The following is a 57,450-nucleotide window of genomic DNA, read 5'->3' on the forward strand; positions in this document are numbered from 1 at the left end:
CCATCCACGGTGTGGATGGCCTACCTGCATTTCAGGGGTGATTCCGCCACCGACCCCCGGCCGGCTGTTACGGACACCTGGCGCCCGCCTCGGCATCCCCATCCCGCGGGCCGCCCAAGACCCAGGACCCAGGACCCAGGACCAGGAGAGCGGGCGCAGCCGTTGGGGGGACCGAGTCGGTGGGAGTGGGTCGGCCTCGTTTTCGGGTTCGGTCTCGGCTGGTTCGCTCGCAGCACGGCCGGGTTGGACCACGTTCTCACCGCCTTGGCGGGCCGCCGCGTTCTGCCGTTCGCGGGGGCGGTATCCAGGGACGTACCGGAGTGGTGGTCGCGGTGGTGGGCCGTGCGTCCGAGGGTCTGACAATCGGAGTCAATCCGTTATTCAGGTGGCCGATCGGAGTGGGGTTCGCCGACCAGGGGACACGCTACGCTTCCCCGTACCTGGGGGAGATCTTCGTTGAGTGTCCTTTGTTGGCGTTAAGGGCGTGACGTCGTGACAGGCAGGCATCGTAATCCCGATCCCCTCGACGGTGACGCGTGGAGCCAGGATGCGCCGTCCTGGCGCGACCGGTTCGCGGGCTTGCTGGAAGCGGCGAGGACGTCCGGCCCGCTGGCCACGGTCCGCAGGCGGGCGGTCGTCGCGCTCTCGCTGGGCGTCGTCCTGCTGGCGTCATTGGTGGGCGGGGCGTATGCGCTGGTGAGTCGTTCGGCGTGCGCCGAGCATCCGCAGTTGCGGGTGATGGCCGCACCGGAGATGGGGCCGGCGCTCCAGCAGGTGGCCGAAAGGTACGCGAAAGACGGCGGTTGTGCCTCGGTGACGGTGCTCACCGGAAGTCCTGCCGATGTGGCCGACGAGTTGGCGCTTCGCAAGGATCTCCTGGACGTGTGGGTGCCCGACGATTCGGTGTGGGTGGACCTGGCGAAGGTCCAGGGCGCCGATCGCGAGCTGTTCTCCCCAGGGACGTCGATCGCGCGCTCGCCGGTGATCATGGGTGTGACGGAGAGGACCGCCGTCAAGCTCGTCGCCGGAAACGAGCACGCCAAGAAGGGGTCCGGCCACGACAGGCCGGCTGACGACAGGAAGGCTGCCTCAGGCGGCTCGGACGGGGCCGACGCCGACGATCCCGGTGACCGTGACGAAGCGGGCGACGGTGTCGGAGTGAGTGAAGCGGACGCCGAGGCCGGGCTGGCGGTCGGGGAGCTGGCGCACGTGCGGGCTTCGTGGATGTTGCTGGTGCCCACGTCGTCGACCAAGAAGAGGCTGCCGAAGGCGTCCACGACCCTGCCCGCTCCGAACAGGTTCGCCTCAGGGCTGGTCGCGCTGGACGCGTTGAACACGGCCGTGGCGGACCGGCCCACCGCGCTGAAGATCGTGCAGGGCATGACGACGAACCTGAAGCGGTCGGTCCTTCCCTCCCGGGAGGCGCTGTTCGACCTCGTCGAGCGGCCCGCGAAGGGCACCGATCCGATCATCGTGGACAGCGAGCAGGCCATCTGGCGGCACAACGGCGCGCGGATGGACGGTCTGGTGGTGGGGCTCTATCCGGAGGAGGGAACGCTGGCCCTGGACTATCCCTACGTCCCGATGACCAAGGACGCCGTCAAGATGCGGGCCGCCGAGGAGTTCCGCGGGATCGTGCTGTCCGGCACCGGCCGCGCGTTGCTGCAGGCGTCGGGGTTCCGTGATTCGTCCGGCAGGGCCGGGGCCGCCATGGACGAGCGGCATGGCGTGCGCGTCGAACCTCCGGAGGAGATCGCGGCTCCGGTCGCCATGACGCGGCTGCGGTCGCTGCTGTCGATGAGGCTGCTTCTCGCCGACACCCGCAATCTGCTGCTGCTGGACGTCAGCCGTTCGATGGGGAAACAGGTCCCGGGGATGGGGGCCACGCGGGTGCGCGCCCTCGCGGACGTCGCCGCGGCGGGGGTCCGCGCACTGCCGCAGGGCGGCGACATCGGCTTGTGGATCTTCGCGACCGGCCTGGACGGCGACAAGGACTACAAGGAACTGGTGCCGGTCGGTCCGCTGCAGCAACGTGGGCCCGAGGTGGAACGGGCTCTGCGCAAACTGCCCGACCACATCCGGGGCGACACCGGCCTGTACGACGCGGTGCTGGCGGCCTTCCGCTCCGCCTCGGCGCGCCAGGTCAAGAACATGCTCAGCTCGGTCATCGTGTTCACCGACGGACGGGACGACGACCGTCACGGCATCAAGCTCAACGAGTTGCTGGCCACGCTGCAGAAGGAATTCGATCCCGGCCGGCCCGTCACGATCACGTTGATCGGTTACGGCGAGGACGCCGACGCGGCGGAACTCAAGCAGATCGCCCGCGTGACGAACGGCGCCGCCATGGTCGCCAAGTCGTTCGACCAAGCGCAGCAGATCTTCCTCCAGGCTCTTGCGAACCGGGTCTGCCTGGACAGGGAGAGATGCGACTCCCAGGAGGGCTGAGCCCAGGCTCTCGACCTGATACGCGACCGGGTCCCGTTCTGCTCGGCTCCCTGGTTCTGCTCAGGGGCCGGTCCTGCTCGGCTCCCTGGTTCTGCTCAGGGGTCGGTCCTGCTCGGCTCCCCGGTCCTGCTCAGGGCCCGGTTCCGCGGGTTCGGTTCTGCGTACGTTGTGGTCTGTGACAGTGGCTGCGTCAGGCCGGCCGGGAGGTGCTCAGCTCCATCATCTCTGTCAGTGGTGGACGGCGCCGTCATTCGGGGTCGGGGCGGGTTGCGGCTCTCAGGAGGGGTTCGACGCGGTAGGGCACCTGTGTCGAGAGGGCGATGGTGGTGTCGGTGCGCTGGACGGCCGGGGAGGCCAGGACGCGCGCGATGATCTCCTGAAGCTGGACGGTGGAACGCGCCACCACGCGGCAGAGCAGGTCGGCCTGGCCGCTGGTGCCATATACCTCCAGGATCTCCGGGACGGCTCCCAGCGCCTCCACAGCCTCCGCCAGCCTGCCCTGGGAGATCTGCAGGGACACGAAGGCGAGGATCGGATAGCCCATCTCGGCGGGGACGACCGTCGGGCCGAAGTCGCCGATGACGCCGCGGGCGAGAAGCTTGTCGACGCGGGCCTGAACGGTGCCTCGGGCGACTCCCAGCAGGCGCGCCAACTCGGTCAGGCCGATGCGCGGATGCGCCCGCATGGTGGTGAGCAGCCGGGCGTCCAGAGGATCGACGGGACCATGAGCCGTAGGCATGGCCCGAGGGTACGGCCTCGTCAGGACCAAGGACCACGCCACGTCCAAGGACCAGGTAACCCATCGAGCCAGGACGGGGACAGCGGGATCAGAACGAGCCCTCCCGGCATGCAGGCGGCTGGTCCAGCCATGGCTGCCCACCCCGATGGCCGATCCGTGGGCGGCGGTACCCGTGGTGGAGACGGCGGTGGCGTTGGCGGCGGTACCCGTGGGTGGTTGCGGTGGGGGTAGCCGTGGTGGTTGCGGTGGTGGTGGCGGCAGTACTCGTGGGTGGTTGCGGCCGCGGCGGTACTCGTGGGTGGTTGCGGCCGCGGCGGTACCCGTGGGTGGTTGCGGTGGCGGTACTCGTGGGTGGCGACGGCGGTGGCGGTGGCGGCTGTACCCATGGGTGGTGTGGCGGTACCCCTGGGGCGGTGGCGGTGGCGGTACCCGGCGGTGGCGGTACCCGGCGGTGGTGGTGGTAGCGGTCGGGGTGGAGGGTGCCACTGGCTTGTGAGGGGTGGATAAGGGGGTGCGGAGGAAGGGTGGGCGGATCGACCAGTGTCGGGGAGGTCTGAGGGGGCTGTTCTGGTGGGAATGACCATCTCGAGTGGCCGCTCTTGCCAGCGAAACCCCCGATTGCCGATATTTCTGTCATGTTCGAAGAAGCCCAATACTTCGCCCCGGTGGCCACGCGGGAGGACGGGTCCGTCGTCGTCGAGCTGGCGGCGAGCCACCCCGGGGTCGCGGATCCCGCCTACCGTGAGCGCCGCAACGCCATCGCCGCCCTCGCGCTGAACCACGTGGCCGGACGGCCGGTTCCCGTGGTGGAGTACACCGAGCGGGAGCACGAGGTCTGGGCCTTGGTCGCGCGGGAACTCGCGGTCAAGCACCGTGCGTACGCCGCCACGGAGTACCTGCGGGGGTTCGAGCGGCTCGGGCTTCCCACCGACCGCATCCCGCAGCTCCAGGAAGTGGGCGACCTCCTCGCGCCGCTCACCGGCTTCCGGTATCTCCCGGCCGCGGGCCTGGTGCCGCTCCGCGACTTCTACGGCGTGCTGGCCGATGGCCTGTTCCACTCGACGCAGTACATCCGCCACCACTCGGTGCCGTTCTACACTCCCGAGCCGGACGTGATCCACGAGGTGATCGGGCACGCCAACGCGCTGGCGTCCGACCGGTTCGCCGGCCTCTACCGGCTCGCCGGCGCGGCCGCCCGCAGGGTCGAGACGCAGGAGGCGCTGGAGTTCGTCTCCAAGGTGTTCTGGTTCACGATGGAGTTCGGCGTGCTCGCGGAGAACGGGGAAGACCGCGCGTACGGCGCCGGGATCCTGTCCTCCTACGGCGAGATCGAGGAGTTCCGCGGCATGGACATCCGGCCGCTCGACATCGCCGCGATGGGCACCACCGCCTACGACATCACCAAGTACCAGGACGTGTTGTTCCGCGCGGAGTCGCTCGCCCATCTGGAGGACGTCGTTGGTGCGTTCTGGGAGAACTGCGACGATGAGGTCATCTCCCGCATCGCCGCCGACCACGCCGCCGACCGGACCGCCGACCGGGCGGTCGTCACCGGCTCCTGAGGGCCGGCCAGACCGCTACTGCCTTGAGGCGTCCGAGGCCGCCGGCCTGGTGTCGGCAGACCGGCGGCGGGTCGTTCGCTCCCTGGCCGGCGCCGCCGGTGCCCGGCCGGGAGGATCGGCCGGGCGATCGTCGCCTGGCGGTCAGGCGGGTGTCACCAGGCGGTAGCCGACCCCGCGTACCGTCTGTATCAGCTGGTCGTCCTCGTCGCCGAGACGGGCGCGCAGGCGTTTGACGTGCACCGCGATGGTGTTGGTCGACATGTTGTCCGCGGCGTGCCAGACGTGGCGCATGATCTGCTCGCGCGTCACCGTGCGGTCGGCGTTGCGCATCAGGTAGTGCAGCAGCTCGAACTCGCGCAGTGGCAGGTGGACGGGCGACCCGGCCACGCGCACCTGGTAGGCGCCGACGTCGAGCTCGACGCCTCCCACGGTGAGCACTCCGCGCCCCGCGACGTCCCCGGGGAAGGCCGCCTGGACCAGCGGCAGCAGCTCGGGCACGCGGTAGGGCCGTGCGACGCACGCGGTGGCGCCCGCGGCGAGGGCCTGGACGGCCTGCTCGGCGTGCCCCTCGCCCACGCCGAGCAGCACCGGCACGGCCCGGGCGAGCCGGACCGCCCGGACGAAGTCGACCGGCCCGATGACCGGCAGCGTGGCGCTCACGAGCACCACGTCCGGCCGGAGGGCGCCCGCTTGGAGCAGGGCCTGCGCCCCGTCCAGGACGCCCGCCACGAGGATGCCCTCGCGCTCGAGCGCCGACGCCAGTTCCCGCACCACGTCGGCGTCGGGATCGGCAACCAGCAGCATGGGCGCCGGCCGAGTGTCCCCGTCCACTACAGGTGCCGCCTGCGGCTGGCTCACACCATCTCCTTTACGAGCGGGTCATCCGAAGCGCCCGGTGATGTAGTCCTCGGTCGCCTTCTGGGTGGGGTTGGTGAAGATCTTCGAGGTCTCGTCCATCTCGACGAGCTTGCCGGGCTGGCCCTGGCCGGCCAGGTTGAAGAACGCCGTCTTGTCGCTGACCCGCGCCGCCTGCTGCATGTTGTGGGTGACGATCACGATGGTGTAGTCGTTCTTCAGCTTGGAGATCAGGTCTTCGATGGCCAGCGTCGAGATGGGGTCCAGCGCCGAACAGGGCTCGTCCATGAGTAGGACGGCGGGGCTGACGGCGATGGCCCTGGCGATGCACAGACGCTGCTGCTGACCGCCGGACAGGCCGGAGCCGGGCTTGTTGAGCCGGTCCTTGACCTCGTTCCACAGGTTCGCGTCCTTGAGCGAGGTCTCCACGATGCCCTCGGTCTCGGAACGGGACACCCGGCCGTTGAGGCGCAGGCCGGCGGCGACGTTGTCGAAGATGGACATCGTCGGGAACGGGTTCGGCCGCTGGAAGACCATGCCGACCGTCCGGCGCACCGAGACGGGGTCGACCTCGGTCCCGTAGAGGTCCTGGTCCTCCAGCATGATCTTGCCTTCGACGCGGGCGCCCGGGATGACCTCGTGCATGCGGTTGAGCGTGCGCAGGAAGGTCGACTTGCCACAGCCGGACGGGCCGATGAAGGCGGTGACCGAGCGGGGCTCGATCGTCATGGTGATGCCTTCGATCGCCTTGTGCGATCCGTAGTACGCGTCGAGGTCGGACACCTCGATCTGCTTGGCCATTGTCGAAAACCCCTTATCGGCCCTTGGCGGGAGAGCGCCACCACGAGATGAGGCGCGCCACCAGGTTGAGCAGCATGACGAACAGGATGAGGGTGAAGGCTCCGGCCCATGCCCTGTCGATCGCGGTGTCGTTCGGGCGGCTCATCTGGTCGAAGATGTAGAGCGGGAGGCCCATCTGGGGCCCGTGGAACGGGTCCGGGTTGATGGAGTCGGTGATGAACACCGTCAGCAGCAGCGGCGCCGTCTCGCCCGCGACGCGGGCGATGGCCAGCATGATGCCGGTGATGATGCCGGTGAACGCGGTCGGGAGCACGATGCGCACGATCGTCTTCCACTTGGGCACGCCCAGCGCGTACGACGCCTCGCGCAGCTCGTTGGGGACCAGGCGCAGCATCTCTTCGCTGGACCGCACCACGGTCGGCATCATCAGGATGGACAGGGCGAGCGCCCCGGCGAAGCCGGAGTAGCCGAGCCCGAGGATCAGCACCCAGAACGCCAAAATGAACAGACCGGCCACCACGGAGGGGATGCCGGTCATCACGTCGACGAAGAAGCTGATGGAGCGGGCGAGGCGACGGCCCCGGCCGTACTCCACCAGGTAGATCGAGGTCAGCAGGCCGATCGGCACAGAGATCAGCGTGGCGACCCCGACCTGCTCCAGCGTGCCGAGAATGGCGTGGTAGGCGCCGCCGCCCGCGTCGCGCGGGCCGATGTTGCGCATCGAGTGGGTCAGGAACTCGACGTCGAACCGGGCGAGCCCGTTCTTGATCACCAGCCAGAGCACCGACACCAGCGGGACGACCGCGATGGCGAAGGCCAGCCAGACCAGCCCCTGCACGACGCGGTTCTTCACCCGCCGGCTGACGGAGACGGGGGTGATGACACTGGGCGACATGGTCATGCGGCTGCCCTCGAGTACTCCTTGCGGCGGGCGATTATCAGGCGCGCGGCCATGTTGACCACCAGGGTGATCACGAACAGGACCAGACCTGAGGCGATCAGCGCGCCCTGCCCGATCGGGGTCGCCTCGCCGAATCCGTTGGCGATGTTCGCGGCGATGCTGTTGCCGCTGTTGGACAGCACCTTTAACGTGATGTCGAAGGTGGCGGGGAAGATCAGCGCGACCGCGATGGTCTCGCCCATCGCCCGTCCGAGGCCGAGCATCGCGGCGCTGATGACGCCGGGACGCCCGAACGGCAGCACCGACATCCTGATCATCTCCCACCGGGTGGCGCCCAGGGCCAGCGACGCCTCCTCCAGCATCGTGGGGGCCTGGAGGAACACCTCACGGGAGATGGCGGCGATGATCGGCAGAATCATGATCGCCAGCACGAGCGCGGCCGTCATGATCGACTTGCCGTAGACGCCGTCACCCCCGAACAGCGGGATCCAGCCGAGGTAGGTGTTGAGGAAGGTGTAGGGGCCCTTGACCAGCGGGACCAGGAACAGCACGCCCCACAGGCCGTAGATGACGCTGGGGACGGCCGCCAGCAGGTCGATGACGTAACCGAGGACCCCGGCGAGGCGGCGCGGCGCGTAGTGCGAGATGAACAGCGCCACGCCGATGGCGACGGGCACCGCCATGATCAGCGCGAGGAAGGAGCTGATCATGGTGCCGAACGCCAGCGCCGCGATGCCGAAGGCCGGCTGGGTCGCGTTCGGCGTCCAGTTCTTCTCGGTGAGGAAGTTCGCGGTGTTGGCCTGGAGGGCCGGAACGGCCTTCACGATCAGGAAGATCGCGATGGCCGCCATGATGGCGAGCAGGAGGATGCCGGCGCCGGTCGTCGCGAACCGGAAGGGGCCTTCGCCGCGACTGCGCCGGAAGGCGGACCGGCCAGTGGCCGGCCCGCCCTCGCGTGTACGGAGTGGCGTGGCCATCGAGTTAGGCGATCGCCTCGACGGCCGTGCGAACCTTGGCGACCAGGCTGGCCGGCAGCGGCGCGTAGCCCAGGCTCGTCAGGGCCTGCTGGCCCTCGTCGCTCGCGGTGTAGGTGAGGAAGGTCTTGACGAGCTTGGAGTCGTCGGCCGACAGGCCCTTCTCACAGGTGATCTCGTAGGTCACCAGGACGATCGGGTAGGCGCCCGCGGTCTTGGTGGCGTAGTCGATCGAGAGCTTCAGGTCGTTGCCGGTGCCCTTGATCTCGGCGGCCTCGACCGTCTTGGCGGCGCTCTCGGGGGTGAGCTCCACGAACTCGCCGGAGCCGTTGGAGACCTTCGCCTTGGTCAGGCTGGAGTTCTCGGCGTAGGAGAGCTCGACGTAGCTGATCGTGCCCTCGGTGCCCTTGACGGTCTGGGCGATGCCGTCCGACCCCTTGGCGCCGGTGCCCTTGGCCTCCGCGGGCCACGCCTTGGCGGGCTCGTAGGGCCATTCGGCGGTGGCCTTCAGGAACTTGGTGAAGTTGTCGCTGGTGCCGGACTCGTCCGAGCGGTGGACCGCCTGGATCGCGGTGGACGGCAGCTTGGCGTCGGGGTTGTCCTTCTTGATCGCCGCGTCGTCCCACTTGGTGATCTGGCTGTTGAAGATGCCGCCGATCGTCGCCGGGGACAGCTGCAGGTTGTCCACGCCGGGCAGGTTGTAGACGACCGCGACCGGGCCGATCACCATCGGCAGGTTGATCGCCTTGCCGGTCTTGCAGCGCGCGTCGGCCTGCGCCGGCTCGCCCTTGTCGTCCTTGAGCGCCGAGTCGGAGCCGGCGAACGCGACGGTGCCCTGGATGAAGGCCTGCACGCCCGCGCCCGAGCCGCTGGGCTGGTAGTTGATGCTCACGCCGGGGTTCGACGACTGGAACGACTTCTTCCACTCGGCGATGGCGTTGGCCTGAGCCGAGGAACCGGCCGCGTTGATGGTGCCGCTGAGGGCGCCGCCGCCCGCGTTGCTCGCGGGAGCCGAAGCGGCGTCGGTGCCACCGCCGTTGTTGTCGGTGCCGCACGCAGCGAGCGAAAGCACGCCGGCGATGGCGGCTACGGCGAGCCGGCCTGCATACTTCACGTCTGTTGTCCTTCCACGTTGTTCTCTTAACGGGTAGGACGGTAGGCAGCGAAGATGACTTGATTCCCGGTTCAAGGTGAACGAAGAATGAACGGGCCGGGTCACTATCGTGGTGAACGTTCCATGACGCTCTACCCGCCCATGGTGTTGGCGGCATGATGGTCTACCTGCGCGTGGTGTTCGCGGCGCCGCCGGCGCGACCATGGGCGTTCATGGCCCATCATGGCGTTCATGACGCGCGTATGCCTGGTGTGCATGGGGAACATCTGCCGCTCGCCGATGGCCGAGACCGTCCTGCGGCGGGTGCTGGCGGACCACGGGCTCGACGATCAGGTGACCGTCGACAGCGCCGGCACCGGCGGGTGGCACGCGGGCATGCCCATGGACGAGCGCGCGCTGTCGACGCTGTCCTCCCACGGCTACGACGGGTCCGGCCACCGGGCTCGGCAGTTCGAGGCGCGGTGGTTCGCCGAACGCGACCTGGTGCTGGTCATGGACGCCGACAACCTCAGGGCGCTGCGCCGGCTCGCGCCCCCCGGGGCCGAGGTCCGGCTGTTCCGCTCCTTCGACCCGGCCGCGCCCGAGGGGGCCGAGGTGCCCGACCCCTACTACGGCGGCGCCGAAGGCTTCCTCGACGTGCTCACCATGGTCGAAGCCGCCTCGGAGGGGCTGGTGAAGCACCTCAAGGAGCACCCGTCCCCGCAGGTCGACTGAGCATGCCGCCCGCCATTGGACGGTCGCCGATACGCGACTGTTCCCGCACGGACAGTAACGTTCGCGGGGATGTGCCGTAGCGTCGGGGGGACGACGGCGAGGAGGAGGGGCGATGCTCCCAGGATGCGGAAACTGTGATTGCTACCTCGACGACCGGGTCATCTCACGACCCCCCGACGAGCCCTGACCGGCGTTCACCGGCGGGCGGCGCGGCGCTGACCCGCACCCGGCAAGACCGCCTGGTACCGGCCGCCTGGTACCGGCCGCCTGGTACCGGCCGCCTGGTACCGGCCGGCGGGTGGCGCAGGCGCTGACGCGCGCTCCGGCCGTCAGTCGCCGAGGCGCTTGAGGACCTCGGGATGCAGCATGGGGTTCGCGCACACCATGCTGCCGCCCTCGACGTCCGGCGCGCCGGACAGGTCGGTCCACACGCCGCCCGCCTCTTCGACGATCACGGTGAGCGCCGCCATGTCCCAGGCGGACAGCTCGGGTTCGGCCGAGATGTCGACCGCGCCCTCGGCGACCATCATGTGCGACCAGAAGTCGCCGTAGGCGCGGGTGCGCCACACGGCCCTGGCCAGGCCGAGGAACTCCTGAAGGCGTCCGCGATCCTCCCAGCCGCCGAAGCTGGAGTAGGAGAACGACGCGTCGTGCAGGCGGCTCACCGAGGAGACCTGGCAGCGGGACGCCTTGGTCAGGCTGCGCCCGGTCCACGCGCCGCCGTCGCGCGCCGCCCACCAGCGGCGGCCGAGGGCCGGGGCCGAGACCACGCCGACCACGACGCGCCCGTGCTCCATGAGGGCGATCAAGGTGGCCCATACGGGGACGCCGCGCACGTAGTTCTTCGTGCCGTCGATCGGGTCGATGATCCAGCAGCGGGAGCCGTACCCGCTCGTCTTGCCCATCTCCTCGCCGACGACGGCGTCGCGCGGGCGGGCTCGCCGCAGCGTGCCGCGGATGGCCTCCTCGACGGCGCGGTCGGCGTCGCTCACCGGGGTGAGGTCGGGTTTGGTGTCGACCCGCAGGTCGACGGCCCGGAACCGGCGCATGGTCAGGTCGTCGGCGCTGTCGGCCATCATGTGGGCCAGTCGCAGGTCGTCGCTATAACCCGTCACAGGGACAAACGCTATCGTGCCGCCGCCCGTTTCAGCAGTCCTGTCCGGCTTCGAAGCGTCGCAACTCCGTCATGCTGGGTCACCTCATCCCGCACGGCGCGTCGTCCACGAAGCGTGGCGATACGCCGCGTAATCCGCGTCTCCGTTGAACATGGCGATCCGCCGCGTAGCTCGCGTAGCCCCTGAAGCATGGTGATAGGTCGCGTTCTCCACGTCTCCGGTGAAGCCGGAGGAAACGCCGAGGGTGCCGCCTCAGTCGTCGTCGGGTTCGCCGTCGCGGCTGGCGAGCAGGCGGCGCAGGGACGCCAGGCTCATCGGGTCGGCGTGCCCCTCGGCCACCCACGCGTCCAGCGAGCACTCCTCGCCGCGGTGGGTGCATCCCTTCGGGCAGTGCACGGTGCCCTCGGCCAGGGCGGGGAAGGCCGCGAGCACGTTGTCGACCACCACGTGGCCGAGGCCGAAGCTGCGCACCCCGGGGGTGTCGATGATCCACCCTCCGCCGGGCAGCTCGAGGGCGACCGCGGAGCTGGAGGTGTGGCGCCCGCGGCCCGTGACCGCGTTGACGTGCGAGACGGCCCGCCCGGCGTCCGGCACCAGGCCGTTGACCAGGGTGGACTTGCCGACCCCCGAGTGCCCGACCAGGACGCTCAGCCGGTGGTCCAGCCTCTCGCGCACGGGGTCGAGGTCGCCGCCCTTGCGCACCACCAGATAGGGGACGCCGAGCGGCTCGTAGCGGGCGACGAGGTCGTCGGGCGCGGCCAGGTCGGCCTTGGTGAGGCAGAGCAGCGGCTCGATGTCGGCGTCGAACGCGGCCACCAGCAGGCGGTCGATCATGCGGGGGCGGGGCGGCGGGTCGGCCAGCGCCGTGACGATCACCAACTGGTCGGCGTTGGCGACGATGGGGCGCTCGACCTCGTCGGTGTCGTCGGCGCTGCGCCGCAGCATTGACGTGCGCGGCTCGACCCGGACGATGCGCGCCAGGGTGTCGGGCCGGCCGGAGGTGTCACCGACCAGGCTGACCAGGTCGCCCACCACGATGCCCTTGCGGCCGAGCTCGCGGGCCCGCATCGCCGTCACGGGGCGCGGCGGATCGTCCCGCCTGCCGCGGCCGTCGACGCCGGTCTCGGTGACGCCGCCTCCGACCAGGCAGGAGTAGCGCCCCCGGTCGACGGCCACGACGAACCCGGGCACGGCGTCCTCGTGGGCGGGACGGCGCCTGGTCCTCGGCCGGGACCCCTTGCCCGGCCGGACCCGTACGTCGTCCTCGTCGTACTCCCGTTTCCTCAGCGGGCTTCCTCCAGCATCAGGGCCCACATGCGGGCGAACTCGGGGAGGGTCTTGGCGGTGGTAGCGATGTCCTCTACCTCGACCCCGGGCACGGCCAGGCCGATGACCGCGCCGGCAGTCGCCATGCGGTGGTCGGCGTAGGAGCGGAACACGCCGCCGTGGAGCGGGCGCGGGCTGATCGCCAGGCCGTCGGCGGTCTCGGTGACGTCGCCGCCCAGGCCGTTGATCTCGGCGGCGAGCGCGGCGAGCCGGTCGGTCTCGTGGCCCCTCAGGTGGGCGACCCCGCGCAACGTGCTGGGCGCGTCGGCGAGCGCGGCCAGCGCGGCGAGCGTCGGGGTCAGCTCGCCGACGTCGTGCAGGTCGGCGTCGATGCCGCCGATGCGCCCGGAGCCGGTGACCCGCAGCCCGTCACCGACGCGGGTGACGGTGGCGCCCATGCCGGCCAGCAGTGTGCGCAGCGCGTCACCGCCCTGGGTGGTCTCGGACGGCCAGCCGGGGATCGTGACCGAGCCGCCGGTGATCAGGGCGGCGGCCAGGAAGGGGGCGGCGTTGGACAGGTCCGGCTCGACGGTGAGGTCGCGGGCGGCGATCGGGCCGGGCTCGACCCGCCAGACGTCCGGCTCGGTGTCGTCCACGCCGACCCCGGCCGCCCGGAGCATCTGCACGGTCATCTCGATGTGCGGCATCGACGGCACCGGAGGGCCGTTGTGGCGCACGGTGACGCCCTTCTCCAAGCGGGGAGCGGTCAGCAGCAGCCCTGAGACGAGCTGGGAGGAGGCCGAGGCGTCCAGCGTCACCTCGCCGCCGGTGAGCGGCCCCCTGATCGTGAAGGGGAGGGCGTCGCCCGCGACCTCGGCGCCGAGGGTTCGCAGCGCGGCGAGGATCGGGCCCATCGGCCGCGTGCGGGCGTGCGGATCGCCGTCGAAGGCGACCTCGCCGTCGGCCAGCGCCGCCATCGGGGGGACGAAGCGCATCACGGTGCCGGCGAGCCCCACGTCGATCGACGCGCCGCCGCGCACGGGGCCGGGCTCGACGTGCCAGTCGGCGCCGAAGGCGGTCTCCTCCGAGGAGGTCAGCCCGGCTCCGAGCGAGCGGAGCGCGGCGACCATGAGGTCGGCGTCGCGGCTGCGCAACGCGCACCGGACCGTGCCGGGGCCGTCGGCCAGGGCGGCGAGGAGCAGGGCGCGGTTGGTCACCGACTTGGACCCGGGCAGCTGGACGGTCGCGTCCACCGGCCCGTGGGCCACGGGCGCGCGCCACAGGGGAGCTGACATAGCCCTGAGCCTACCGGGAGCCGCCCCTCGCGAGGGGTGACGCCGGCCTCGCCCGCGCAGGGCCGTTCGTGCGTGAGGGGACGCGCGAGGCGCGCGAGTGCGGCAGTCTATGGGGCATGTGCGGGAGATACGCGTCGGCGCGCAAGCGCCAGGAGTTGCTCGAGGAGTTCACCGTCGCGGAGGACGGGGCGTCCGATGAGCTGAAACCCGACTACAACGTCGCCCCCACCAAGAAGGTCTACGCCGTGATGGAACGGCCCCCGGGCAAGGGCGAGGGCGCGGGGGGCGGCGACGCGGGCGGCGAGAAGCGCGCGGCGGACGCCGGCGACGGACCGGTGGAGCCGGTCCGGCGGCTGGAGGTGGTCAAGTGGGGGCTGGTGCCGAGCTGGGCCAAAGATCCTTCCATCGGCTCCCGCATGATCAACGCCCGGGTCGAGACGCTCACCGAGAAGCCGTCCTTCCGCAGGGCCTTCGCCAAGCGCCGCTGCCTGATCCCGGCCGACGGCTACTACGAGTGGCACCGGACCGACAAGAAGACCAAGCAGCCCTACTTCATCCACCCCGAGGACGGCGGCGTGATGGCCATGGCGGGGTTGTACGAGTTCTGGAAGGACCCGACCCGCGCCGAGGACGACCCACTGAAGTGGCTCACCACCTGCACGGTGATCACCACGACGGCCGAGGACCACCTGGGGCACATCCACGACCGCATGCCCGTGATCATCAAGCGCGACATGTGGGCCGACTGGCTCGACCCCGGGCGCACCGACCCGGCGGAGGTGGTGGGCCTGTTGAAGGACGCCCCGCCGAGCGGGCTCGCCGCCTACCCGGTGTCCAGTGAGGTCAACAGCGTCCGCAATAACGGCCCGCACCTCATGGAGCCGGAGAGTTCCGAAACCGCGTTGTTCTGAGCCCCGGGCGGTGTAAGACCCCGGCGGAACGGGCATCCGGTGAGGAAGGCGATGACGTGCCGGAACGAAGTCCTGGCAGAGGGTCACCGCTCAGAGGTGTGAACGACGGCCAGGCGGGATGTCCGGGGGGTCCCGTCCCAGGCTTCACCCCGTTTCCTTCCCGGAGGTGCGGACTCGTGGACGACGCGACCGCTCGTGCCCAACTGGAGAACATGCTGGCCGAACTCGACCGGTCCATCATGGTGCTGCGCGGTGACCCCGTCGCCGTGGCGGACAGGTCGGCGGCCGACGCCGGGTCCGACCTCACCGGCGCCGACCGGGCCCAGGCCATGATCGATGTCGCGACGCGCCACCGCACGGCCGTGGTGGACGCCCTCGAACGGCTGGACGCCGGCGTCTACGGCAGGTGCGTCGACTGCGACAAGCCCGTGCCGGAGGGCCGGCTCGCCGCCCGGCCCGAGGCGGCCCGTTGCGTGAGGTGCCAGTCCGAACGCGAACGCCGCCGCTGAGCCGACACCGGCCGGCCGCCCAGGGCTGGACCTTGCCGCGTACTCCGACCTCAAGAGACAGAACGGCTAGCGCGGCCTGCGGGCGCTCGCCACCAGGTGGATCCCCACGGTGTCGTCGTCGTCGGGGTGGGCCTCCAGCTCGGTGCGGACGAGCCAGTTGAGCGCGCGCGTGTCGGCGGCCAGCACGTGGTCGACGGTGGAGGGTGACAGCACCGTGCGCGGCCGGATCCACTCCACCTCCAGGCCGGCGTCGGTCAGCAGCTCACGTAGCTGGACGCTGCTGAAGCAGCGGGTGATGCTGCCGTCCGGCCACGGCACGAGCATCACCTCGCCCGTGCCGGTCTGGCACAGGTGGGCCCAGTAGTTCTGCTCGGCCATGATCGCCATGCCGAGCACCAGCGAGTCGACGCACGCCAGCACCCGGCCGCCGGGCCTGAGCACGCGCACGACGTCCTCGATCGTGGACTCGGCCATCAGCTCCAGCGACAGGGCGCGCTCCTCGGCGATCACCGCGTCGACCGAGGCGTCGGGCAGGAACGACAGGTCGTCGGCGCGCACCCGGCGGATGAGGTTGGAGGCGTCGCGCAGGCCGGGGGCGGAGGGACGGCGGAAGTCGACGACCTCGATGACGTGGTGTCCCGCGCCCGCCGCCTGGACGGGCCAGCGCCCGCGGCCGCCGGACAGGTCGAGCACCAGGCCCGGCCGGTCGGGAAGCCACCGTTTGAGCTGCTCGGCGACGACGGCGTGGTAGAAGGTCCAGTACGGCCCGAGTGCGCCTGAGCCGTTCAGTTCGTTGGCTGGGATGGGCAGCACAATGGCTCCTGGACGGTCGGGGCTCCGGGGAATCGCTACCAGCCGGTACGTATCTTTTTCCCCGTACCGGGTCGTTCGTCACCTTCTACTTACCGGGAACAGATGCTATGCCTCGCGTGTTGCAGACGCGTGTAAACACGCGAGGAGGTTCCGTCCCATGCTGATGGCCGAGGTCGGCGATCGGTCGATCGTGCGCAAGCCGGTATTCTCGGCTGTGTACGGCGCGTATAAGGGGGTGGGTCCGGTCTCCAAGACAGCCGAGGAGACTCTGGAGCAGCGCAGCGAGCGGTTCGAGCGTGACGCCATGCCGTACCTCGACCAGCTCTACAGCGCGGCGCTCCGGATGACCAGGAATCCCGCGGACGCGGAGGACCTGCTTCAGGACACCTTCGCCAAGGCCTTCGGGTCCTTCCACCAGTTCCAGGAAGGCACCAACCTCAAGGCCTGGCTCTACCGCATCCTGACCAACACCTTCATCAACAGCTACCGCAAGAAGCAGCGGGAGCCCAAGCAGGCCGGCACCGAGGAGATCGAGGACTGGCAGCTCGCGCGCGCTGAGTCGCACACGTCGGGCGGCCTGAAGTCCGCCGAGGTCGAGGCGCTGGAGCACCTTCCTGACAGCGATGTCAAGCAGGCGCTCGCCGCCCTCCCCGAGGATTTCCGGATGGCGGTCTACCTGGCCGATGTCGAGGGTTTCCCGTACAAGGAGATCGCCGACATCATGGGCACTCCCATCGGGACCGTGATGTCCCGCCTGCACCGCGGGCGGCGCCAGCTGCGGACGCAACTCGAGGATTACGCGCGCGAACGCGGGCTTGTGCGATCGGAGGACCCGTCGTGATGCAGTTGGGTGACACCGGCCGATCATCGAGGAAGGGCGGCCGCGGAGACGGCGACGGCGCGTCGGCGGGGTGTCGGTCATGAGCTGTGGCAACCCGCACGACACCGACTGCAAGGAAGTGCTGGACAAGGTGTACACCTTCCTTGACGGCGAGCTGGACGAGAGCCGGCGGTCGGACATCAGGCAGCACCTCGACGAGTGCGGCCCCTGCCTTGAGGAGTACGGCCTGGAGCAGGTCGTCAAGCAACTGGTCGCCAAGCACTGCGGCTGCGACCCCGTCCCCGAGGACCTGCGGTCCAAGGTGCTCAAGCGCATCCAGGCGGTGCGCTCCGAGCTCGCCGCCGACTGAACGGCCACGCCCGCCGAGCACGCTCCGCCCGGCGCGGACGACCGCGGCGACCACGCGGTCGCGCCGGGCGAGGGGCCTGCCTCGCGCCGGGCGCGGGGCCTGGGCCGGCGGGCGGCCCGGTCCGCGGGGGTTCCGGCCTTCCGGGACACGGGTCCGGCGCCCAGGCCGGTGTGAGGAGATCGCCTAAGATACCGGGATGCGGCTTCTCGTAACCGGCGGTGCCGGCTTCATCGGCTCGACCCTCGTCGACCGCCTGCTCGCGGACGGCCACGAGGTGGCCGTCGTCGACGATCTGTCCTCGGGCGACCTGGCGAACCTCGCCGGCGCGCGGGAGCACCGGCGGTTCCGGTTCCACGAGCTCGACGTCCGCGATCCGGCCCTGCGGGGGCTGATGGGCGAGTGGCGCCCCGAGGTGGTCTGCCACCTCGCCGCGCAGATCAGCGTGCGCGCCAGCGTGGCCGATCCGGTGCACGACGCCCGGCTCAACGTCGAGGGCACGGTCAACATGCTGGAGTCGGCGCACGCCGCCGGGGCCAGGAAGGTCCTCTACGCCTCCTCGGTCGCCGTGTACGGCCGCCCGGCCGTGATCCCCGTCCCGGGCGACGCGGCCACCGACCCGCGCTCGCCGTACGCCGCCTCCAAGCTGAGCGGCGAGCTCTACCTGTCGATGTTCCGGGCGCTGCACGGCCTGTCGTACACCACGCTGGTGTTGTCCAACGTCTACGGCCCCCGCCAGTCGCCCGCCGGTGAGGCCGGCGTGGTGTCGATCTTCACCGACGCGCTGCTGCGCGGCGCGCCGACGGTGGTCTACGGCGACGGGTCCCAGACGCGCGACTACATCTTCGTCGACGACGTCGTGGACGGGTTCGTCCGGGCGTGCGGCGACCGCGGCGACGGCCGCAGGTTCAACCTCGGCACCGGCGTGCAGACCACCGACCGTGAGCTGCACTCCCTGGTGGCCTCCGCCGCGGGCGCGCCCGACGAGCCGAGGCCCGAGCCGGCGCGGCTCGGCGACCTGCCCGCCATGGCCGTCGACCCGGCGCCGGCGATCGACGGGCTCGGCTGGCATCCCCGCACCGACCTGCCCACCGGCCTGAAGGCCACCGTCGAATGGGCCAGATCTCGTTAGCTACGGGTAGTGGTTTGATTACGCTTTGGATGCGATTCTTCGACTTCCCCTGCGCGTCACCTCCGCTTCTGTAGCCTGAATCCGGATTCGAGGGGAGGCGGCACATGGTGAAGGCAATGGCCACACGCCTGGTGGCGGCCGTGAGCGTCGGCGGCCTGGCATGGGCTCTGGGCGCGCTTGCTCTGGTGGTTCTCACGGGGGGCGCCCTCGGCGTGCCCACGGGCATTTCCTGGACCTGAGCGCGTGCTCGTGACGGCCCGAGGCGGTCGCAATGCGTGAACTACCTTGGCCGGCCAAGGCATATCTCGTCACGGTCGTCGCGGTGGCGGCGGCGCTGATCGTCCGGGGTCTCATCGACCCGGGGCGCCTGGCTGGGCGCGAGTGGCCCACGTTGCTGGTCCTCGCGTTGCTGTTCCTGGTGTGCGAGTCGGTGCCGACGCTGCTCAACGTGGAGCAGGCGGCGATGTCCGTCAGCTTCTCCGCGGCGCTCGCGGCGGTGGTGCTGGTGGGGGATGTAGGCGCGGCCCTGGTCGGGGCGACGGCGGTTCTGAGCGTCCGGCCGGGGCTCCCCCTGCACAAGCGGCTGTTCAACGGCGCCCAGTTCGCGCTGTGCGGCTACACCGCGGGGTGGGTGTTCGAGTCGCTCGGCGGACAGCAGGACGTGCCGAGCGTGGGCCGGTTCACCGACCTGCTCGTCCCGTTCATGGGCGCGGCGGCGGTGTTCGTCCCGCTCAACGCCGTGCTGTTCACCGTGATGCTGTCGCTGGCCGGGCAACTGCGCCTCGGGGAGGTGCCGCTGCGCTCGGTCGCCCAGTTCCTGGTGTCCTACCTGGGCTACGCCACCTTCGGCCTGCTGATCGCGGGCCTGTGGGCCACGGTGCAGTCGATCTCGGCGGTGCTGGTGCTGCTGCCGCTGTTCATCGCCCGGTGGGCGTTCGGGCAGTACCTTGCCCAGCAGCGGTCCTACGACGCGACGATCGCCGCGCTGTGCCAGGCGGTCGAGACCAAGGACTACTACACCCGCGGCCACTGCACCCGGGTGTCCAGCGCCTCCACGATGATCGCCCAGGAGATCGGCATGGGCCCCGAGCGCATGCGCGCCATCGGCTACGCCGGCATGCTGCACGACGTCGGCAAGCTCGGCGTGCCGACCAAGGTCCTGCAGAAGGACGGCAAGCTGACCGAGGAGGAGTACGCCGCCATCCAGCTGCACCCGATGCGCGGGCTGGAGATCGTCCGGGGCATCGACTTCCTGGACGAGGCGTTCGCCGGCATCATGCACCACCACGAGCGGCAGGACGGCAAGGGCTACCCGATGGGCCTGGCGGGCGCCGAGATCCCGGAGTTCGCCCGCATCATCGCCGTGGCGGACGCCTTCGACTCCATGACCTCCGACCGCGCCTACCGCAAGGCCAAGTCGCTGGAGGAGGCGCTCGCCGAGCTGCGCAAGGGGTCGGGGACGCAGTTCGACCCCGTCATGGTGATCGCTTTCATCAAGGCCGTCGACCGGCGCGGCTGGGACGCTCCGGGCGCCATGCCCGCTCCGCCCGCCGGCCAGGACGTCGAGACCGTCGCCAAGGACCACGACGACCCGACCACGCCGATCGAAGTGGTGTCCGAGCGGTGAGCGTCGCCTCCCGGCCCATCAACGGGCTCGACTCCGGCCAGCTCCTGCTGATCTGCGCCGCCGGCATGGTCACCGTCGCCGGCATCGCGCACACGGCCGCCGTCGGGCTGGCCGACCCGCACATCGCCATCGCCTTCGGCGCCCTGGTCGCCGCCGGCGAACTGGCCAGGCTCACCATGCCGGGCAACCGCGAGGTCGCGCCCATCGGCGCCGCGGCGGCCCTGGGGTACACCTTGCTCCTGGACGTGGGGGGCGTGCCGACGCGCCACTCCGCGCTGCAGGTGGTGGCCGTCATGTCGGCCGGGATGACGCTCGGCGCGCTCCCGCACATCGCGGTCGGCCGGCCGCCCCGGCTCGACGCGATCGCCCGCCGGCTGCTGTCGGGCGCCCTGCTCGCCTTCGCCTACCGCCCGCTCGCCGCGGTCCTGTACGAGACGACCGACCGCGGCGACGGCCCCTGGTGGGTGGTGCTCGGCGTGATGGCCGTGCTCATCACCGCCATGCTGGCCGCCGACGTGGTCATCGCCGCCGTGCTGCGGGCCGAGCAGGTGCGCACGGCGCTGCGCGTGGCCGTCCGGGACGAGCTGCGCATGGCCGCGCCGCTCGGCGCCGCGGTCGCCGCCTCGGGCACGCTGCTGGCGCTGGCCTCGCACAGCATGAACCTCGCGGCGCTCGTCGTGTTCGCGGCGCCGCTGCTGGTCACCCAGGTCGCCTTCCGCAAGTACGCGGGAATCCGCGCGACCTATCTGCAGACCGTGCGCGCGCTCGCCCGGGTGACCGAGGTCGGCGGGTACGTCGAGCCGGGCCACTCGCGCCGGGTGAGCATGCTCTCCCTGGCGATCGGCCGCGAACTCGGGATGGCCGAGCCCGAGCTGCTGGAGCTGGAGTACGCCGCGCTCATGCACGACATCGGCCAGTTGTCCCTGCGCGATCCGATTCCGGGCGGGGCGACCGTGCTCACCGACCCCGAGCAGGCGCGCAGCATCGCCGAGCTGGGCGCCGAGATCATCAGGAAGACCGGCGTGCTCGACCGCGTCGCGGACATCGTGCGCCGCCAGGGCGACCCGTTCGCAGGGCCGGAGACCCCGCCGCTCGCCAGCCGCATCATCAAGGCGGCCAACGCCTACGACGACCTGGTGGGCGGCTCCACCGACCGCGACCGGGCGGCGGCCGCCCTGGAACGGCTCCGGCTCGACGGCGGCGGCGAGTACGACCCCGCGGTGGTGGAGTCCATGGCCAGGGTCATCGACCGCCTCACCCCCACCGCTCGCTGAGCTCGGTGGCCGGCGCCTTCGAGGCGGCGACGTCGGGCGGGGGCGGGTGGGGTACTCGCTCGGGGGGCGCGGGAGTGCGACGATGGGCGGGGCCTTCCGACCCGGTCGATCATTGGTTGAGGGGAGTTCCGATGGCGGAAGTACGCGCCGAGATGGTGGCGAACGTCTGGAAGATCGTGGTCGCCGAGGGCGACGAGGTCAGCGAGGGCGACACGCTGGTCATCCTGGAGTCGATGAAGATGGAGATCCCGGTGCTCGCCGAGGACTCCGGCGTCGTGACCCGGCTCAAGGTGGCCGAGGGCGACGTCATCCAGGAGGGCGACCTGATCGCCGTCATCGAGTGACGACCGCCGTCATCGAGTGACGACCGCCGTGAGCGGGTGACGACCGCCGTGAGCGGGTGACGTCCGCCGTGAGCGGGTGACGTCCGCCGACGGCGGGTGAGACCGCCGTCAGCGGGTGAGGCCGGCGAGGAAGCGCTCGCGGTCGACGACGACGCGCTCGATGGTGGCGACGGCCACCGTGCGGTCGCGGTCGGCGGCGGTGACCTCGAAGACCAGGCGCCTGCCGTCCACCTGGACGAGCTCGGCCGAGATCGCCACGTGCGCGCCCACCGGGCTCGCCGCGCGGTGCTCCAGGGTGACCTTGGTGCCCACCGAGGTCTGCCCGGGGGCGAGGTGGTCCCGCACCGCCCGCACGGTGGCCGCCTCGGCGAGCGCCAGCAGCCGCGGGGTGCCCAGCACCGGCACATCGCCGCTGCCCACCTTCATCGCGGTGTCCCCCCGCTCGACCATGATGAGCACCTCGGCGCGCAGCCCTGGAACGATCGTCATGCGGGCAAGCCTACGGTGCTGTCCGGCGCCATCCTGTTCGCGCGGTCTGGCACCACCTTCGCCGGTTGGCGGCCTTGGCGGGGATCGATGGAATACGCTCTTGGCGTGAGCCCTTACTGCGACCATTGCGGACGTCTCGCGGGAGACGAGGACCACTCCGCATGTCAGGCCGCACGGCTCATGGAGCCGCCTCGCTACTGTCCGGCGTGCCGACGCCGGCTGGTGGTGCAGGTGACGCCTCGGGGCTGGTCCGCCCGTTGCGTCGAACACGGCGTTACGACTCGCTGACACCCCGGCGCGAGTCGATACCGCCACAGGGTTTTGTGACTCCGGCGTGACCTTGTCGCGACACAAATCCGCTTGGTTGGAGAACTCTGGGGTGACGTCGTGTTGAACGCGGATTGGGGTTAGCGGGGGAGAGATGGTTGCCCAAGGGACCACGCTGGCGGGACGTTACCGGTTGGACGTCCGTCTCGGTGCCGGCGGCATGGGTGAGGTGTGGCGGGGCGAGGACACCGTCCTGGCGCGCACCGTCGCCGTCAAGGTGCTTTTACCGGGTCGTATGGACGATCCCGGGTTCGCCGCGCGCTTCCAGGGGGAGGCGCGCGCCATGGCCACGATCAACCACCCGGGGGTCGTGGACGTCTACGACTACGGCGTCAGCGAGGTCCCGGGGGACGGGCCCACCGCTTACCTGGTCATGCGGTTCGTCGACGGGGAGCCGCTGGACCGGCTGCTCACCCGGCTCACCCGCATCGGCCCCGAGCCCGCCATGGAGCTCATCGCCCAGGCGGCCTCGGCCCTGCAGGCGGTGCACGACCGGGGCATCGTCCACCGCGACGTCAAGCCGGGCAACCTGCTGGTGCGCCCGGACGGCTCGCTCGTCCTGACCGACTTCGGCATCGCCCGCGCCGACATGGGCCACCGGCTGACCGACGCCGGCATGGTCCTCGGCACGGCCGCCTACTGCGCGCCCGAGCAGGCCGAGGGGCAGCCGGTGACCCCGGCCGTCGACCTGTACGCGCTGGGCGTGGTCGCCTACGAGTGCCTGGCCGGCTACCGGCCCTTCGACGGCGACACGCCCGTCACCATCGCGCTCAAGCACATCCGCGAGGACCCGCCCCCGCTGCCGCCCGACGTCCCGCCCGCCGTGCGGCACCTGGTCGAGCGGGCCCTGGTCAAGGATCCGGCACGCCGGTGGCACAGCGCCGCCGAGATGAGCGTGGCCGCGCGGCAGGCCATGCGCGAGGACACCGGGGCCTCGGCCGCGGTGGCCGGCGTCACCGGACTGACCGGAATGATCTCCGCCCAGCGCACCGCGACGATGGCCGGGCACCCGCATCAGATGGCCTCGCCGGAGACCGGGGTGCGGATGAACCAGGCCGCCGGCGGCTGGGGCGAGGGCGACCGCGGGCCGGCCACCGGGCCGCCTCCGGCGTACATCATGCCGGGCCCGGCGCACGCGACCGGTGCGCACCAGGCCGGCTCGTACCAGGCGGGCACGTACCAGGTCGGCACGCACCCGACCGGAGCGCACGCGCCTCCGGCCGTCACCGCCGCCTCCGCCCCGCCCCCAGCCCCGCGCGGGCCCCGCGGGCGCCGCGCCGCGGCCCCCAGACGCGGCAAGGCCACCCTCATCATCGGCGTCATCGCCGCCGGGGCCGTACTCGGCGGCGGCGGCGCGATCGTGTTCAACCAGGTCGCGGGGGCCGGCAACGCCTCGGCCGCCGGGGCGCCCCCCTCGCCGTCGGCGGACGCTCCCAGCGCCTCGCCTACGCCCAAGAAGAAGAATTCTCCCCGGCCGGCGGTCAGCCCGCGTGACACGGTGGCCGGGTCGGCGCACACCGAGCCGTCCCCCTCGCCCACGCCCTCTGATCCGTCGCCGTCGCCGAGCGCGACCAGGACGCGCACTCCGTCGCCGTCGCCGACCATCAGCAAGTCGCCGGCGATCAAGAGGGTCGTGCCCGCGGTGATCAACCTGCTGCAGGCCAACGCGGTGACCAGGCTGCGGGCGGCCGGCTTCAAGGCCAAGGTGGACGTCAGCGGGGAGCCGAGCTCCGAGGGGTGCAGCCGCGTGGTCGACCAGACCCCGGCGCCGGGCACGTCCTGGGCGGTGGACAAGGTCGTGACCATCGTCGTGGAGCAGGGCATTCCCTGCGGCGACCCGAGCGAGCCCTCCTCGCCGACGCCGACCCCCTCGGCCACCGCCACCTCCTGACCCCCGCCGTCTCCGGCCGGCCCGCGCGAGGCGCGCGGGCCGGCCGGGGCCGCGCGGGGGTCAGATGCCGGTGGTCGTGCGGGGGTAGGCGATCTCGGGGTCGGTGGCGATGTTCACCATGTACGGCACGCCCGAGTCGAACGCCCGGCGCAGCGCGGGACCGATCTCTTTGGGGGAGGTCACCAGCTCGCCGCCGCCGCCGAGCGCGGTGACGATCTGGTCGTAGCGGGTCTGCGGCCGCAGCTCGGCGGCCACGTCGTACCCGTACAGCATCTGCATGGGGTGCTTCTCCAGCCCCCACATGCCGTTGTTGCCGCAGATCATGACGACCGGCAGGTTGTGGCGGACCAGCGTGTCGACGTCCATCAGCGAGAACCCGGCGGCGCCGTCGCCGAGCAGCAGCACCACCTGCGAGGACGGGCGGGCCAGGCGGGCGGCGATGGAGTACCCGAGCCCGGTGCCCAGGCATCCGTACGGGCCGGGGTCGAGCCAGCACCCGGGCTTGCGCGGCTCGATGTACTTGCCGGCGTAGGACACGAAGTCGCCGCCGTCGCCGATGACCACGGCGTCGTCGGCCAGCACGCGGTTGAGCTCGCCGTAGATGCGCATCGGGTGGATGGGGTCGGCGTCGGACGACAGCAGCTCGAAGTCGCCCGCGATGGCCGTCGAGGCGGCCTCCGCCAGGTCGGCCACCCAGCGGGAGTGGGAGGCGGGAGACACCCCGGCCTCGGTGCACGCCGTGCTGAGCCCCCAGAACAGCAGCGACAGATCGCCCGCCGCGGAGGCGGCCGTGCCGACGTGCGTGGCGAGCTGGGACGGGGCGTCGGCGAGGTGGACGACCTTGGCCAGCGGGACGCCGTCCCTGCCGCCGAAGAAGCCGTAGCCGAGGCGGAAGTCGAGCGGCGTGCCCGCCACGATGACCAGGTCGGCCTGCGAGAACGCCATGCCCCGCGCCCGGGTGACCAGCAGTTCGTGCCCGGCGGGCAGGATGCCGCGTCCCTGGCCGTTGGGGATGACCGGCAGGCGGTGGGCCTCGGCGAAGTCGCGCGCGGCCTCCTCGGCGCGGTCCATCCACACGTCCGAGCCGAGCACCAGCACCGGCCGCTCGGCCTCGGCGATCATGCGGGCGATCGAGGCGAGGGTGTCGGAGTCGGGTTCCAGCGGCGAGGGCGTCATCGTCTCGGCCTGGTGCGCCGGCGAGGGGGAGAACAGGTGGTCCATGTAGAAGTCGAGGAACACCGGGCCGCGGTGCGGGGCGACGGCCGTGCGGAAGGCCATCTCGACGTCCTGGCCGATCGAGTCGGCGCCGCCCGCCGTGAACGCCAGCTTGGTGATCGTCTCGAACAGCGGGGGATGGTCCATCTCCTGCAGCGCGCCGGACCCCCACCGGGAGGCCGGGGCCCTGCCGCCCATCACCACCATGGGCGAACCGTTGAAATGGGCGGTGGCGACGCCGCTGACGCCGTTGGTGATGCCGGGGCCGGCGGTCAGCACGGCCAGGCCGGGCCGCCGGGTCAGCCGTGCGGTGGCCTCCGCGGCGAACACCGCGCTCTGCTCGTGCCGCACGTCGACGATGCGCATGTCCTCGTGGACGGCCCCGTCGTACAGAGGGAAGACATGGCCGCCCGACAGGGTGAACATGACATCGGCACCGTATGCGCGTGAGACGGCGACCGCGATGTCGCCGGCGTGTTTTGCAGACTCCATGCGGTGAACCTACCTGTTCTGGCCTCGGTCAATCCTTGGAGCCCCATCTGCGCAGATCACGAGGCCCGGGCGAGGTCACAGAGCCTGCGACAGCGCCTTGATGGGCATCTTAAGGTCCGCCAGGAGCGCGAGGTCGCGTTCTGGGGAACGGCCCAGCGTCGTGAGGTAGTTGCCGACGATGATGGCGTTGACGCCGCCGAGCATGCCGTCGCGGGTGCCGAGGTCGCCGAGCGTCAGCTCGCGCCCGCCGGCGTAGCGGAGGATGGTGCGCGGCAGGGCCAGGCGGAACGTGGCGACCGTCTTCAGCGCCTCGCGGCCCTCCACCAGGGGGTAGGAGGCGAACGGCGTGCCCGGGCGCGGGTTGAGGAAGTTGAGCGGCACCTCGTCGGGCGCCAGCTCGCCGAGCTGGCCGGCGAACTCCGCGCGCTGCTCTCTGGTCTCGCCCATGCCGATGATGCCGCCGCAGCACAGCTCCATGCCGGCCTCGCGCACCATCTCGCAGGTCTGCCACCGCTCTTCCCAGGTGTGGGTGGTGACGACGCTGCCGAAGTGGGAGCGGGCGGTCTCCAGGTTGTGGTTGTAGCGGTGCACGCCCATCTCGGCCAGCTCGTCGACCTGCCGCTGGGTGAGCATGCCGAGCGAGCAGGCGACGTTGATCTCGACGGCCTCCCGGATGGCCTTGACGCCCTCGCGCACCTGGCCCATGAGCCGCTCGTCGGGCCCGCGCACGGCGGCCACGATGCAGAACTCGGTGGCCCCGGTGGCCGCCGTCTCGACGGCGGCCCGCACCAGGGACGGGATGTCCAGCCACACCGACCGCACCGGCGAGGTGAACTGGCCCGACTGCGAGCAGAAGTGGCAGTCCTCCGGGCACCCTCCGGTCTTGAGGGAGACGATGCCCTCGACCTCGACCTCGGGGCCGCACCAGGCCATGCGGACCTCGTGCGCCAGGGCCAGCAGCTCAGGCAGGCGGTCGTCCGGCAGCTCCAGGCAGCTCAGAGCCTGCGCGGCCGACAACCCCTGCCCCTGGTCGAGCACCTGGGCCCGTGCGATTTCGAGGATGTCCTTGGTCATCGGTTCGGCTGCTCCCTCGTCGGTTGCGTCACAGACTAAGGGTTGCCCGGAACCTGGAAGGATCGAAACCCCCGCCGAGGAGGGGGCCGAGCCCGTCGTGGGCCACACCGGCGAAGTCCGCGCGGCCGAGCGCGCCCGCTCCCTCGGGCAGCGCCCCGGCGAGCGGCCGCGCGGCCAGCGTCTCCAGGTCGGTGACGTTGCTCCGTTCGGCCAGGCCGGGGTCGCGGGGCCAGGAGCCGATCACCACGCCCGCGAGGTCGATGCCCCGGCCGGCGAGCGCCTCCAGGGTGAGCGCGGTGTGGTTGAGCGTGCCGAGCCCGGCCCTGGCCACCAGCAGCACGGGGGCGTGCACGAGGCGGGCGAGGTCGGCGATCGTGGCGCCGTCCTCGTCGAAGCGCACCAGCAGGCCGCCCGCTCCCTCGACGACCACGAGGCGGTGGGTGCTCGCCAGGTCGGCGACGCGCTCGGCGACGGCGGGGAGCGAGACGGGCGGCAGGCCGGAGGCCCGGGCCGCGGCGGCGGGGGACAGCGGGTGCGGGAAGCGGCCGAACTCGAAGGTCGTGGTGACCCCGCTCAGCCGGATGACCTCGTCCAGGTCGCCCGCCTCGCCGGCCGCCACGCCGGTCTGCGCGGGCTTCACCACGGCCACCGACGCCTGGCGGGCGAGCGCCAGGGCGGTGACGGCGGCGGTCACCACGGTCTTGCCCACACCGGTGTCGGTGCCGGTGACCACCAGGATGCTCACCGGCCCAACCTTAGAGCTCCTGCCGGGGCGGCCTGTGCAGGCGCGTGACGAACTTGTACCGGTCGCCGCGGTACAACGACTGGGCCCACTCGACCGGGTGGCCCTCGGCGTCGAAGGCGTGCCGGGTGAGCAGCAGCATGGGCAGGCCCACGTCCACCCCGAGCACCTGCGCGTCGTACGGGGTCGCCAGCACGGTCTCTATGGTCTCTTCGGCGTCGGTGAGCTGGACGTTGTAGGCGTTGTGCAGCGTCTCGTACAGCGAGGAGTGCATCTCGAGCTCGCGCCGCAGCCGGGAGAAGCGGCGGGCGGACAGGTGGGTGGTGTCGATCGACATCGGCTCGCCGTTGGCCAGGCGCAGCCGGTGGATGCGCAGCACGCGCCCGCCGGGGTTGATGCACAGCCGCCGGGCCAGCGTCTCGTCGGCCGTGACGTAGTTGATGTCGAGGATCTTGGTGTCCGGCTCCAGGCCGACCGCGCGCAGATCTCCGGTGTAGGAGGTGAGCTGCAGCACCTGGGCGACCTTCGGCTTGGCGACGAAGGTGCCCTTCCCTTGGATGCGCAGAAGCCGTCCCTCGACGACCAGCTCGGTGAGCGCCTGCCGGACGGTGGTGCGGGAGGTCTCGAAGCGCACGGCGAGAGCGCGCTCGGGCGGCAGCGCCGCGCCCGCGGGCAGAGACTTGGTGAGTTCCAGCAAGTTCCGTTTGACGTCGTAGTACTTGGGAATTCGGGGAGAGTCTTCCGTCACACGTTCACCTTCATCTCGGCCACGGCGGTGAGCGCGCGTCCGATCACCGCTAGATCATCCGAACCCAGATTGGCCCGAGCGGTCAATCTCAGACAAGACAGACCTGGTGGCACCGAGGGCGGGCGGAAGCACCCGGCGCGCACCCCGTGCTCGGCGAACACCGCGGCGGCGCCGAGCGCGGCCTCCGGCGGGCCGAGCACGACCGGTACGACGGCGGCGGCGGGGGTCGTGGCGGGGAGACCACGGTCCTCCGCCGCGCGGGCCAGCAGCGACGCATGCCGCCGGGCCTGTCCTGGCAGGTCAGGATGGTCGCTCACGATATCAAGCGCGGCGAGTGCGGCCGCGGCGGACGAGGGGGCGAGGCCGGTGTCGAAGATGAACGCCCGTCCCGCGTCGACCAGCGTGTCCACCACTTCGGGGGCCGCCAGCACGGCCCCTCCTTGGGAGCCGAGCGCCTTGGACAGTGTGACGGTTATCACGACCGACGGATGACCCGCGAGCCCGGCCGCGTGCACCGCCCCCTGCCCCCGCTCGCCGACGACGCCGAGCGAGTGGGCCTCGTCCACCAGCAGCAGCGCGCCGTGCCGGACGGCCACCTCGTGCAACTCGCGCAGCGGCGCGAGGTCGCCCTCGACGGAGAAGACCGCGTCGGTGACGACCAGGGCGTGCTCCTCGGCGCGGTCGGCGAGGGCCTTGTCCACCGCGTCGACGTCCTTGTGCGGGGTGACCGCCACGCGCGCCCGGGACAGGCGGCACCCGTCGATGAGGGAGGCGTGGTTGCCCGCGTCGCTCACCACCAGCCCGCCGGCGCCGAGCGTCGCCACCGCGGCGAGGTTGGCCAGGTAGCCGGAGGAGAACACCAGGGCGCGGGCGGCGCCGGTGAACCCGCGCAGGCGGTCCTCCAGATCGGCGTGCAGCGTCGTCGTCCCGGTGACCAGCCGGGACCCGGTGGAGCCGGTGCCCCACGCGCGGGCCGCGCGCACGGCGGCCTCGACCAGCCGTTCGTCACGGGACAGGCCCAGGTAGTCGTTGGAGGCCAGGTCGAGCAGGCCGTCGTGGTCGGGCGTGCGCGGGCGCAGGACCCGCCCCAGCCCGGCGGCCCGGCGGGCCTCGGAGGCGGCGCGCAACCGCGCCAGAGGATCGGGCGGCGTCGTCTCACCTGGGTGACCCGCGCCGTCGGCCACGGCGTCCACGACCCTGCCGGCGACCCTGCCGACGACATTGCCGGCGACCATGTCCATCGGGCGCTCCACGGGGTGTGCGAGCACTTCTGTGTGCTCCATTAAGGGAATCTTCCCAGTGTGGACTCCCGCGATTCGCCTTGAGGTGGGGTTAGCACGCATGATGCACAGGTGCCGACTCTGAGCGAACTGGTGGCGCGCCACACCACCTGCGATCCCGCCGATCTGGAGTGGATGCACTCGCTGGTCTCCGACTGGCAGCTCCTCGCCGACCTGTCCTTCGCCGACCTCATCCTGTGGATTCCCTCGCGGGAGGGTTCGGCGTGGGTGGCGGTCGCGCAGATGCGCCCGACGACCGGCCCGACCGTGTACCACGACGACGTGGTGGGCTCCATCGTGGCGGTCGGCGAGCGTCCGCTGATCGACACGGCGTGGCGCGAGCACCGCATCTGCCGCGAGGGCGACCCCGACTGGTCCAGCGGGGTGCCCGTTCGCGAGGAGACCATCCCGGTGCGGCGCGACGACCACTTCGTGGCGGTCATCCAGCGCTCGACCAACCTGTCGTCGGCGCGCACGCCCTCGCGGCTAGAGCTCACCTACCTGCAGAGCGCCTCCGACCTGGCGCAGATGGTCTCCGAGGGGCGTTTCCCCTTCCCCGACGAGGGGCCCATCCTGGTGCGCTCCCCGAGGGTCGGGGACGGCCTGCTGCGGCTCGACCGGGCGGGCCGGGTGACCTACGCCTCGCCGAACGCGCTGTCGGCCTACCGGCGCCTGGGGCTGCACGCCGACCTGGTGGGCACCGAGCTGGGCAAGACCACCGCCACGCTCTGCTACTCCGGCGAGCCGATCAACGAAGACCTGATGCTGGTCGCCAGCGGGCGCACGCCGCGGGAGACCGAGGTGGAGGCCGGCGCCATCGTGGTGCAGCTGCGGGCCATCCCGCTGATCGTGGGCGGCGGCCGCATCGGGGCCCTGGTGCTGGTCAGGGACGTCACCGAGCTGCGCCGCCGCGACCGCGAGCTGCTCACCAAGGACGCGACGATCCGCGAGATCCACCACCGGGTGAAGAACAACCTGCAGACGGTGGCCGCGCTGCTGCGGTTGCAGGCGCGGCGGCTGCGCGTTCCGGAGGGCCGCGAGGCGCTCGAGGAGGCCGTGCGGCGGGTCGGGTCGATCGCGATCGTGCACGAGACGTTGTCGCACACGCCCGAGGAGATCGTCGACTTCGACGATATCGCCGACCGCGTCATCGCCATGACCGGGGACGTCTCGGAGGCCAGCGTGGCCGTCCGCCGGGTGGGGTGCTTCGGCATGCTGCCGGCGATGATCGCCACTCCGGTGGCGATGGTGCTGACCGAGCTGCTGCAGAACGCCGTCCAGCACGGCTTCGCCTACGGCAGCGGCACGGTCAAGATTATCGTGTCGCGCACCGAGGAGCGGCTGGACGTGATCGTCGCCGACGACGGCCAGGGGCTTCCCGAGGGGTTCGACCTGGAGGCCTCGACCAGCCTCGGCCTGCAGATCGTCCGCACGCTGGTCGTCGGCGAGCTGTCGGGCCGCCTGGCGGTCCGGCCGGGGAAGGAAGGGGGCACCGAGGTCTCGGTGACCATCCCGGTGCAGCCGGCGTAGCGGCCGGCGTTCTCACCTGGACGGGGAGGGCTCCTGCGTGAGCGGCCGGGTGCCATCGCCCCGACATGCCGTCGTCCTTCGGGCGCTGCGCGGGCGTCCTGCGCGGAACGGGCTCCATGAACTGCTACGCCCGGCCATCGCGCGTGGCGATGCCGGGCGTTCCTGGTCCTTGCGCCGGGTCCGCGCGTGGCGACGCCGGCGTGTCCTGTTCAGTCCGCCGCGACACTGGGGCGGCCCGGAAGGCGAGGATGGGGGATGCGAATGCGTGGGACGGGCGGAGCTCAGGGGGTGCGTGGCGGTTCAGACGCCCGCACGGGCGCGGGCGCGAGCGGTACGGCGCTTCACGGCGCGACGCTCGTCCTCGCTGAGGCCGCCCCACACGCCGGCGTCCTGGCCGGACTCGATGGCCCACTTCAGGCACGGGTCGCTGACCGGGCAGCTGCGGCACACCTGCTTGGCCTCTTCGATCTGCATGAGTGCCGGGCCGGTGTTGCCGATCGGGAAGAACAGCTCGGGGTCCACGTCACGGCAGGCAGCGCGGTGGCGCCAGTCCATGCGTTCCACTCCTTCGTAGGTGGAGCCTCGCGGCTCCGTCCGGAGACTGACGGATGTTTGTGAAGAGTTTCACTAACCAGGGCGAACTTTTGCCCGGACCAGAGGATGGGGGCCGGGAAGCTCGTGTCAGGGCGTGAAACGTCGAGGACACGGTGGATCCTCAAACGTCCTACGTTCCGACGTCACGACGAGCTTTTCAGGCATGCCCAGGTCACGCAAGAGGTTTGGGAGAACGTTTTGCACGTCATGGATGTCGGATGCATCACACTATGACGGGCTTGTACCAAATCAGACCAAAACTTGTAACGCCGCTGGAACCGACCGGAAGGTCACCCGCTCGCGCTCGCCGAGATAGTCGCCGTCGAGCTGGAAGGCCGTGGGACGCCGCGCGACCAGCGTGAACTCCTCCTCGTCGTGCAACTGCACCAGGTTGCGGCCGCGAGGAAGGCCGACCGGCTCGGCGATGATCTGGCGGGTCAGCCCGAACATGGTGACGATGCCCATCTTGCGCAGGCCCAGCAGATCGAGGCCCGTGTCGAAGCCCGCCCACGGCGTCGGGTTGATCGGCCGGCCGCCGACGTAGGTCCACGGGGAGGTGTTGGAGACGATCGCCAGGAACAGCCCCTCGACGGCCGGTTGGCGCGGGCGCTCCAGCCGCAGCGCGGGGCGGTGGCGGTCGGTGATGAGGTAGTGCCGCAAGGTCGTGTTGACGTAGCGGCTCGGGGACGCCTTGTACCCCGCGCCGCGCAGGCCCTCGACCGCGCGGATCACCTCGGCGTCGTACCCGAGGCCGGCGCAGAAGGTGAAGTACCGCCGGTCGTGCCCGGGCCCGCCCGCGGGCTCGGCCCCGTCGCCCAGCGCGCCGTCCTCCCAGACCGCGAGGCCGAGGCCCAGTGTGCGGCGGCGGCCCTCGCGGATGGCCTCCAGCACCGCGCCGGTCGCCTCCACCGGATCGTTCGGCAGCCCGAGCGAGCGGGCGAACACGTTGGCGCTGCCGCCGGGGAGCACGATCAGCGCCGGGGACGGATGCTCGCCGCCCATCATGCCGTTGACCGCCTCGTTGATGGTGCCGTCGCCGCCCAGGACGGCGACGACGTCGAACCCCTTCTCGCGCGCGGTCGCGGCGAGCGCCGTGGCGTGCCCGCGATGGCGCGTCTCCTCCACCGTCAGCTCGATCGCGGCGCCGAGCGCGCGGACCAGGACGTCCGTCGTGCGCCGGTTGGCCGAGGTCGCCGCGGGGTTGATCAGGAGGAGTGCGCGCATGCCGCCCAGCGTATCCACCGGCGGGGGACCCGCGACCTGGGTCAAGTAGGGTGACGCGATATGTCGAACCGTCCGGTGACCCTCACCGTCGCCGCCATCGTCCTGGCCGTCGAGGGGGCCGCGGCCGTCCTGCTCGGCGGTTACGTCGGCATCGAGACCATCATCGGCGCCCCGGCCGACGTGAGCAGCTCGATCTTCGTCGCCGCCTTCGGGGTCGTGGCCGGCGCCGCGCTGCTGTGGGTGGCCAGGGGCGCGCTCAAGGCCGCGCGGTGGAGCCGCGCACCGGGCGTGGTCACGCAGATCTTCGCCCTGCCGGTGGCCGTCTCGCTCGTGCAGTCGGGGCAGGGGGTCATCGGCGTGCCGCTCGGCCTGGCCGCGCTGGCAGGGCTGGCCGCGCTGCTGGCGCCCGCCACGACCCGCGCCATGATCGAGCGGTGACCGGACGGTGACCGGACGGTACCGCTCGTGCCGCCATCCGGACCTTGTTCGGCACGCAGACCGGCCGCGACGCGCCGTCCCGGCGAGCATGACCCCGCGCGGCCTCGGCCCGGTCTTCGACGGCGAAGGCCTCGCGCGGTCTCGGCTGAGTCCTGAGCGGTGAGGCCCTCGCGCGCGTCGGCTCGGTCTTCGGCGGTGCGGCCCTCGCAGGTCTCGGCTCAGTCTTCGGCGGTGAGGCCCTCGCGCAACTGGGCGAGGGTGCGGGCGAGCAGGCGTGAGACGTGCATCTGCGAGATGCCGAGCTCGGTGGCGATCTGCGACTGGGTCATGTTGCCGAAGAAACGCAGCAGCAGGATGCGCTTCTCGCGGGGCGGGAGGCGTTCGAGCAGCGGCTTGAGCGACTCGCGGTACTCGACGCCCTCAAGGGACTCATCGACGATGCCGAGCGAGTCGGACACCGCCGGCGCGTCGTCGTCGCCGGAGTCGGGGGCGTCCAGCGAGACCGTGGAGTAGGCGTTGGCCGACTCAAGGCCCTCCAGGACCTCCTCCTCCGACATCTGCAGATGGGCGGCGAGCTCAGCGACGGTCGGGGCGCGGCCCTGGCGCTGGGACAGCTCGCTGATGGCCTTGGTCAGCGAGAGCTTGAGCTCCTGCAGGCGGCGCGGCACCCGCACCGCCCAGCCCTTGTCGCGGAAGTGGCGCTTGATCTCGCCGACGATCGTCGGCGTGGCATAGGTGGAGAACTCGACGCCGCGCTCCAGGTCGAAGCGGTCGATCGACTTGATCAGACCGATGGTGGCGACCTGCGTGAGGTCGTCCAGCCACTCGCCCCGGTTGCGGAAGCGCCGGGCGAGGTATTCGACCAGGGGGAGGTGGAGCTCGACGAGCTCGTCGCGGATGCGCTGGCGGCGCGGATCGTCAGGGGACAGCTCGGCCAGCTCGCCGAACAGCCCGCGAGCCCGCACCCTGTCGGGGACGGTGCTGTCACTGCCGGCCACGGCGCGGGTCCTCTCGGTCACGGCAGCCTCGCAGACCCTCGGCGCTTGTGCAGGACGATCGCCATGCGATCAGGGGTGTCGGTCTCGGCGTCCACGTCGTCGGCGAGCGCGGTGAGCACCATCCACGCGAAGTCGTCACGCTTGGGCTCGGCCTGGCCGACCGTGCTGACCTCGACCCGGACGATCATCTCCTGGCCGGTCAACTCGAACTCGGCGATCAGGTCGGTGCCGGGCACGGCGTGGCCCAGCAGCATGGCGCACGCCTCGTCGACCGCGATACGAAGATCTTCGATCTCGTCCAGCGTGAAATCGAGCCGTGCCGCCAGCCCGGCGGTGGCCGTACGGAGCACGGACAGATAGGCGCTGGCGGCGGGCAGGCGCACGCTCACAGCGTCACGGATCCCCGAGAGGCCACCGGGGATGTCGTCCGCACGCGTCGCTGTCTCGTCGGTCACGTTCCTCCTCGCACAGAGCTGCTGATTAGCAACTTACCGCCCCGTGCCCCATGGTGCAGGACTGGGACGCGCCGATAGTCGTGATCTTGTGGAAATGCGGCCGCTCCGCCTGACGTCCCGCTGGCCATTCCTTGGCACACCGGTGCCCTGACCGGGGTTTACCTGGCAGGAAAGACCTCTGGCCTCGCGCGCGAAGACCGCCGCGCGAGGCCAGAGAACGGGTAGTGCAAGGCTCAGGCGGCCTTGGTCTCCCAGAAGATCTTCGAAATCTCGTCGATCTTCCCGAGCAGGTCGTCGGCCTTGCTCACGTCCACCGTGCCCTTGGCCCCGGCCGCGCCCGCGAGCTTGGTCGCGTCCCAGAACAGCTGGTGGAGCTGGGGGTACTGCTCGAGGTGCGGTGGCTTGAAGTAGTCGGTCCACAGCACCCACAGGTGGTGCTTGACCAGTTCGGCCCGCTCCTCCTTGATCACCAGAGCCCGCGCACGGAACACGGGGTCGTCGTTGTCGGCGTACTTCTGCATGATCGCCTTGACGGAGTCCGCCTCGATGCGAGCCTGCGCGGGGTCGTAGACACCGCAGGGGAGGTCGCAGTGCGCGGAGGCGACATGGCCGGGCCGCAGCAGTCGTGCGAGCATCGGTTTCCTTCCTTGATGCTGATAACAGACAGCACTATCCGGTTCCCAACTTACTCGCCTTGATTCGCGGAGGCGGAGGGGGATGTGGTTCATGAGGGTCCGCGTCGAAGGGGAGTCGATGCTGCCCGTCCTGCGGCCGGGAGACTGGCTCGTCGTCCGCCGGGACGCGCCGGTCAGACCCGGCGACCTCGTCGTCGCCCGGCTCCCCGCGGACCCGTCACGCATGATCGTCAAGCGCGCGGCGTGGCGGGAGGGCGACGGGTGGTGGCTCGAGAGCGACAACCAGCGCGCGCCCGGCCGCAAGGACAGCTGGGACTTCGGCGCCGTGCCCCCTGCGCTGCTGGTCGGCCGGGTCGTGCTGCGCTATTGGCCGCTGCGTGGCGGCCCGCGCCCCCGGTGACCTGACGGGCGCCTCGGGCGGGGCCGTCGTGAGCGGGCCGGTGAGCAGGACGCCCGTACAGGCGGAGCGGGCCGGGCGGCGGGGTCAGGCGGGGTCAGGCCGGGTGGCCGCTGAGGTGGCGGCGGCGGGCGCGGTAGGCGGCCACGTTGGCCCGGGTGGCGCAGCGCTCGGAGCAGTAGCGGCGCGACCGGTTGGAGGAGGTGTCGAGGTAGACCCGCCGGCACGGCGCCGCGCCGCAGGCGCCGAGCCGGTCGACGCCGAGGTCGGTGACCAGGGTGGTGAGCCCCATGACCGCTCCCGCGGCGTACTCGTCGGACGGGCGCCCGGCATCGGTGAGGTGGAGGTGCCAGCGCTGCCCGTCGTGGCGGGAGATCTGCGGGCGCACCGGGTGGCGCACGAGCAGGGCGTTCAGCCGGCCGACGGCGCCGTCCTCGTCGTGGCGCGCGGCCGCCGCGAACACCGCGGTCAGCTCGCGGCGCAGCTCGCGAAGCACCTCGAGGTCGGCGCGGGTGAGCCGGGCGGCCTGCTCCTCCCGTCCGGCCTCGGTGAGGAGGCGGGCCGCCCCTTCGAGGGTGTCGAGCGCGGTGTCGTCACTGTTGACCAGCAGTACCGCCAGCTCGGCGTAGGAGGTCAGGTCCACGTCGCCTCCGCGGCGGTAAGAGTCGGTTCGGCATATCGAGTATTACACGTTCCCCGGTGGGGTGCCCCTGGATGTCCCTACGGGTGGGGGCTCGGCGGCTGTCGGGTACGGCCGGGGGAATCACGGCGGGAACGTCCGGGTATGAGTCCGAGGCAGGGGGAGAAGTAGTCATATGTCCGGTTTGAAGCGTCTGGTGGTGCGGCGCGATCCACGGAACCGTGGTCTCGCGGGCATCGGCAGGCGTCTCGACATGTGGCACAATCAAGCAACGGGTGACCCCCGTACCCCCTCCAAGGACGACCGTCAACGACGACGGCCGCCGGGCGGCTACAGAAGCCTGGGCCTCGTTCGCCTGCGGCCGTCTACCGAAGGAATCCGTCCTTAGACACAGGGGTCGCTGTGGCAGTCACGCCGTTCTCCGCTTCTCTCGAAACACTCGATCTCGATCCCGCGTTCGCGATGCACCGCGGCGGCAAGCTCGAGGTCCGCTCCACCATCCCGGTCCGCGACGCCGACGACCTGTCGCTCGCCTACACCCCGGGCGTCGCCAGGGTCTGCACCGCCATCGCCGACCAGCCCGAACTCGTCTCCGAGTACACCTGGGTGTCCAACCTCGTCGCCGTCGTCTCCGACGGCACCGCCGTCCTCGGCCTCGGCGACATCGGCCCGGCCGCGGCCATGCCCGTCATGGAGGGCAAGGCGCTGCTGTTCAAAGAGTTCGGCAACGTGGACGCCGTGCCGATCTGCCTCGACTGCACCGACGTGGACGCCCTGGTCGAGACCGTGGTCCGTCTCGCGCCCTCCTTCGGCGGCGTCAACCTGGAGGACATCAGCGCCCCCCGCTGCTTCGAGGTCGAGAACCGGCTGCGCGGGCTGCTCGACATCCCCGTCTTCCACGACGACCAGCACGGCACCGCCATCGTGGTGCTGGCCGCCCTGCGCAACGCCGCCCGCCTGACCGGGCGCTCCCTGGGCGACCTGCGCGCCGTCGTCGCCGGGGCGGGCGCGTCGGGCGTGGCCGTCACGCGCATCCTGCTGAACGCCGGCATCGGCGACATCGCCGTCTCCGACTCCAAGGGCATGATCTACCAGGGCCGCGAAGGGCTGAACCCCTACAAGGAGGCCCTGGCCAGGGACACCAACCGCGGCGGCCACACCGGTTCCACCGAGGAGGCCCTGGCCGGCGCCGACGTCTTCATCGGCCTGTCCGGCTCCACGCTCTCCGAGCACGCCGTCGCCGCCATGGCCCGCGACTCCATCGTCTTCGCCCTGTCCAACCCGACGCCCGAGGTGCTCCCCGACGTGGCCCGCAGGCACGCCCGGGTGGTCGCCACCGGCAGGTCCGACTTCCCCAACCAGATCAACAACGTGCTGGCCTTCCCCGGGGTGTTCCGCGGCGCCCTCGACGTCCGCGCCACCACCATCACCGAGAACATGAAGGTCGCCGCCGCCGACGCCCTCGCGGCCGTCGTCGGGGACGACCTGTCGGAGGACTACGTCATCCCCAGCCCCTTCGACCAGCGCGTCGCCCCCGCCGTGACCGCGGCCGTCGCCGACCAGGCCCGGCTCGACGGCGTCGCCCGCACGTAACCCTCGGCCGGCTCGCGTGCCCGTGCCGGGACGCGCGGCTCGCCACTCAGGTCGCTCCAGCGCCATGCGGCGCCGTCCAGAGGGCGCCGGGACCCCGCGGGGGCCCGGCGCCCTCGTGCTTTCCGTACGGAGACCGCGTACCGACCATCCCCGGTGAAATGACGCCCCTTCGTCATGACCCGGCGCTCCTGCGGTCAAGTCTTGGGAATTCCCACACCGGGTCACGCATCGTGCTATAACAAAAACCCTCCGTTACCCGCCGGACGACGGCGTGCACGAAGGGCGCACGCTCGCACCAGAGTTCACGGCGGAGTGCCGACAACCGATCCGCCGTAGACCTCCCTGGGGAAAGAGCGATGCGACGCGAGCCCAACCTACTTCTTCGGCACCTCATCGCCGAGGCCGGCTTCTCCCACAAGGGGCTGGCCCGCAGGCTCAACGACCTCGGAGCCGCGCGGGGCCTGATCGGCCTGCGGTACGACCACAGCTCGGTGTCGCGCTGGATCGACGGCCAGCAGCCGCGCGACCCGGCGCCCGCGCTGCTCGCCGAGATCTTCGCTCTGCGGCTCGGCCGGCCCGTCACCTCGGAGGACCTCGGTATGGCGGGGGGAGCCACGCCCCTCGACCTCGGACTGGAATTCCCACACACGTGGCAGGAGGGTGTCGAGACCGTGACAGCACTATGGAGGGCGGACCTGCAACGGCGCAGGTTCCTGCTCGACTCCGCCTTCGCCGTCGGAGCGGGCTCGTCGGGGGCCCTGCGATGGCTCACCTCCCCCGCCGAGGACAGGCCCCGCGCCTCCGGGGTCCGCAAGGTCGGCGCCCACGACATCGCCGCCATCCGCGAGGTCACCCGGTCGTTCGGCGAACTGGACAACCGCTTCGGCGGCGGCCGGGTGCGCCCGGCGGTCGTCCGCTACCTCGACTCGGCCGTCGCCCCCCTGCTCAAGGACGGCGTCTACGGCGAGGCCACCGGCAGGGCGCTGGCGTCGGCGGCGGCCGAGGTCACCCGCTTGGCCGGGTGGATGGCCTACGACCTGGAGCAGCACGGGCTCGCCCAGCGTCACCTCATCCAGGCGCTCAGCCTGGCGCGCGGCGCCGGCGACCACGGCTTCGGCGGCGAGATCCTCGCCGGCATGGCACACCAGGCCATATATATAGGCCGCCCCCGGCACGCTCTCGACCTGGCGCGGGCCGCCCAGGTGTCGGCGCGGCGGGCCGAGGTCCCCTCCCTGCTGGCCGAGGCGTACGTGCTGGAGGCGCACGCGCACGCCCGGCTCACCGACGGCGTGGCGTGCGCCATGGCCCTGCACGAGGCCGACCTGGCCTTCGACCGCCGCCGCCCGGAGGAGGAGCCCGAGTGGATCCGCTACTTCGACGAGGCCTACCTCGCGGCCAAGTACGCCCACTGCTTCCGCGACCTCGGTGACGGGCCGCAGGCCGTGCGGTACGCGCGCCGCTCCCTCGACATGGACGGTCGCTACGTCCGGGGGCGCATGTTCAACCTGTCGCTGCTGGCCTCGGCGCACGCCCTGTGCGGGGACGCCGAGCAGGCCTGCCACGTGGGCGGCGACGCGCTCGACCTCGCCGGCGGCCTGCAGTCGGTCCGCACGAGGTCCTATGTCGCCGACCTGCGCCGCCGGCTGGAGCCGCTGAGCAGGGAGCCGGCGGTGGCCATGCTGGTCCGGCGCAGCCGCGAGCTGGCTCCCGCGGCCTGACGGCCGGCACAGGGGCATCCTCGTCCGCGGCGGTCGTGCGGCCGGGACGGGGGGTGATGCAGGCCCGCGGCGGTCGTGGCCGTGGAGGGGGTGGTGCGCCCTGAAACGAGCCGGCCCGGCCCCAGGAGTCCGGGGCCGGGCCGATCGTGGCGGAGATCTCAGCCCCACAGGTGAGGCCGGGCCGTCCGCCGGTGGAGCGTGGGTGGTCAGCGGATGGAGCCGGACCACAGGTTGGCGGCCTTGCGGTAGACCGCGTAGGTCTCGCTGTCGAAGTACGGCGAAGTGCTGAAGTCGTACCGGCCGTTGCCGTCGGAGTCGCCGATGAGGCTGGTGACGCCGTTGACGTAGCCGAGCCGCTTGGTGCTGCTGTACTTGGTGATCCACGGGCCGCCCGCGGAGCCGGCGGTCATGGAGCACTTCAGCGCGACCTGCGCCTCGGCCTTGTAGGCGGCGCTGACGCCCGCCGGCTTGGTGGCGCCGTAGCACCACTTCGGCGTGACCCCGGTGAAGGGCCGGTCGCCGTCGGGGTGCGGGCCGGCGGGGTAGCCGAACGCGTAGACCGACTGGCCGATCTTCTGGTTCCAGGCGAAGCCCTGGCCGCCGACGTTGTCACCGAGGCGGCCGACGTCCTTCCAGCTACCCGGCTGGACGCCGTTGTAGACCGTGACGAAGGCGTAGTCGCTGTCGTAGTCCTCGTAGTTGGCGAAGTCGAAGTGCGTGTAGGCCGACTTGCCGACGTAGATGCCGTAGGGCGTCTTGCCCTGGTAGTACGCCGGGATGAACACCCAGTGGTCCAGGGTGTCGCGGTTGGCGTCGGTGTCGTAGACGCAGTGACCGGCGGTGGCGACGAGGTTGTGGTACTTCGACTGGATCGAGGACGCCGAGCACCAGAAGGGCTTGCCGTGGACCCGGAAGAACACCTTGCCGATGGTGCGCGGCAGGTTGATGTTCTTCACCTTGGTCGGGGTCACCTTCTCCTGGCCGATCGGCGGCACGACGCCGGTCTTGCCGTCGGGAGCGGCGTCGCTCCCGCCGAACTTGACCTTGCCGCTGATGGAGGAGTCGTTGGAGTAGCGGGTGGCGGCCTTGAGCTGCCTGCCGCCGTTCGCGCTCCAGAACTTCGCGGTGGCGCTCGCCTTGCCCTTGCTGGAGGCGAGGGAGACGTTCGTCGGCTGGGGCTTGGCCGTGGCCCCGGCGGACGAGGTGAGGGCGGCGCCGATCATGCCGGTGGCGGTGACGGCGGCGCCCAGGGGGAGGATGAGGTGGCGTGCTCGGATACTCATATAGCTCCTCTTGTTCTGACATGGAAACATCACTTATGTCCCATGCGTCCCAAAGGGGATGACTTGAGCCTATGTCATTTCTTTACACGCACCGTATGAACCGTCCGGGTATCCGGACATAAAGGTCTTGAATGGGATATTAGGTGAGTAAAACCTCACTGGATGGTGAGGTTGAAATGACGAAGGGCCCGGCTTTCGCCAGGCCCTTCCGCACGCCGCGCTCAGCGGTCACCGCACCTCAGGTGCCGTCCCGCCCTGCCGGCGGGATGCTCACTTGCCGATCTTGCCGGACCACAGGTTGGAGGCGGCGCTGTAGATCGAGTAGGTCTCGCTGTCGAAGTACGGCGAGGTGGCGAAGTCGAACCGGCCGTTGGCGTCGGTGTCGCCGACCAGGCTGGTCACGCCGTTGATGTAGCCGACGCGCGCCGTGCTGCTGTACTGGGTGATCCAGGGGCCGCCGGAGGCGCCGGCCGTCATGGAGCACTTCAGCGCGATCTGCGCCTCGGCCTTGAAGCCGGGGACGGTGCCGGCGGCGGAGGTCTTGCCGTAGCAGTACTTCGGCGTGAAGCCGGTGTAGGGCCGGTCGCCGTCGGGGTGCGGGCCGGCGGGGTAGCCGAACGCGTACACCGTCTGGCCGATCTTCTGGTTCCAGGCGAAGCCCTGGCCGCCGACGTTGTCGCCCAGGCGGCCGACGTCCTTCCACGTGCGGGGCTCGACACCGTTGTACACGGTGACGAAGGCGTAGTCGCTGTCGAAGTCCTCGTAGTTGGCGAAGTCGAAGTGCGTGTAGGCAGACTTGCCGACGTAGATGCCGAACGGCGCCTTGCCCTGGTAGAAGGCCGGGATGAACACCCAGTGGTCCAGAGTGTCGCGGTTGGCGTCGGTGTCGTAGACACAGTGACCCGCGGTCGCCACCAGGTTGCGGTACTTGCCCTGGATGGAGGAGGCGGAGCACCAGTAGACCTGGCGGCCCAGGCGGAAGAACACCTTGCCGATGGTGCGCGGCAGGTTGACGTTCTTGGCGTGGGTCGGGGTGACCTTCTCCTGGCCGATCGGCGGCACGACACCGGTCTTGCCGTCGGGAGCGGCGTCGCCGCCGCCCATGCGGACGCGGCCCTTGACGGCGGCGTCCTCGGTGAACTTGGTGGCGGCCTTGAGGGCCTTGCCGCCGCTGGCCGTCCAGAACTTGACGGTGTCCAGGGCGGCGGCCTTGGTGGTGGCCAGGGCGTCGGAGGCCGGCGCCGCGGCGGCGGAGGCGGAGGCCCCCGCGGTGAGGGATGCCGCGATCATGCCGGCGGCGACGGCGGCGCCGCCGAGAGGGAGCACGATTCGCTTGACTCGGGTGTTCAATGAGACTCCTTGTTCTGCCGCAGGACCTGACTCCTGCCTCAGTGACCCCAAAAGGGACAGTCTGAACCTATCGGTCTGATCATGAAATAAGGCCGTAAAAATCAACGGAGCGGTCGGCTCCTCACCGCCCGGAGCGACGCACGTACACGCCCCCGACGCGGCCGACGATCACGCAACCACAGGTGGAAACGGTCCAAAGGCTCAGTGCGCGAGCGGCCCTGTTGGAGTACACGCGACGCGAAATGTGACGCGAATCACTCTGAGATCGACCCGGGCGGGAGCTTTGATGGCACGTCCGGAATTGGGGCGCGAGTCAGAGCCGAGTATGGCTCGGAAAAGCGCGCCGAAATGGCCGCAGGGCCCGGCACGAATGCCGAGCCCTGCGGTTTACAGCCGGGGACTGCCGTTCTTACTACTGAGAACGTCAGGCCTTGGTGATGACGTCGCCGTCCTTGGCCACGATCGAGCCGGACCAGAGGTTGGCGGCGGCCTTGTAGATCGAGTAGGTCTCGGTGTCGAAGTACGGCGAGGTGCTGAAGTCGATACGGCCGTTGGTGTCGGCGTCGCCGATGAGGCTGGTGACACCGTTGATGTAGCCGAGACGCTTCGTGCTGCTGTACTTCAGGAGCCACGGAGCACCGGAGGAGCCGGCGGTCATGGAGCACTTGAGACCGATCTGGGCCTCGGCCTTGAACGCGGCGGCGGCCTTGGCGGCGAAGGTCTTGCCGTAGCACCACTTCGGCGTGACACCGGTGAACGGCTTGTCACCGTCGGGGTGCGCAGCCGCGGGGTAGCCGAAGACGTAGACCGGCTGGCCGACCTTCTGGTTCCAGGTGAAGCCCTGGCCACCGACGTTGTCGCCCAGGCGACCCGCGTCCTTGTAGTACTCGATGAAGAAGACGGTCTTGTAGTACTTGACCGTGGAGGTCTTCTCCACCGCGTACGCCAGGTAGTAGTGCGTGATCGTGTACGCCGAGTCCACGATCTTCTTGTACCCGGGGCCGGTGTACTTGTTGTAGTACTCCTCGTCGACGATCTCGGTCTTCGTCAGCTCAGGAGCCTGGTGGAAGTTCTGGGTCGCCGGAACCTTGGAGGCGGCGTCGAACTCGTCCTTGGTGACTTCCTTGGTCGCGGTCACCGCGTCCTTGGTGCCCCAGGGGACGATCTTCTCGGTACCAGAGGTCTTCGCCCAAGCGTCGGCGCTCTCGCCGCCCTTCTCGTCGACCTTCTTCTTGTACTCCTCGGCCGTGATCTCGACGTCCTTGGCGTACTTGTAGCCCTGCCAGTCGTCGTAGGTCTCCTTGGTGACCTGCTTCTCGCCGGCGTAGGTGATGCCGTTGTAGACGGTCACGAAAGCGTAGTCGCTGTCGTAGTCCTCGTAGACGGCGAAGTCGTAGTGCGTGTAGGCGGCCTTACCGACGTAGATGCCCCACGGGGTCTTGCCCTGGTAGTAGCCGGGGATGAAGACCCAGTTGTCCAGAGCGCCGTTCTGCACACCCTCGTCGAACACGCAGTGCCCGGCGGTGGCGACCAGGTTGTGGTACTTGGACTGCACCGAGGACGCGGAGCACCAGTACTCCTTGTCACCGACCGTGAAGAACACCTTGCCGATGGTCTTGGGCAGGTTGACGTTCTTGACCTTGGTCGGGGTGACCTTCTCCTGGCCGATCGGCGCGATCACGCCGGCCTTGCCGTCAGGCTTGGCGTCGCCGCCACCGAGCTTGACCTTGCCCGAGACCTGCTGGTCGCCGGTGAACTGCGCGGCGGCCTTGAGGTTGGCGCCGCCGTTCGCCTTCCAGAAGTTCGCGATCTTCTGGGCGCTGCCGGAGGAGGCCAGGGCGGCCGACTTCCGGACCGGGGCGGTCGCGGCGTTGGCGGAGGTGACCAGGGTGGCGCCGATCATGCTGGTGGCGGCGATGGCGCCACCCAGCGGGAGGGCGAGACGCTTCACACGGCTGTTCAAGGGGAACTCCTTGGGCTGTCGTGGAACGCTTTCTGCGTCCCATGCGTCAGTAAAGGGATAGCCATGAAGATAGCGAGTAGATCTTGTGCTGTGGGGACGATTCGAGGGGAATTTTGACCTTCGCCCGGGCGTGACCTTTTCGTAACCCCGGGGGTAGTCCGACCATCCCTGTCAGAGGGGTGCAAGATCGGGGCTTACTCGCAGATCAGAGCACTCGTGCGCCGACTGTGTCTTTTGTGGTCGAAGTCGTGCACTCTCCCCGGGTCGGCGGTCAGTGTGACGCAGATCACATGGAACCGAGGGAGCCAAATCGGGGTCCGGGTACGTCTAAGCCGCCCCCTCCGGGTCAGGCTGGCGCCCACAGAAGCCCTCCAAGCGCGCCTCAGGGCATCAGTCAGGGTCCGTTGCAGCCTGTCCAGGCTCCGGTGAACGCCGCATGCGAGGCGCCGCGCGAGACGCGGCGACCGCTCGGATCGACGGAAACGGTTCGCGTCACGCCGACGGCAGCTGCGCCGTGCTGAGAGAAGACAGGACGAGGCGGAGGGAAGGCCGGACGGCGCCGGCGGCACCATCGCGCGGGGAGAAGAGCCGTACGACGTCGCGGGAGAACAGTCGTACAACGCGAAGCGGGGCCCGGCACGAATGCCGGGCCCCGCTAAGGACTGCTGTGCTCTAGCTGGCTAGAACGTCAGGCCTTGGTGGCGATGTCGCCGTCCTTGGTGACGATCGAGCCGGACCAGAGGTTGGCGGCCGACTTGTAGATCGAGTAGGTCTCGGTGTCGAAGTACGGCGAGGTCGCGAAGTCGATGCGGCCGTTCACGTCAGCGTCGCCGATGAGGCTGGTGACACCGTTGATGTAGCCGAGGCGCTTCGTGCTGCTGTACTTGAGGATCCAGGGGCCACCGGAGGAGCCGGCGGTCATGGAGCACTTGAGACCGATCTGGGCCTCGGCCTTGAACTTGGCCGACGCAGCGGCGGCGAAGGTCTTGCCGTAGCACCACTTCGGCGTGACACCGGTGAACGGCTTGTCACCGTCGGGGTGCGCAGCCGCGGGGTAACCGAAGGCGTAGACCGGCTGGCCGACCTTCTGGTTCCAGGTGAAGCCCTGGCCACCCACGTTGTCGCCCAGGCGACCCGCGTCCTTGTAGTACTCGATGAAGAAGACCGTCTTGTAGTACTTGACCGCGCCCGGGGAGACGATGGCCTTGTACTCGACGAAGTAGTGCTCGATGGTGTAGGCGCCGTCGACGATCTTCTTGTAGCCGGGACCGGTGTAGGCGTCGTACGCCTCCTTGGTCACGATGTCGGCCTTCACCTGGGGGAAGCTCTTCCACTTCGCCTGGTTGAAGTTGAAGTTGCCGTTCTTCGTGGCGTCGTACTGGTCCTTCGTGACTTCCTTGGTGTAGATCTTGACCACACCGTCCTTGGAGTTACCCAGCGGGGTGCTCCAGGGAACGACCTTCTCGGAAGCCGGGTCGGCCTTGGCCCAAGCGTCGGCGCTCTCGCCGCCCTTCTCGTCCACGATCTTCTTGTACTCGGCCGCCGTGATCTCGACGTCCTTGGCGTACTTGTAGCCCTGCCAGCCGTCGTAGGTCTCCTTGGTGACCTGCTTCTCGCCGGCGTAGGTGATGCCGTTGTAGACGGTCACGAAAGCGTAGTCGCTGTCGTAGTCCTCGTAGACGGCGAAGTCGTAGTGCGTGTAGGCGGCCTTACCGACGTAGATGCCCCACGGGGTCTTGCCCTGGTAGTAGCCGGGGATGAAGACCCAGTTGTCCAGAGCGCCGTTCTGCACACCCTCGTCGAACACGCAGTGCCCGGCGGTGGCGACCAGGTTGTGGTACTTGGACTGCACCGAGGACGCGGAGCACCAGTACTCCTTGTCACCGACCGTGAAGAACACCTTGCCGATGGTCTTGGGCAGGTTGACGTTCTTGACCTTGGTCGGGGTGACCTTCTCCTGGCCGATGGGGGCCACAACGCCGGCCTTGCCGTCGGGCTTGGCGTCGCCGCCACCCAGCTTGATCTTCTGGTTGGTCTGCTCGGCGCCGGTGAACTGCGCGGCGGCCTTCAGGTTGGCGCCGCCGTTGGCCTTCCAGAAGTTGGCGATCTTCTGGGCGCTGGTGGCGGAGGCCAGGCTCACGGTCTTCTTGGCCGGCGCGGTGGCCGCGTTGGCGGAGGTGACCAGGGTGGCGCCGATCATGCTGGTGGCGGCGAGAGCGCCACCGAGCGGGAGGGCGAGACGCTTGACTCGGGTATTCAAGGGAACTCCTTGGGCTGGCGTGGAACGCTTCCTGCGCCCCATGCGTCAGTAAAGGGATAGCCATGAAGATACAGAGAAGATCTTGGGCGCGGTAACCGGAATCGTGACGATTTTGGGGCTTCGTCCTACGTGATCTTTCTGTGATCGACGGACGAGCCGACTCGCGCTGTCAAGATTTTTGCTCGGCCTCCATGTTTGCCCAGATCAGGGCATGTATGTGACCATTGGTACCGCTGTGACAGCGGTCAACCGCGGCTTGACCCGATATGAGGGTGTGTGACGCAGATCACACGGAACCAGGGGAGCCGATCGGGCGGGTGGCTACGTCTAAGGGGCCGACGATCCGGACAAAACTGGCAAAAGACCCATAGCTTCACCCGGATCACACTCTGGAACGGACCAAGCCCCGGAACATTCGTTCCGGGGCTTCGGCAGATACGGGAAATTTCCTCCAGGCGCCTCCAGTGACCGTCGGCCTGAGGGACCCGTGGCCATTCGACGCGTCAAAGCGGAGGGATCCCGTAAGCACAGGGGCGACATGCGGGGAGCAGAAGCGCTCGCGATCTCCGGAACCGGCCGTCACCGGGGCGCGAACGCCGGACGGTCATGCCGATCGAAGGACGGCGAGCTCGGCCGGCCGGGGCTTCGTGACACGTGCGGACCCGGCAACCGGAAAGGGAGCGCCAGGCTCAGGCGGTCTTCTGCCGGGAGGCGTAGGAGTACACCAGGTAGGTCGCCTTGTCGAAGTACGGCGAGGACACGCCGTCGTACCGGCCGTCGCCGTCGAGGTCCCACGTCAGGCTGTTGACGCCGTTCAGGTACCCGATGCGCCGGAGCTGGCTGTACTTGATCACCCAGGGGCCGCCGCTGGCGCCGGCCGTGAACGCGCAACCCCGGAACATCACGCCGCCGTTCAGCTCCCACTTCGGAGAGGAGATCTTCTTGGTGGCGCGGGTGAGGCAGGACTCCATGGTCCGACCGTCGAAGGGACGGGTGCCGTTGGGGTGCGGGCCGGCCGGGTAGCCGAAGGCGTACGCGGCGACGGTGTACCCCTTGTTCCAGGCGAAGCCCTGACCGCCGACGCTCTTCTCCAGCACCCCGGTGCCGACGCGCTTGTACATCGGCAGGCCCTTGGCGTCCTTCTTCTGGATGCCGCTCGCGTCGTAGTCCGGGTCCCACTTGTAGCCCCGGTGGACGGTGACGAACGCGTAGTCGAAGTCGAAGTCGCCCGTGGCGGAGTAGGTGTCGTTCAGGTACAGCGTGTGGCCGACGTAGATGCCGTAGGGGGTCTTGCCGTCGGCGTAGGACGGGATGAAGATCCAGTACTCGACCGGCTTGCCGTTCTTGACGTCGTACGCGCAGTGCCCTGCGGTGGCGACGACGTTGCCGTACTTCGAGTGCACGGACGAGGCCGAGCACCAGTACTCGGTGGTGCCGTTGCGGAAGAACACCTTGCCCACCGTCGGCGGCAGGTTCACGTTGCGCGAGTTGACGGTCTTGGACGCGGCCTTCGGTGGGACGACGCCGGACACCGTCGTGGTCGTCGCGGGGGCCGTGGCCGTCCTGCCCGCCTGGGCGGCGGCCGTGCTCACCGCGGCGGCCTTACCAGGCGCCTTCGCGGCGGCGGCCCGGCTGGGGGCGGCGGTCGCGGAGGGGGCGGGGGTCGACCCGGGGTTGGCCGCCGATGTCTGCGGCGCGTAGCTGCTGGCGCGCTTCAACCGGTCGGGGGTCCACCAGTCGACGACCTTCTGGGTGTCGGCGTCGTTCTGCGCCAGGGGAACGGAGGTGATGCCGGCGGGCGCGGAGCGGGCGTTCGCCAGCGCTCCGGCCGATCCCGGGCCCGCGGAAAGGATCACACTCGCGGCAGCCATAGCGCCGCAGAATGTGAGCGCGAACCGCTTCGCTCGGGCGGGCATTTCGTACCTTCCAGGGGTCAGACGTCGGCAGACAACAGTGAAGGGCGATTTTTCCAGATCATTTGCCGGGTGGCACGGTACTTGGCCGACCTGGGTTCACTTCGTTATGGGGAAGGGCGGGGGTCGTAGGACTGCCCCGATAGGGGGCCGGGCATGCGCCCGGGCCCCCTACGGTGCCGTGGAGACCGTCAGCTCGTCGTAAGCTTGCCGGTCCACTGGCTGGCGGCGGCCTTGTAGACGCCGTAGGTGTCGCTGTTGAAGTACGGCGTGGTGATGTGGTCGTACCGGCCGTTGCCGTCGGTGTCGAGAGTCAGGCTCACGACGCCGTTGAGGTAGCCGGTGCGGTTGGCGTTCTTGTACACGATCAGGAACGGGCCGCCGGTGGCGCCGGGAGTGAAGGCGCACTTGATGGCGAGCTGCTCCTCGGCCTTGTACTTGGACACGGCCGGGGCGGCCGCGGTCTGGCCGTAGCACCACTTCATGGTCTCGCCGGTGTAGGCCTTGTTGCCGTCGAGGTGCGAAGCGGTCGGGTAGCCGAAGCTGAACTGCTTGGCCTTCGTGCTGCGGTTCCAGGTGAAGCCCTGGCCGCCGACGTTGTCGCCGAGGCGACCCGCGTCCACGAAGGTCTTGATGGTGAACACGGTCTTGTAGTACTTGACCGAGGTCGCCTTCTTCACCCAGTACTTCACGAAGTAGTGGGTGATGGTGTAGGCCGAGTCCACCATCTTCTTGTAGCCGGGGCCCTTGTAGTTGTTGTAGGTGACCTCGTCCACGAACTCCGTCGCGGTCTTGGCCGGGGCCTTGGCGAAGTTCTGCTTGGAGTTGGCCGCGGGGGCCTTGTCGTACTCGTCCTTGGTGACTTCCTTCAGGACCTTCTGGCCGCCGGCGGTGCCCCAGGGGAGGACGGTCTCCGAGCCGGTCGACTTGGACCAGGCGTCGGCGGTCTCGCCGCCCTTCTCGTCGACCTTCTTCTGGTACTCGTCCTTGGTGATCTCGACGTCCTTGGCCCACTTCGGACCCTTGTACGCGTCGAAGGTCGCCTTGTCGACGGTCTTCTCGCCGGTCTGCTTGATGCCGTTGTAGACGTTGACGAAGGCGTAGTCGTAGTCGTAGTCCTCGTACACAGTGAAGTCACTGTGGAGGTTGACCTTCCCGCCGACGTAGATGCCCCACGGCGCCTTGCCCTGGTAGTAACCGGGGATGAAGACGAAGTTGTCGACGTACTTGTTCGCGTCCGTGTCGTACACGCAGTGCCCGGCCGTCGCGACCAGGTTGTGGTACTTCGACTGAACGGAGGTGCCGGAGCACCAGTACGGCTTGCCGTCGACCTGGAAGAACACCTTGCCGACGTTGGTCGGCAGGTTGACGTTCTTCGACGTGCCGGCGGTCTTGTCGCCGTCACCGGTCGGGGCGATGGAGCCGGCCTTGCCGTCGGCGGAGGCCTTGCTCGTGCTCGCCTTCAGCTTCGCCGACAGCGAGGAGTCCTCGTTGTAGTGCGTCGCCGCCTTGAGCTTGCTGGGGGTCCAGGCGCCCGCGATGGCCTTCGCGTCGGTCCCGTTGTTGGCCAGCTTGCCGGACTTCACCGGGGTCGGCTTCGTCTCGGCGCCGGCGGAGGTGGTGAGGGTCGCACCGATCAAGCCGGTGGCGATGAGGGCGCCACCGAGAGGGAGGATCAGGTGCCTTGCTCGGGTGTTCATTGAGCTCCTTCTATGTCATGGGTTGCCCGGGAAGGACCCATGCGTACGTAAAGAGACTCGACGACCGTACTCCGCCGATCTTGGCCACCGACCCCAAAACCGGACAAAAGTATGCGTGTGTTACCTGGTTGTTATGAAACCGGTGGAACCGGAGAGATACCTGATACGTCGAAGTTCGCTCGTTGATCGAGAGCTCAGGATCGACCTGAGGCCTGATCGCCGACCCCCGGACGAGCGGGTGACGCCGCGAAGAGAGCAACGCCGACCACAAGGCGGGAGGTAGCCGACCGCCCAACGTCACACGAGAGATCGGGGGATCTGCCATGCGACGCCTTGCACTGGGTCTGACCTGCGCCGTCCTGCTGCTGAGCACGGCCGCTGCCCTGTCGCCGACGCCCATGAGCGAGCGCGACCTCGTCGTCATCCCCCGCCCGATCTCCGGCACGATCCTGGGGCTGCTGCCCGGTGGCGAGCACAACGACCTCCTCGGCCCCGTCCCCGGCGCCGGGCCGGTCGCCACCGGTGCCGTTCCCCATCCCCTCCCCGGCGGCCCGGCCGCCCACCTTCTGTCCTGGATGGCCCTGGAGGAGACGACCCTGGGCCCCCATGCGCCGGCGCCTCCGGGCTCCTCTTCCGCTTCACGGAACGCGTCCGGGCCTGGAGCCGCCGCCAACGCCGCTCCGCCCGACGCGGCTGCGTCCAACGCGGACCTCGGCAACGCGGCTTCCTTTAACTCGGCCCCGGCCAAGGGGGTCAGCCGCGTCCTACTCCTCACGGTCGCGCGCGGCGAGTCGCCGACGCCCGCGGACAAGGCGGTCCTGCTCCTGTGCGGCCCGACCGCCGGCTCCCATCCCAAGGCCGCCGACGCCTGCAAGCAACTGGAGCACGTCGGGGCGAACCTCAACGACCTGAACGTCTCGCCGGGCGCCAAGTGCGGCAAGGAGTACGACCCGGTCACCGTCTACGGAGCCGGCCTCTGGGACAGCGGCCGCCTGTCCTACGAGCGCACCTTCCCCAACCGCTGCGAACTCAAAGCCACCACCGGCCCCGTCTTCGACTTCTGATTCAGGCGTCCGTTGACGACAGAGCACGGCGAACGCCCGCGGTGGCGTCGCGTCAGTCCGGCGGCTGTTGCGGCCATCCCGTAACGGGTGGCCTTATTCTCAGATTCCAACACGCCGTAAGGCTCACCGAGCGCGACTCTTCGTGTGCCATTATCGGCTGACCTGCACGTTCATCGATGATGCCCCGTGAACTCGAGGTCGCCGATCGTTTTCGGACATTGGGCTGTTACGGACACTGTCGGCGTGTTCCGCGTGCTCTTTGTCACATTGTCGGAAGATCGGGAAGAACGTTAAAAGAGACCTGACCTGTTTACTTACACCCATTGAGGTGGTTTGTGAAACACTCAGGGTTCTTCCCGTTACGCTGCGCACGAGCAGATGGGCTGCGTCGACGCCTCGCAGTGATCATGGTGTCCACCCTCGCGGCGTCTCTGCTCGCCGCCGGCGGGATGCCGTCGGCCTCGGCGGGCACCAAGCCGCCCACCAGTCCTGCGCAGTCCGATCCGATCGCCAAAGCGACTCCGTTCCCGCGTCCCGCGGACCCCGATGCGGATCTGCGCGCGGGAATCGCCGAGGCGAAAAAACAGAAGAAGCCCGTGGAGGTGACCGCGGCGGCGTCCGAGACCTCGCGGACCTGGGCCTACCCGGACGGACATCTGACGACCGAGTCCTATTCCAGCCCCGCCCAGGTGAAGCGGCCTGACGGCACCTGGGCTTGGATGGACACCTCTCTCACCGAACAAGACGGGATGCTCAAGCCGAAGGTCGCCAAGGCGCACGTCGAGTTCTCGCTCGGTGGGGACGGCCCGTTCGCCACGATGGAGCGTGACAAGGGACAGAAGTTCAGCCTTTCCTGGGGAAAAACCCTGTCGAGGCCGGTGGTCAAGGGCAACGTCGCTACCTACGTCAACGCGGCGGGGCCGTCCGCCGACCTGGTCGTCACCGCATTGAGCACCGGTTTCTCCCACGATGTGGTGCTACGGGAGCGCCCCACAGGTCCGGTGGAGTTCCGCATCCCGGTCCAGACGGCGGGTATGGCGTTCGGCAAGAGCGCGAACGGTGGCCTGCAGCTCACGGACGCCAAGGACAAGATCGTCGCACAGGCGCCGCGGCCGGTGATGTGGGATGCCGCGGGCGAGAAGCAACAGGCTGGCCCAACGGCACGACGGGTGGGTGCGATCACCACGTCTGTGGCGCGGGAGCACGGCCGGAAAATACTGGTTCTGAAGCCGGACGCAGCCTGGCTGGCCGATCCCACGACCCGGTACCCGGTCACCGTGGATCCCACCACCACGCTGAGCGTCATCAGTGACACGACGATCGGCTCGCGATCCGAGTGCGGCATCTTCGATCAGCCCAGCGCCACGCTGCTCAAAGTCGGGGGCAATATCTACACCTGCTCCGGCAAAGATGGATTCCAGTACTTCCGTTCCTACCTCGACTTCGATACCAGTGCCTTGGCGCGAAAGGCCATCTACAGCGCCGCTCTCCAGCTCTGGCGCACAGACGCCTTCCGCTGCGCGAGTACGGGGGATGGGAAGGTCCGAGCCGCTCGTACCACGTCCGGTTGGACGCCTGGTCATATGACATGGTCGAACAAGCCTGGAACGGAAAGTGACTCTGTCTCGACGATATGCCCGACCACAGGAGTGAGCACTCCTGGCGCGATGTCATGGCCGGTCACGGACTGGGTGAAGAAGTGGGCCTCGGGCACACCCAACTACGGCATCGAGTTGCAGGGGCCGTCGGAAAGCTTGACCAGCGGCGTTGAAAGCTACATGGTCACCTACCACTCGGCGGAGATGACGGGCGCTGGAGCGACACCACCCAAACTGATCGTGCAGTACTTCCTGCCTCCGGAGATTCCCACCGTGACCGCGGAGTCGGTCGATTCCATGGACGGCGACCACGCGATCGTGCGCACCAGCTCCGTCAAAGTGGGATACCGCAGCACCTCAGTCGACGGCCGCAACCTCGACTACTACCTGTCCGTCCTCGACTCCACCGCGCCGCTTCCGGCCTGGACGACCGGAGGAGGGGCCGCCGCCCAATGGAGCTTCACCGAGGGCGCGGATCAGGCGGACTCCACCGGCAACGGGCATTCTCTGAGCTTCGTCTCGGGGCGCTACACCAACATCACCGGTAAGGACGGGAAGGGCATCCAGTTCAACGGTGCTCCGACCGTTCCTTCGGACGGCAGCACCGGCGCGGTTCTCCACACCGACAAGAGCTTCTCCGTGAGCGGCTGGGTTCGTGCGGACACCACGGCCGGCGGTGGACTGTTCAGTCAGCGCACCTCGGCCGGGGACGGCTTCCTGGTCACTTACAACGGCAGCGCCCGCAACTTCAGCATGACCATGTACGACACCGCCACGGCCACCAGTGGGACGACGATCACCTCGTCCGCCACCGTGTCGAGCGGTACGTGGGCTCATCTAGCGGCGGTGTACGACGCGACCGCACACGAGATGCGCCTGTACGTCAACGGCGTCCAGTCCGCCAAGAAGACCTTCACTTCGGCCTGGGACTCCTATGCCGGTGGCACGTTCTTCATCAACCCCAGCGGAGGCGTCCTGACGGCCGCCAAGGTCTCCTATGACGAGGTCCGCGCCTACCAGCGCGCCCTCAGCGAGACCGAGATCCGATGGATGCTCAACCTCACCCCACCCACCACCGCCAACCTCCCCTCCGGCCAGACGGCCACCCAAACCTACGACGTCAGCAACGTCGACACCTTCAAAATCTCCGTAAGAGCCTGCCTCAACGGCATAACCCCCACCACCTGCAGCGAATCTCCCTACTACAGAATCACGACGGACGCGGCGTACGTGCCTGCGAACTTAGACACCGGTCTATCCGATCCCGCCAACCCCATTCTGACCGGAATCGTGGGCAGGCCCTCGGGGGGCGAGGTGACGGCAAGGTTCTACCTCTATGACAGTAATGGGAATGCTGTCGGGGCCAGCCCTCTGGGAGAGGTTGTGGCTCTCGGCGGCCATCGGGCCGCGCTTCGAGTACCAGACGACGTCGTGCAGGCCGGACACACGTACAGCTGGCGCATGCAGGCGTGTGTCGATTCCATCTGTTCCGAGAAGACGTCGCCCGTAACCTTCCTGGCTCCGGGTGACCCCTCACCTGAGGAATATCATCCAACCGAGCTGACTCTCGGCCCGTCGAATTTCGTCATAAAGGCGGCCGCATCGGCGCCCGGCGCCTGTGACGGATCTGCCTGTCCGTTGCTGGACCGTCCCGCGATCGAAGTCGGCGGCATGAATGATGACAGGCATGTCAGCGTGGTCAAGATAAGGCTCGACAGTCTTCCAGACGGGGCTATTCCGCTAAGGTCGGTCCTCAACCTTGGTGCGCCGACCTGTCCACGCGAAAGTTGTCCGGTGAATGCAAGGATAAAAATATCCCGGCTCAACGGCCAGGTCACCGGTGAGACGACCGTCGACGAACTCGGAGCAATGACCGATGACAAGTCGGTGTACGACCTAAGTGGGGCCCAAGCGGTCACCGATATCGTCGGCGACGAGATCGCATGGCTTCTCATCGAGTCGGATAGCACCACACCGGTGACATATGGTGGCGGCACGGCCGGCTCCGCGCCCACGCTTTCCCTGTCGTATCTGCCGCCCGGACCGCCGAGTCAAGTAGAAGAACTGGACGTGCGCTCTGGTGACCGAGGTGCCATAGTGAGCTGGGCTCTGCCCAAGGACATGGGCTCACTGTCAGTCCTGGCCGGTTATGAAGTCGAGGCGCTTTCCGGTGGAACGGTCGTCAAGTCGCTGGAGACCGAAGAGCCATCGACAACGTTGTCCGGTCTGGACAATGGCGCTACCTACACGGTGCGGGTTCGAGCAAAATCGCGCTTCGGTACGGGAGAGTGGCGATCGGCATCGGTGACGCCGCAGCCGGTTCAGATAGTGCCGCCCGCCGGTTCTTTGTGTCCGGGAATCACCAGAGATGCCTTCACCCAACGGTCCAAGGATTACTTCCAGCTCCAGGACAAGGTCCTGGAAGGACAGGCGAGCGATGTATGGGCGGCAGGAGCGACTGCGGATGATCCTCTGACACCCAAGTGGGCGCTGACGAATTCCGCGCTCGGCGCGCAGAGGGCCGCGATGGACGCTGGTGGTGTCCAACGCGTGGACTCGACCGTATCGATGCATGACACGGTGCTGTACAACTCCCCTAATGGCGATGTACTCGTCCGGACCACTGTAGAACGCAGTTGGGTCGAGGTCGCCACCGATTCCGCTGGTACGACATACCGTACTCCCGAGGAGTTGCGACGCTACCTGGACCTTTCATACACTCCCTGTGGAAAACTTCAGATAATCATCCTGGCTCCGGAGGTGGACGACGACGCCACCGACATGATCCTTGAGGGGCCATGTAACGAGAGTCCCGATGATTGTCCTGAAGACGGTGGTGGCGGTGGCGGAGGATGCGCGGCTGCGATGAGCATCACCGTCACCACCGCTTGCTCGTCGCAGGGGCCGCCAGATGGGCCGGTGGACTATCTGTTCTCCTGCCACTACAGGGGCAATCTTGACGGGTGTTCCATGACCGGTGATCGGCAAAAGAGGCTGCAGTCAGGTCTTACCCTGCAAGCGGGTGGAGACTTGGCGTGGGTGGCCAGCATGAACTACCTCGTCGGTGGCCCTGATCTCATCGCAGTGAAGAGTTTCGGAGCCTTCGCCCAAGTCGTCGCGACTAATAAGTTTCTCAAGGACCCGAAGAACAAGTATCTGCTGAAGAACCTCAATGTCCGGATGACGGCCAGCGTCGGAGTCCGCATCAAGGGGATAGACCCGAGCCTCTCTGTTCCTCCAGGAGGGGGTATAACTCCCACTCTATCTCGTGACAAGGTCTCCTTCGATATGCAGGGCAGGGACGGGAAGCGCTCCATATCGATGCCGGCGACCCGGCCGTTCGGCTTCGAGATCACCTGCGAGGGTTTCATGTGCTGGTTCTCCGATATCCGGCACGAGATGTATGCCGCGGTAACCATACCCAGGCCAGGGCAAGCGCCTGACGCGCTGGATCCGCTCATGTTCGCGTCCGACTACCATAGAGCCCTCACTGTATACTAGGGACTGATCATGTCTGGCGGAGTGAACGTCGACGTTCACTCCGCCAGACATGATCCGGTGAGCTTCATGCTCAAACCCACTTTCAAGATTCCTGAGCGATGAGGACGCCTGTGGAGGATTCTCCTGTGGGTTTCAGAGGAGTCAAGCGATCGACGGTCATATACCTGTCCCTGGGGTTGCTTTTGGTGTGGGGCATCGCCGATGTCTGGCTGACGCAATTATCCGATGGTGCGGCCCGGCATGTGCGGCTCGTGATGGGGAACGCCTATCAGGTCGCTTATCCTGAGTATCGCATCTTGCTCTGGGGGTCGGATGCATATCAGCGCACGCCGACGTCGGTGTCTCTCGAAGTGGAAGTTCAGCAGCACGCCCTCGACAACCTCCGGTCATATGTGACTCTTTCACAAAATATTCTCGGCAGGGTGACCGCATCCCCGGAATTCCCGCCATCCCGTATGCATCCTTTGCTGGCGGGATTTCGTGGGGGGCAGGGGCAGGACCTTGGTGTGAAGAAGGCCGCAAGAGCCTTGGTCGAGAGCCTTGGATCCGGGGTGACGGCCACGGTGATCGTCGAGTTCGCCCGCCCGCTCAGTGAGAACGGAGTGGTCCGGCTGGTGCCCCTGCGATCCGCTGACCTCAGATCCTTCTTTCTGTCGCCGATCCAGAAGTCCAACCGCAAGCCTGTTTTCTGGCGGTCCGGCTGGGACCGCTGTCATGACCGCGGGCTGGACGGGTGTGATGAGTCTTCGGCCATCGC

General features: G+C 69.3%; 49 protein-coding genes (1 of these 49 only partly in view). 21 read left to right on the plus strand and 28 right to left on the minus strand.

Features of this window, described 5'->3' with window-relative positions:
* The first annotated feature begins 492 nt into the window (after positions 1–492).
* Entirely contained in the window at positions 493–2,448 is a 1,956-nt protein-coding gene (locus ACWEN6_RS35280) for a substrate-binding domain-containing protein (protein WP_452576373.1), read from the plus strand.
* Positions 2,449–2,695: 247 nt separating this feature from the next.
* Here the strand turns inward: ACWEN6_RS35280 and ACWEN6_RS35285 are convergent, their stop codons facing one another.
* Positions 2,696–3,187 (minus strand): Lrp/AsnC family transcriptional regulator, encoded by a 492-nt coding sequence (locus ACWEN6_RS35285; RefSeq protein WP_354852989.1) that lies wholly within the window; start codon positions 3,185–3,187, stop codon positions 2,696–2,698.
* Positions 3,188–3,822: 635 nt separating this feature from the next.
* Between ACWEN6_RS35285 and ACWEN6_RS35290 the strand changes: the two genes are divergently transcribed.
* Positions 3,823–4,749 carry a phenylalanine 4-monooxygenase gene (locus ACWEN6_RS35290; RefSeq protein WP_452576374.1) on the plus strand — a complete coding sequence of 309 codons (927 nt, stop codon included), beginning with the start codon at positions 3,823–3,825 and terminating at the stop codon, positions 4,747–4,749.
* A 141-nt stretch (positions 4,750–4,890) separates the two neighbouring features.
* Here ACWEN6_RS35290 and ACWEN6_RS35295 read toward each other — a convergent pair whose 3' ends face one another.
* Genes ACWEN6_RS35295 through pstS form a run of 5 tightly spaced genes read right to left on the minus strand, consistent with a single transcriptional unit; the run spans position 4,891 to position 9,394 of the window.
* Positions 4,891–5,607, minus strand: a complete 717-nt coding sequence (locus ACWEN6_RS35295; protein ID WP_452576375.1) for a response regulator transcription factor — start codon at positions 5,605–5,607, stop codon at positions 4,891–4,893.
* 21 nt (positions 5,608–5,628) lie between these two features.
* Positions 5,629–6,405 (minus strand): phosphate ABC transporter ATP-binding protein PstB, encoded by a 777-nt coding sequence (pstB, locus tag ACWEN6_RS35300; protein ID WP_354852983.1) that lies wholly within the window; start codon positions 6,403–6,405, stop codon positions 5,629–5,631.
* A 13-nt stretch (positions 6,406–6,418) separates the two neighbouring features.
* Positions 6,419–7,306 (minus strand): phosphate ABC transporter permease PstA, encoded by an 888-nt coding sequence (gene pstA / locus ACWEN6_RS35305; RefSeq protein ID WP_452576376.1) that lies wholly within the window; start codon positions 7,304–7,306, stop codon positions 6,419–6,421.
* Entirely contained in the window at positions 7,303–8,283 is a 981-nt protein-coding gene (gene pstC / locus ACWEN6_RS35310) for a phosphate ABC transporter permease subunit PstC (protein ID WP_452576377.1), read from the minus strand. The genes pstA and pstC overlap by 4 nt, the downstream gene beginning before the upstream one ends.
* Before the next feature lie 4 nt (positions 8,284–8,287).
* Complete coding sequence (gene pstS, locus ACWEN6_RS35315; protein WP_452576378.1) at positions 8,288–9,394, minus strand: phosphate ABC transporter substrate-binding protein PstS; 1,107 nt, start codon at positions 9,392–9,394, stop codon at positions 8,288–8,290.
* A 231-nt stretch (positions 9,395–9,625) separates the two neighbouring features.
* On the opposite strand from pstS, the gene ACWEN6_RS35320 reads away from it, so the two are divergent.
* The gene (locus ACWEN6_RS35320; protein ID WP_452576379.1) at positions 9,626–10,108 is read left to right on the plus strand and encodes a low molecular weight protein-tyrosine-phosphatase; all 483 of its coding nucleotides are present in this window, start codon (positions 9,626–9,628) and stop codon (positions 10,106–10,108) included.
* Between the two features lie 329 nt (positions 10,109–10,437).
* Here the strand turns inward: ACWEN6_RS35320 and hisN are convergent, their stop codons facing one another.
* The 3 genes from hisN to aroA form a co-directional block, all read right to left on the minus strand.
* Positions 10,438–11,223, minus strand: a complete 786-nt coding sequence (gene hisN, locus ACWEN6_RS35325; protein ID WP_354852975.1) for a histidinol-phosphatase — start codon at positions 11,221–11,223, stop codon at positions 10,438–10,440.
* 252 nt (positions 11,224–11,475) lie between these two features.
* Positions 11,476–12,510 (minus strand): ribosome small subunit-dependent GTPase A, encoded by a 1,035-nt coding sequence (gene rsgA, locus ACWEN6_RS35330; protein WP_452576424.1) that lies wholly within the window; start codon positions 12,508–12,510, stop codon positions 11,476–11,478.
* Complete coding sequence (aroA, locus tag ACWEN6_RS35335; RefSeq protein WP_452576380.1) at positions 12,507–13,784, minus strand: 3-phosphoshikimate 1-carboxyvinyltransferase; 1,278 nt, start codon at positions 13,782–13,784, stop codon at positions 12,507–12,509. The genes rsgA and aroA overlap by 4 nt, the downstream gene beginning before the upstream one ends.
* A gap of 116 nt (positions 13,785–13,900) precedes the next feature.
* Here aroA and ACWEN6_RS35340 point away from each other — a divergent pair, with 116 nt between their 5' ends.
* Entirely contained in the window at positions 13,901–14,695 is a 795-nt protein-coding gene (locus ACWEN6_RS35340; protein ID WP_452576381.1) for an SOS response-associated peptidase, read from the plus strand.
* A 176-nt stretch (positions 14,696–14,871) separates the two neighbouring features.
* Positions 14,872–15,204: a TraR/DksA family transcriptional regulator gene (locus ACWEN6_RS35345; protein ID WP_452576382.1), complete on the plus strand. Its 333-nt coding sequence runs from the start codon at positions 14,872–14,874 to the stop codon at positions 15,202–15,204.
* A gap of 66 nt (positions 15,205–15,270) precedes the next feature.
* Here the strand turns inward: ACWEN6_RS35345 and ACWEN6_RS35350 are convergent, their stop codons facing one another.
* Entirely contained in the window at positions 15,271–16,017 is a 747-nt protein-coding gene (locus ACWEN6_RS35350; protein ID WP_452576383.1) for a methyltransferase domain-containing protein, read from the minus strand.
* Between the two features lie 304 nt (positions 16,018–16,321).
* Here ACWEN6_RS35350 and ACWEN6_RS35355 point away from each other — a divergent pair, with 304 nt between their 5' ends.
* From ACWEN6_RS35355 to ACWEN6_RS35380, 6 genes are all read left to right on the plus strand, one after another.
* Positions 16,322–16,858, plus strand: coding sequence for a sigma-70 family RNA polymerase sigma factor (locus ACWEN6_RS35355; RefSeq protein WP_380831281.1), 537 nt, complete (start codon positions 16,322–16,324; stop codon positions 16,856–16,858).
* 79 nt (positions 16,859–16,937) lie between these two features.
* Positions 16,938–17,207 (plus strand): mycothiol system anti-sigma-R factor, encoded by a 270-nt coding sequence (rsrA, locus tag ACWEN6_RS35360; protein WP_354852965.1) that lies wholly within the window; start codon positions 16,938–16,940, stop codon positions 17,205–17,207.
* Positions 17,208–17,403: 196 nt separating this feature from the next.
* Entirely contained in the window at positions 17,404–18,336 is a 933-nt protein-coding gene (locus tag ACWEN6_RS35365) for an NAD-dependent epimerase/dehydratase family protein (protein WP_354930590.1), read from the plus strand.
* Positions 18,337–18,607: 271 nt separating this feature from the next.
* A complete protein-coding gene (locus ACWEN6_RS35370) occupies positions 18,608–19,963 on the plus strand; it encodes an HD-GYP domain-containing protein (RefSeq protein ID WP_452576384.1) in 1,356 nt (451 codons plus the stop codon).
* Positions 19,960–21,237, plus strand: a complete 1,278-nt coding sequence (locus ACWEN6_RS35375; RefSeq protein WP_452576385.1) for an HD-GYP domain-containing protein — start codon at positions 19,960–19,962, stop codon at positions 21,235–21,237. Before ACWEN6_RS35370 ends, ACWEN6_RS35375 begins: the two co-directional genes overlap by 4 nt.
* Before the next feature lie 131 nt (positions 21,238–21,368).
* Positions 21,369–21,581, plus strand: coding sequence for a biotin/lipoyl-binding carrier protein (locus tag ACWEN6_RS35380; protein WP_452576386.1), 213 nt, complete (start codon positions 21,369–21,371; stop codon positions 21,579–21,581).
* 108 nt (positions 21,582–21,689) lie between these two features.
* On the opposite strand, the gene ACWEN6_RS35385 is transcribed toward ACWEN6_RS35380, so the two are convergent.
* Positions 21,690–22,070: a thioesterase family protein gene (locus ACWEN6_RS35385; RefSeq protein WP_354852956.1), complete on the minus strand. Its 381-nt coding sequence runs from the start codon at positions 22,068–22,070 to the stop codon at positions 21,690–21,692.
* Between the two features lie 87 nt (positions 22,071–22,157).
* Here ACWEN6_RS35385 and bsaP point away from each other — a divergent pair, with 87 nt between their 5' ends.
* Positions 22,158–22,358 (plus strand): biotin synthase auxiliary protein BsaP, encoded by a 201-nt coding sequence (bsaP, locus tag ACWEN6_RS35390; protein ID WP_452576387.1) that lies wholly within the window; start codon positions 22,158–22,160, stop codon positions 22,356–22,358.
* 133 nt (positions 22,359–22,491) lie between these two features.
* A complete protein-coding gene (locus tag ACWEN6_RS35395; RefSeq protein ID WP_452576388.1) occupies positions 22,492–24,288 on the plus strand; it encodes a serine/threonine protein kinase in 1,797 nt (598 codons plus the stop codon).
* 60 nt (positions 24,289–24,348) lie between these two features.
* On the opposite strand, the gene ACWEN6_RS35400 is transcribed toward ACWEN6_RS35395, so the two are convergent.
* The 5 genes from ACWEN6_RS35400 to ACWEN6_RS35420 form a co-directional block, all read right to left on the minus strand.
* Positions 24,349–25,995, minus strand: coding sequence for an acetolactate synthase (locus ACWEN6_RS35400; protein ID WP_452576389.1), 1,647 nt, complete (start codon positions 25,993–25,995; stop codon positions 24,349–24,351).
* Positions 25,996–26,070: 75 nt separating this feature from the next.
* Positions 26,071–27,069: a biotin synthase BioB gene (gene bioB, locus ACWEN6_RS35405; protein ID WP_452576390.1), complete on the minus strand. Its 999-nt coding sequence runs from the start codon at positions 27,067–27,069 to the stop codon at positions 26,071–26,073.
* A 28-nt stretch (positions 27,070–27,097) separates the two neighbouring features.
* On the minus strand, positions 27,098–27,814 hold the full coding sequence (gene bioD / locus ACWEN6_RS35410; protein WP_452576391.1) for a dethiobiotin synthase: 717 nt from the start codon (positions 27,812–27,814) through the stop codon (positions 27,098–27,100).
* A gap of 10 nt (positions 27,815–27,824) precedes the next feature.
* The gene (locus ACWEN6_RS35415) at positions 27,825–28,559 is read right to left on the minus strand and encodes a GntR family transcriptional regulator (RefSeq protein ID WP_452576392.1); all 735 of its coding nucleotides are present in this window, start codon (positions 28,557–28,559) and stop codon (positions 27,825–27,827) included.
* Positions 28,556–29,842, minus strand: a complete 1,287-nt coding sequence (locus tag ACWEN6_RS35420) for an 8-amino-7-oxononanoate synthase (RefSeq protein ID WP_452576393.1) — start codon at positions 29,840–29,842, stop codon at positions 28,556–28,558. Before ACWEN6_RS35420 ends, ACWEN6_RS35415 begins: the two co-directional genes overlap by 4 nt.
* Before the next feature lie 69 nt (positions 29,843–29,911).
* Here ACWEN6_RS35420 and ACWEN6_RS35425 point away from each other — a divergent pair, with 69 nt between their 5' ends.
* Positions 29,912–31,369, plus strand: a complete 1,458-nt coding sequence (locus ACWEN6_RS35425; protein ID WP_354852943.1) for a sensor histidine kinase — start codon at positions 29,912–29,914, stop codon at positions 31,367–31,369.
* A 300-nt stretch (positions 31,370–31,669) separates the two neighbouring features.
* On the opposite strand, the gene ACWEN6_RS35430 is transcribed toward ACWEN6_RS35425, so the two are convergent.
* Positions 31,670–31,924 (minus strand): WhiB family transcriptional regulator, encoded by a 255-nt coding sequence (locus tag ACWEN6_RS35430; RefSeq protein WP_354852941.1) that lies wholly within the window; start codon positions 31,922–31,924, stop codon positions 31,670–31,672.
* Positions 31,925–32,212: 288 nt separating this feature from the next.
* Complete coding sequence (locus ACWEN6_RS35435) at positions 32,213–33,187, minus strand: diacylglycerol/lipid kinase family protein (protein ID WP_452576394.1); 975 nt, start codon at positions 33,185–33,187, stop codon at positions 32,213–32,215.
* A 60-nt stretch (positions 33,188–33,247) separates the two neighbouring features.
* Here ACWEN6_RS35435 and ACWEN6_RS35440 point away from each other — a divergent pair, with 60 nt between their 5' ends.
* Positions 33,248–33,625, plus strand: a complete 378-nt coding sequence (locus ACWEN6_RS35440; RefSeq protein ID WP_452576395.1) for a hypothetical protein — start codon at positions 33,248–33,250, stop codon at positions 33,623–33,625.
* Between the two features lie 218 nt (positions 33,626–33,843).
* Here the strand turns inward: ACWEN6_RS35440 and ACWEN6_RS35445 are convergent, their stop codons facing one another.
* From ACWEN6_RS35445 to sodN, 3 genes are all read right to left on the minus strand, one after another.
* Positions 33,844–34,644, minus strand: coding sequence for an RNA polymerase sigma factor SigF (locus ACWEN6_RS35445; protein WP_354852937.1), 801 nt, complete (start codon positions 34,642–34,644; stop codon positions 33,844–33,846).
* A complete protein-coding gene (locus ACWEN6_RS35450; RefSeq protein ID WP_354852935.1) occupies positions 34,641–35,078 on the minus strand; it encodes an ATP-binding protein in 438 nt (145 codons plus the stop codon). The genes ACWEN6_RS35445 and ACWEN6_RS35450 overlap by 4 nt, the downstream gene beginning before the upstream one ends.
* Positions 35,079–35,311: 233 nt before the next feature.
* On the minus strand, positions 35,312–35,713 hold the full coding sequence (gene sodN / locus ACWEN6_RS35455; protein ID WP_354852934.1) for a superoxide dismutase, Ni: 402 nt from the start codon (positions 35,711–35,713) through the stop codon (positions 35,312–35,314).
* An 82-nt stretch (positions 35,714–35,795) separates the two neighbouring features.
* Here sodN and ACWEN6_RS35460 point away from each other — a divergent pair, with 82 nt between their 5' ends.
* Positions 35,796–36,113 (plus strand): S24 family peptidase, encoded by a 318-nt coding sequence (locus ACWEN6_RS35460; protein WP_354852932.1) that lies wholly within the window; start codon positions 35,796–35,798, stop codon positions 36,111–36,113.
* 94 nt (positions 36,114–36,207) lie between these two features.
* Here the strand turns inward: ACWEN6_RS35460 and ACWEN6_RS35465 are convergent, their stop codons facing one another.
* On the minus strand, positions 36,208–36,753 hold the full coding sequence (locus ACWEN6_RS35465) for a CGNR zinc finger domain-containing protein (protein ID WP_354852930.1): 546 nt from the start codon (positions 36,751–36,753) through the stop codon (positions 36,208–36,210).
* Positions 36,754–37,212: 459 nt separating this feature from the next.
* Between ACWEN6_RS35465 and ACWEN6_RS35470 the strand changes: the two genes are divergently transcribed.
* Positions 37,213–38,343 carry an NAD(P)-dependent malic enzyme gene (locus ACWEN6_RS35470; protein WP_354852994.1) on the plus strand — a complete coding sequence of 377 codons (1,131 nt, stop codon included), beginning with the start codon at positions 37,213–37,215 and terminating at the stop codon, positions 38,341–38,343.
* 356 nt (positions 38,344–38,699) lie between these two features.
* Positions 38,700–40,061, plus strand: coding sequence for a hypothetical protein (locus ACWEN6_RS35475; protein ID WP_452576396.1), 1,362 nt, complete (start codon positions 38,700–38,702; stop codon positions 40,059–40,061).
* Positions 40,062–40,267: 206 nt separating this feature from the next.
* Here the strand turns inward: ACWEN6_RS35475 and ACWEN6_RS35480 are convergent, their stop codons facing one another.
* From ACWEN6_RS35480 to ACWEN6_RS35505, 6 genes are all read right to left on the minus strand, one after another.
* The gene (locus tag ACWEN6_RS35480) at positions 40,268–41,344 is read right to left on the minus strand and encodes a trypsin-like serine peptidase (protein ID WP_354852927.1); all 1,077 of its coding nucleotides are present in this window, start codon (positions 41,342–41,344) and stop codon (positions 40,268–40,270) included.
* Between the two features lie 270 nt (positions 41,345–41,614).
* The gene (locus ACWEN6_RS35485) at positions 41,615–42,694 is read right to left on the minus strand and encodes a trypsin-like serine peptidase (protein ID WP_452576397.1); all 1,080 of its coding nucleotides are present in this window, start codon (positions 42,692–42,694) and stop codon (positions 41,615–41,617) included.
* A 424-nt stretch (positions 42,695–43,118) separates the two neighbouring features.
* The gene (locus ACWEN6_RS35490; RefSeq protein WP_452576398.1) at positions 43,119–44,657 is read right to left on the minus strand and encodes a trypsin-like serine peptidase; all 1,539 of its coding nucleotides are present in this window, start codon (positions 44,655–44,657) and stop codon (positions 43,119–43,121) included.
* 688 nt (positions 44,658–45,345) lie between these two features.
* A complete protein-coding gene (locus ACWEN6_RS35495) occupies positions 45,346–46,917 on the minus strand; it encodes a trypsin-like serine peptidase (RefSeq protein WP_452576399.1) in 1,572 nt (523 codons plus the stop codon).
* 689 nt (positions 46,918–47,606) lie between these two features.
* On the minus strand, positions 47,607–48,788 hold the full coding sequence (locus ACWEN6_RS35500) for a trypsin-like serine peptidase (RefSeq protein ID WP_452576400.1): 1,182 nt from the start codon (positions 48,786–48,788) through the stop codon (positions 47,607–47,609).
* A gap of 233 nt (positions 48,789–49,021) precedes the next feature.
* Positions 49,022–50,530: a trypsin-like serine peptidase gene (locus ACWEN6_RS35505; RefSeq protein WP_354852918.1), complete on the minus strand. Its 1,509-nt coding sequence runs from the start codon at positions 50,528–50,530 to the stop codon at positions 49,022–49,024.
* A gap of 323 nt (positions 50,531–50,853) precedes the next feature.
* Between ACWEN6_RS35505 and ACWEN6_RS35510 the strand changes: the two genes are divergently transcribed.
* The 3 genes from ACWEN6_RS35510 to ACWEN6_RS35520 form a co-directional block, all read left to right on the plus strand.
* Positions 50,854–51,594 carry an SSI family serine proteinase inhibitor gene (locus ACWEN6_RS35510; protein WP_452576401.1) on the plus strand — a complete coding sequence of 247 codons (741 nt, stop codon included), beginning with the start codon at positions 50,854–50,856 and terminating at the stop codon, positions 51,592–51,594.
* A gap of 407 nt (positions 51,595–52,001) precedes the next feature.
* Positions 52,002–56,693: a LamG-like jellyroll fold domain-containing protein gene (locus tag ACWEN6_RS35515; RefSeq protein ID WP_452576402.1), complete on the plus strand. Its 4,692-nt coding sequence runs from the start codon at positions 52,002–52,004 to the stop codon at positions 56,691–56,693.
* Between the two features lie 125 nt (positions 56,694–56,818).
* On the plus strand, positions 56,819–57,450 hold the 5' portion of the coding sequence (locus ACWEN6_RS35520; protein WP_452576403.1) for a hypothetical protein. 229 nt of this gene lie beyond the right edge of the window; only the first 632 of its 861 coding nucleotides appear in the window; its start codon is at positions 56,819–56,821; the stop codon falls past the right edge of the window.

The sequence above is a fragment of the Sphaerisporangium sp. NPDC004334 genome (assembly GCF_053602655.1).

Excerpts from the sequence above, each read along its gene's own strand:
- pstA (WP_452576376.1), bottom strand. The coding sequence starts at position 7,306 with ATGACCATGTCGCCCAGTGTCATCACCCCCGTCTCCGTCAGCCGGCGG.
- ACWEN6_RS35395 (WP_452576388.1), top strand. The coding sequence starts at position 22,492 with ATGGTTGCCCAAGGGACCACGCTGGCGGGACGTTACCGGTTGGACGTC.
- ACWEN6_RS35480 (WP_354852927.1), bottom strand. The coding sequence starts at position 41,344 with ATGAGTATCCGAGCACGCCACCTCATCCTCCCCCTGGGCGCCGCCGTC.
- ACWEN6_RS35510 (WP_452576401.1), top strand. The coding sequence starts at position 50,854 with ATGCGACGCCTTGCACTGGGTCTGACCTGCGCCGTCCTGCTGCTGAGC.
- bsaP (WP_452576387.1), top strand. The coding sequence starts at position 22,158 with ATGGAATACGCTCTTGGCGTGAGCCCTTACTGCGACCATTGCGGACGT.
- ACWEN6_RS35380 (WP_452576386.1), top strand. The coding sequence starts at position 21,369 with ATGGCGGAAGTACGCGCCGAGATGGTGGCGAACGTCTGGAAGATCGTG.
- ACWEN6_RS35285 (WP_354852989.1), bottom strand. The coding sequence starts at position 3,187 with ATGCCTACGGCTCATGGTCCCGTCGATCCTCTGGACGCCCGGCTGCTC.
- ACWEN6_RS35355 (WP_380831281.1), top strand. The coding sequence starts at position 16,322 with ATGCCGTACCTCGACCAGCTCTACAGCGCGGCGCTCCGGATGACCAGG.
- ACWEN6_RS35505 (WP_354852918.1), bottom strand. The coding sequence starts at position 50,530 with ATGAACACCCGAGCAAGGCACCTGATCCTCCCTCTCGGTGGCGCCCTC.
- ACWEN6_RS35290 (WP_452576374.1), top strand. The coding sequence starts at position 3,823 with ATGTTCGAAGAAGCCCAATACTTCGCCCCGGTGGCCACGCGGGAGGAC.
- ACWEN6_RS35365 (WP_354930590.1), top strand. The coding sequence starts at position 17,404 with ATGCGGCTTCTCGTAACCGGCGGTGCCGGCTTCATCGGCTCGACCCTC.
- ACWEN6_RS35470 (WP_354852994.1), top strand. The coding sequence starts at position 37,213 with ATGCACCGCGGCGGCAAGCTCGAGGTCCGCTCCACCATCCCGGTCCGC.
- ACWEN6_RS35440 (WP_452576395.1), top strand. The coding sequence starts at position 33,248 with ATGTCGAACCGTCCGGTGACCCTCACCGTCGCCGCCATCGTCCTGGCC.
- ACWEN6_RS35400 (WP_452576389.1), bottom strand. The coding sequence starts at position 25,995 with ATGGAGTCTGCAAAACACGCCGGCGACATCGCGGTCGCCGTCTCACGC.
- ACWEN6_RS35420 (WP_452576393.1), bottom strand. The coding sequence starts at position 29,842 with ATGGAGCACACAGAAGTGCTCGCACACCCCGTGGAGCGCCCGATGGAC.
- ACWEN6_RS35370 (WP_452576384.1), top strand. The coding sequence starts at position 18,608 with ATGCGTGAACTACCTTGGCCGGCCAAGGCATATCTCGTCACGGTCGTC.
- ACWEN6_RS35385 (WP_354852956.1), bottom strand. The coding sequence starts at position 22,070 with ATGACGATCGTTCCAGGGCTGCGCGCCGAGGTGCTCATCATGGTCGAG.
- ACWEN6_RS35515 (WP_452576402.1), top strand. The coding sequence starts at position 52,002 with ATGGTGTCCACCCTCGCGGCGTCTCTGCTCGCCGCCGGCGGGATGCCG.
- pstC (WP_452576377.1), bottom strand. The coding sequence starts at position 8,283 with ATGGCCACGCCACTCCGTACACGCGAGGGCGGGCCGGCCACTGGCCGG.
- ACWEN6_RS35430 (WP_354852941.1), bottom strand. The coding sequence starts at position 31,924 with ATGGACTGGCGCCACCGCGCTGCCTGCCGTGACGTGGACCCCGAGCTG.
- ACWEN6_RS35340 (WP_452576381.1), top strand. The coding sequence starts at position 13,901 with ATGTGCGGGAGATACGCGTCGGCGCGCAAGCGCCAGGAGTTGCTCGAG.
- rsrA (WP_354852965.1), top strand. The coding sequence starts at position 16,938 with ATGAGCTGTGGCAACCCGCACGACACCGACTGCAAGGAAGTGCTGGAC.
- ACWEN6_RS35475 (WP_452576396.1), top strand. The coding sequence starts at position 38,700 with ATGCGACGCGAGCCCAACCTACTTCTTCGGCACCTCATCGCCGAGGCC.
- ACWEN6_RS35460 (WP_354852932.1), top strand. The coding sequence starts at position 35,796 with ATGTGGTTCATGAGGGTCCGCGTCGAAGGGGAGTCGATGCTGCCCGTC.
- sodN (WP_354852934.1), bottom strand. The coding sequence starts at position 35,713 with ATGCTCGCACGACTGCTGCGGCCCGGCCATGTCGCCTCCGCGCACTGC.
- pstB (WP_354852983.1), bottom strand. The coding sequence starts at position 6,405 with ATGGCCAAGCAGATCGAGGTGTCCGACCTCGACGCGTACTACGGATCG.
- ACWEN6_RS35500 (WP_452576400.1), bottom strand. The coding sequence starts at position 48,788 with ATGGCTGCCGCGAGTGTGATCCTTTCCGCGGGCCCGGGATCGGCCGGA.
- aroA (WP_452576380.1), bottom strand. The coding sequence starts at position 13,784 with ATGTCAGCTCCCCTGTGGCGCGCGCCCGTGGCCCACGGGCCGGTGGAC.
- ACWEN6_RS35435 (WP_452576394.1), bottom strand. The coding sequence starts at position 33,187 with ATGCGCGCACTCCTCCTGATCAACCCCGCGGCGACCTCGGCCAACCGG.
- ACWEN6_RS35320 (WP_452576379.1), top strand. The coding sequence starts at position 9,626 with ATGACGCGCGTATGCCTGGTGTGCATGGGGAACATCTGCCGCTCGCCG.
- bioB (WP_452576390.1), bottom strand. The coding sequence starts at position 27,069 with ATGACCAAGGACATCCTCGAAATCGCACGGGCCCAGGTGCTCGACCAG.